Origin of the sequence: Enterococcus sp. DIV1283b, assembly GCF_051710965.1 — a bacterium.
In the GTDB taxonomy this organism is placed as follows: domain Bacteria; phylum Bacillota; class Bacilli; order Lactobacillales; family Enterococcaceae; genus Enterococcus_B; species Enterococcus_B lactis.
Genome location: NZ_JBIOLR010000001.1, coordinates 2,060,344 through 2,118,014 on the forward strand (window position 1 = coordinate 2,060,344; position 57,671 = coordinate 2,118,014).

61 protein-coding genes and 1 tRNA gene (2 of these 62 only partly in view) are annotated in these 57,671 nt (G+C 38.6%); 8 read left to right on the plus strand and 54 right to left on the minus strand.

Going from position 1 to position 57,671, the window contains the following annotated elements:
- From IGJ53_RS10110 to map, 12 genes are all read right to left on the minus strand, one after another.
- On the minus strand, nucleotides 1-56 hold the beginning of the coding sequence (locus IGJ53_RS10110) for an EpaQ family protein (RefSeq protein WP_042957048.1). The gene continues 1,225 nt to the left of window position 1, outside the view; 56 of the gene's 1,281 nt are visible here — the first part of the coding sequence; it begins with the start codon at nucleotides 54-56; its stop codon lies beyond the left edge, outside the window.
- A gap of 43 nt (nucleotides 57-99) precedes the next feature.
- A complete protein-coding gene (locus tag IGJ53_RS10115) occupies nucleotides 100-2,133 on the minus strand; it encodes a DUF7657 domain-containing protein (RefSeq protein WP_010733394.1) in 2,034 nt (677 codons plus the stop codon).
- A gap of 34 nt (nucleotides 2,134-2,167) precedes the next feature.
- Entirely contained in the window at nucleotides 2,168-3,019 is an 852-nt protein-coding gene (rfbD, locus tag IGJ53_RS10120) for a dTDP-4-dehydrorhamnose reductase (protein WP_002315336.1), read from the minus strand.
- A 97-nt stretch (nucleotides 3,020-3,116) separates the two neighbouring features.
- On the minus strand, nucleotides 3,117-4,145 hold the full coding sequence (gene rfbB / locus IGJ53_RS10125) for a dTDP-glucose 4,6-dehydratase (protein WP_002292882.1): 1,029 nt from the start codon (nucleotides 4,143-4,145) through the stop codon (nucleotides 3,117-3,119).
- Nucleotides 4,146-4,166: 21 nt separating this feature from the next.
- Complete coding sequence (gene rfbC, locus IGJ53_RS10130) at nucleotides 4,167-4,739, minus strand: dTDP-4-dehydrorhamnose 3,5-epimerase (RefSeq protein WP_010733393.1); 573 nt, start codon at nucleotides 4,737-4,739, stop codon at nucleotides 4,167-4,169.
- 13 nt (nucleotides 4,740-4,752) lie between these two features.
- The gene (gene rfbA, locus IGJ53_RS10135) at nucleotides 4,753-5,619 is read right to left on the minus strand and encodes a glucose-1-phosphate thymidylyltransferase RfbA (protein ID WP_002292884.1); all 867 of its coding nucleotides are present in this window, start codon (nucleotides 5,617-5,619) and stop codon (nucleotides 4,753-4,755) included.
- A gap of 99 nt (nucleotides 5,620-5,718) precedes the next feature.
- The gene (locus IGJ53_RS10140) at nucleotides 5,719-6,426 is read right to left on the minus strand and encodes a glycosyltransferase family 2 protein (protein ID WP_010733392.1); all 708 of its coding nucleotides are present in this window, start codon (nucleotides 6,424-6,426) and stop codon (nucleotides 5,719-5,721) included.
- 4 nt (nucleotides 6,427-6,430) lie between these two features.
- Nucleotides 6,431-7,258 (minus strand): glycosyltransferase, encoded by an 828-nt coding sequence (locus IGJ53_RS10145; RefSeq protein ID WP_010733391.1) that lies wholly within the window; start codon nucleotides 7,256-7,258, stop codon nucleotides 6,431-6,433.
- The gene (locus tag IGJ53_RS10150; RefSeq protein ID WP_010733390.1) at nucleotides 7,258-8,058 is read right to left on the minus strand and encodes a glycosyltransferase; all 801 of its coding nucleotides are present in this window, start codon (nucleotides 8,056-8,058) and stop codon (nucleotides 7,258-7,260) included. Before IGJ53_RS10150 ends, IGJ53_RS10145 begins: the two co-directional genes overlap by 1 nt.
- Nucleotides 8,051-9,190 carry an MraY family glycosyltransferase gene (locus IGJ53_RS10155; RefSeq protein WP_010733389.1) on the minus strand — a complete coding sequence of 380 codons (1,140 nt, stop codon included), beginning with the start codon at nucleotides 9,188-9,190 and terminating at the stop codon, nucleotides 8,051-8,053. Before IGJ53_RS10155 ends, IGJ53_RS10150 begins: the two co-directional genes overlap by 8 nt.
- Before the next feature lie 75 nt (nucleotides 9,191-9,265).
- Nucleotides 9,266-10,189: a YihY/virulence factor BrkB family protein gene (locus IGJ53_RS10160; RefSeq protein WP_002292890.1), complete on the minus strand. Its 924-nt coding sequence runs from the start codon at nucleotides 10,187-10,189 to the stop codon at nucleotides 9,266-9,268.
- 31 nt (nucleotides 10,190-10,220) lie between these two features.
- Nucleotides 10,221-10,985 (minus strand): type I methionyl aminopeptidase, encoded by a 765-nt coding sequence (gene map / locus IGJ53_RS10165; protein WP_002292891.1) that lies wholly within the window; start codon nucleotides 10,983-10,985, stop codon nucleotides 10,221-10,223.
- A gap of 157 nt (nucleotides 10,986-11,142) precedes the next feature.
- On the opposite strand from map, the gene IGJ53_RS10170 reads away from it, so the two are divergent.
- Nucleotides 11,143-11,583, plus strand: coding sequence for a flavodoxin (locus IGJ53_RS10170; protein WP_002292892.1), 441 nt, complete (start codon nucleotides 11,143-11,145; stop codon nucleotides 11,581-11,583).
- Nucleotides 11,584-11,758: 175 nt separating this feature from the next.
- Here IGJ53_RS10170 and IGJ53_RS10175 read toward each other — a convergent pair whose 3' ends face one another.
- The gene (locus IGJ53_RS10175; RefSeq protein ID WP_010733388.1) at nucleotides 11,759-12,328 is read right to left on the minus strand and encodes a TetR/AcrR family transcriptional regulator; all 570 of its coding nucleotides are present in this window, start codon (nucleotides 12,326-12,328) and stop codon (nucleotides 11,759-11,761) included.
- Between the two features lie 255 nt (nucleotides 12,329-12,583).
- On the opposite strand from IGJ53_RS10175, the gene IGJ53_RS10180 reads away from it, so the two are divergent.
- Nucleotides 12,584-13,816, plus strand: coding sequence for an aminopeptidase (locus tag IGJ53_RS10180; protein WP_010733387.1), 1,233 nt, complete (start codon nucleotides 12,584-12,586; stop codon nucleotides 13,814-13,816).
- 329 nt (nucleotides 13,817-14,145) lie between these two features.
- On the opposite strand, the gene IGJ53_RS10185 is transcribed toward IGJ53_RS10180, so the two are convergent.
- Nucleotides 14,146-14,715 carry a hypothetical protein gene (locus tag IGJ53_RS10185; protein WP_010733386.1) on the minus strand — a complete coding sequence of 190 codons (570 nt, stop codon included), beginning with the start codon at nucleotides 14,713-14,715 and terminating at the stop codon, nucleotides 14,146-14,148.
- Between the two features lie 620 nt (nucleotides 14,716-15,335).
- Nucleotides 15,336-15,409: transfer RNA gene (locus IGJ53_RS10190), tRNA-Arg, on the minus strand.
- 152 nt (nucleotides 15,410-15,561) lie between these two features.
- On the opposite strand from IGJ53_RS10190, the gene IGJ53_RS10195 reads away from it, so the two are divergent.
- Complete coding sequence (locus IGJ53_RS10195) at nucleotides 15,562-15,726, plus strand: hypothetical protein (RefSeq protein WP_002286676.1); 165 nt, start codon at nucleotides 15,562-15,564, stop codon at nucleotides 15,724-15,726.
- A 71-nt stretch (nucleotides 15,727-15,797) separates the two neighbouring features.
- Here IGJ53_RS10195 and IGJ53_RS10200 read toward each other — a convergent pair whose 3' ends face one another.
- The 11 genes from IGJ53_RS10200 to sfsA form a co-directional block, all read right to left on the minus strand.
- Nucleotides 15,798-16,979 (minus strand): GNAT family N-acetyltransferase, encoded by a 1,182-nt coding sequence (locus IGJ53_RS10200; protein ID WP_010733385.1) that lies wholly within the window; start codon nucleotides 16,977-16,979, stop codon nucleotides 15,798-15,800.
- A gap of 123 nt (nucleotides 16,980-17,102) precedes the next feature.
- Complete coding sequence (locus IGJ53_RS10205; RefSeq protein ID WP_002315398.1) at nucleotides 17,103-17,516, minus strand: DUF3284 domain-containing protein; 414 nt, start codon at nucleotides 17,514-17,516, stop codon at nucleotides 17,103-17,105.
- Nucleotides 17,516-17,698 (minus strand): DUF3188 domain-containing protein, encoded by a 183-nt coding sequence (locus tag IGJ53_RS10210; protein WP_002286596.1) that lies wholly within the window; start codon nucleotides 17,696-17,698, stop codon nucleotides 17,516-17,518. The genes IGJ53_RS10205 and IGJ53_RS10210 overlap by 1 nt, the downstream gene beginning before the upstream one ends.
- Nucleotides 17,699-17,729: 31 nt before the next feature.
- Nucleotides 17,730-17,951 (minus strand): hypothetical protein, encoded by a 222-nt coding sequence (locus IGJ53_RS10215; RefSeq protein ID WP_002292901.1) that lies wholly within the window; start codon nucleotides 17,949-17,951, stop codon nucleotides 17,730-17,732.
- 67 nt (nucleotides 17,952-18,018) lie between these two features.
- Nucleotides 18,019-19,479, minus strand: a complete 1,461-nt coding sequence (locus IGJ53_RS10220) for a PTS sugar transporter subunit IIC (RefSeq protein WP_010733383.1) — start codon at nucleotides 19,477-19,479, stop codon at nucleotides 18,019-18,021.
- Nucleotides 19,480-19,586: 107 nt separating this feature from the next.
- The gene (locus IGJ53_RS10225; RefSeq protein WP_002286604.1) at nucleotides 19,587-19,907 is read right to left on the minus strand and encodes a PTS lactose/cellobiose transporter subunit IIA; all 321 of its coding nucleotides are present in this window, start codon (nucleotides 19,905-19,907) and stop codon (nucleotides 19,587-19,589) included.
- A gap of 28 nt (nucleotides 19,908-19,935) precedes the next feature.
- Nucleotides 19,936-20,253: a PTS sugar transporter subunit IIB gene (locus IGJ53_RS10230; RefSeq protein WP_002286606.1), complete on the minus strand. Its 318-nt coding sequence runs from the start codon at nucleotides 20,251-20,253 to the stop codon at nucleotides 19,936-19,938.
- Between the two features lie 151 nt (nucleotides 20,254-20,404).
- Nucleotides 20,405-23,107 carry a sigma 54-interacting transcriptional regulator gene (locus tag IGJ53_RS10235; RefSeq protein WP_010733382.1) on the minus strand — a complete coding sequence of 901 codons (2,703 nt, stop codon included), beginning with the start codon at nucleotides 23,105-23,107 and terminating at the stop codon, nucleotides 20,405-20,407.
- A gap of 62 nt (nucleotides 23,108-23,169) precedes the next feature.
- The gene (locus tag IGJ53_RS10240) at nucleotides 23,170-24,447 is read right to left on the minus strand and encodes a DEAD/DEAH box helicase (RefSeq protein ID WP_438750176.1); all 1,278 of its coding nucleotides are present in this window, start codon (nucleotides 24,445-24,447) and stop codon (nucleotides 23,170-23,172) included.
- Nucleotides 24,447-25,460 carry a Gfo/Idh/MocA family protein gene (locus tag IGJ53_RS10245; protein ID WP_259741519.1) on the minus strand — a complete coding sequence of 338 codons (1,014 nt, stop codon included), beginning with the start codon at nucleotides 25,458-25,460 and terminating at the stop codon, nucleotides 24,447-24,449. The genes IGJ53_RS10240 and IGJ53_RS10245 overlap by 1 nt, the downstream gene beginning before the upstream one ends.
- Before the next feature lie 15 nt (nucleotides 25,461-25,475).
- Entirely contained in the window at nucleotides 25,476-26,204 is a 729-nt protein-coding gene (sfsA, locus tag IGJ53_RS10250) for a DNA/RNA nuclease SfsA (RefSeq protein ID WP_025478575.1), read from the minus strand.
- A gap of 164 nt (nucleotides 26,205-26,368) precedes the next feature.
- Here sfsA and IGJ53_RS10255 point away from each other — a divergent pair, with 164 nt between their 5' ends.
- The 3 genes from IGJ53_RS10255 to zwf all read left to right on the plus strand — a co-directional run bounded on the left by IGJ53_RS10255 (nucleotide 26,369) and on the right by zwf (nucleotide 29,072).
- Nucleotides 26,369-26,710: a DUF4828 domain-containing protein gene (locus IGJ53_RS10255; protein ID WP_002329027.1), complete on the plus strand. Its 342-nt coding sequence runs from the start codon at nucleotides 26,369-26,371 to the stop codon at nucleotides 26,708-26,710.
- Between the two features lie 173 nt (nucleotides 26,711-26,883).
- Nucleotides 26,884-27,531 carry a metal-dependent transcriptional regulator gene (locus IGJ53_RS10260; RefSeq protein ID WP_002286616.1) on the plus strand — a complete coding sequence of 216 codons (648 nt, stop codon included), beginning with the start codon at nucleotides 26,884-26,886 and terminating at the stop codon, nucleotides 27,529-27,531.
- A 14-nt stretch (nucleotides 27,532-27,545) separates the two neighbouring features.
- Nucleotides 27,546-29,072, plus strand: a complete 1,527-nt coding sequence (zwf, locus tag IGJ53_RS10265) for a glucose-6-phosphate dehydrogenase (RefSeq protein ID WP_002291842.1) — start codon at nucleotides 27,546-27,548, stop codon at nucleotides 29,070-29,072.
- Nucleotides 29,073-29,120: 48 nt separating this feature from the next.
- Here zwf and ileS read toward each other — a convergent pair whose 3' ends face one another.
- From ileS to IGJ53_RS10350, 17 genes are all read right to left on the minus strand, one after another.
- Nucleotides 29,121-31,919, minus strand: coding sequence for an isoleucine--tRNA ligase (gene ileS / locus IGJ53_RS10270; RefSeq protein ID WP_259741518.1), 2,799 nt, complete (start codon nucleotides 31,917-31,919; stop codon nucleotides 29,121-29,123).
- Between the two features lie 260 nt (nucleotides 31,920-32,179).
- Nucleotides 32,180-32,887, minus strand: a complete 708-nt coding sequence (locus IGJ53_RS10275) for a DivIVA domain-containing protein (RefSeq protein ID WP_002286622.1) — start codon at nucleotides 32,885-32,887, stop codon at nucleotides 32,180-32,182.
- A gap of 20 nt (nucleotides 32,888-32,907) precedes the next feature.
- Nucleotides 32,908-33,690 carry an RNA-binding protein gene (locus tag IGJ53_RS10280; protein ID WP_010733377.1) on the minus strand — a complete coding sequence of 261 codons (783 nt, stop codon included), beginning with the start codon at nucleotides 33,688-33,690 and terminating at the stop codon, nucleotides 32,908-32,910.
- Nucleotides 33,691-33,738: 48 nt separating this feature from the next.
- Nucleotides 33,739-34,017: a YggT family protein gene (locus IGJ53_RS10285; RefSeq protein WP_033583228.1), complete on the minus strand. Its 279-nt coding sequence runs from the start codon at nucleotides 34,015-34,017 to the stop codon at nucleotides 33,739-33,741.
- A gap of 23 nt (nucleotides 34,018-34,040) precedes the next feature.
- Nucleotides 34,041-34,640, minus strand: a complete 600-nt coding sequence (locus IGJ53_RS10290) for a cell division protein SepF (RefSeq protein ID WP_010733376.1) — start codon at nucleotides 34,638-34,640, stop codon at nucleotides 34,041-34,043.
- Between the two features lie 13 nt (nucleotides 34,641-34,653).
- The gene (locus IGJ53_RS10295; protein WP_002310280.1) at nucleotides 34,654-35,331 is read right to left on the minus strand and encodes a YggS family pyridoxal phosphate-dependent enzyme; all 678 of its coding nucleotides are present in this window, start codon (nucleotides 35,329-35,331) and stop codon (nucleotides 34,654-34,656) included.
- 16 nt (nucleotides 35,332-35,347) lie between these two features.
- Nucleotides 35,348-36,589 carry a cell division protein FtsZ gene (gene ftsZ / locus IGJ53_RS10300; RefSeq protein ID WP_002291854.1) on the minus strand — a complete coding sequence of 414 codons (1,242 nt, stop codon included), beginning with the start codon at nucleotides 36,587-36,589 and terminating at the stop codon, nucleotides 35,348-35,350.
- A gap of 22 nt (nucleotides 36,590-36,611) precedes the next feature.
- Nucleotides 36,612-37,937, minus strand: coding sequence for a cell division protein FtsA (gene ftsA / locus IGJ53_RS10305; RefSeq protein WP_002291855.1), 1,326 nt, complete (start codon nucleotides 37,935-37,937; stop codon nucleotides 36,612-36,614).
- Between the two features lie 155 nt (nucleotides 37,938-38,092).
- Nucleotides 38,093-39,325, minus strand: a complete 1,233-nt coding sequence (locus IGJ53_RS10310; protein ID WP_259741516.1) for a cell division protein FtsQ/DivIB — start codon at nucleotides 39,323-39,325, stop codon at nucleotides 38,093-38,095.
- Nucleotides 39,326-39,339: 14 nt separating this feature from the next.
- Nucleotides 39,340-40,428 carry an undecaprenyldiphospho-muramoylpentapeptide beta-N-acetylglucosaminyltransferase gene (murG, locus tag IGJ53_RS10315; RefSeq protein ID WP_010733373.1) on the minus strand — a complete coding sequence of 363 codons (1,089 nt, stop codon included), beginning with the start codon at nucleotides 40,426-40,428 and terminating at the stop codon, nucleotides 39,340-39,342.
- Nucleotides 40,429-40,453: 25 nt separating this feature from the next.
- Nucleotides 40,454-41,815: a UDP-N-acetylmuramoyl-L-alanine--D-glutamate ligase gene (gene murD, locus IGJ53_RS10320; protein WP_010733372.1), complete on the minus strand. Its 1,362-nt coding sequence runs from the start codon at nucleotides 41,813-41,815 to the stop codon at nucleotides 40,454-40,456.
- Nucleotides 41,816-41,828: 13 nt separating this feature from the next.
- Entirely contained in the window at nucleotides 41,829-42,791 is a 963-nt protein-coding gene (mraY, locus tag IGJ53_RS10325; RefSeq protein ID WP_010733371.1) for a phospho-N-acetylmuramoyl-pentapeptide-transferase, read from the minus strand.
- A gap of 25 nt (nucleotides 42,792-42,816) precedes the next feature.
- Entirely contained in the window at nucleotides 42,817-45,009 is a 2,193-nt protein-coding gene (locus IGJ53_RS10330) for a penicillin-binding transpeptidase domain-containing protein (RefSeq protein ID WP_010733370.1), read from the minus strand.
- A complete protein-coding gene (gene ftsL, locus IGJ53_RS10335; RefSeq protein WP_002297992.1) occupies nucleotides 45,010-45,411 on the minus strand; it encodes a cell division protein FtsL in 402 nt (133 codons plus the stop codon).
- A gap of 4 nt (nucleotides 45,412-45,415) precedes the next feature.
- The gene (gene rsmH, locus IGJ53_RS10340; protein WP_002375271.1) at nucleotides 45,416-46,375 is read right to left on the minus strand and encodes a 16S rRNA (cytosine(1402)-N(4))-methyltransferase RsmH; all 960 of its coding nucleotides are present in this window, start codon (nucleotides 46,373-46,375) and stop codon (nucleotides 45,416-45,418) included.
- Between the two features lie 20 nt (nucleotides 46,376-46,395).
- Nucleotides 46,396-46,827, minus strand: coding sequence for a division/cell wall cluster transcriptional repressor MraZ (gene mraZ, locus IGJ53_RS10345; protein ID WP_002291870.1), 432 nt, complete (start codon nucleotides 46,825-46,827; stop codon nucleotides 46,396-46,398).
- 169 nt (nucleotides 46,828-46,996) lie between these two features.
- Nucleotides 46,997-47,365 (minus strand): DUF3397 domain-containing protein, encoded by a 369-nt coding sequence (locus tag IGJ53_RS10350; protein ID WP_002291871.1) that lies wholly within the window; start codon nucleotides 47,363-47,365, stop codon nucleotides 46,997-46,999.
- A 170-nt stretch (nucleotides 47,366-47,535) separates the two neighbouring features.
- Here IGJ53_RS10350 and IGJ53_RS10355 point away from each other — a divergent pair, with 170 nt between their 5' ends.
- On the plus strand, nucleotides 47,536-48,492 hold the full coding sequence (locus tag IGJ53_RS10355) for a magnesium transporter CorA family protein (RefSeq protein ID WP_010733369.1): 957 nt from the start codon (nucleotides 47,536-47,538) through the stop codon (nucleotides 48,490-48,492).
- 72 nt (nucleotides 48,493-48,564) lie between these two features.
- The gene (locus IGJ53_RS10360; RefSeq protein ID WP_002291876.1) at nucleotides 48,565-48,681 is read left to right on the plus strand and encodes a DUF4044 domain-containing protein; all 117 of its coding nucleotides are present in this window, start codon (nucleotides 48,565-48,567) and stop codon (nucleotides 48,679-48,681) included.
- Between the two features lie 53 nt (nucleotides 48,682-48,734).
- Here IGJ53_RS10360 and recN read toward each other — a convergent pair whose 3' ends face one another.
- The 11 genes from recN to IGJ53_RS10415 all read right to left on the minus strand — a co-directional run.
- The gene (gene recN, locus IGJ53_RS10365) at nucleotides 48,735-50,417 is read right to left on the minus strand and encodes a DNA repair protein RecN (protein WP_002375273.1); all 1,683 of its coding nucleotides are present in this window, start codon (nucleotides 50,415-50,417) and stop codon (nucleotides 48,735-48,737) included.
- Between the two features lie 17 nt (nucleotides 50,418-50,434).
- Nucleotides 50,435-50,884, minus strand: a complete 450-nt coding sequence (locus tag IGJ53_RS10370; protein ID WP_002286653.1) for an arginine repressor — start codon at nucleotides 50,882-50,884, stop codon at nucleotides 50,435-50,437.
- A 106-nt stretch (nucleotides 50,885-50,990) separates the two neighbouring features.
- A complete protein-coding gene (locus tag IGJ53_RS10375; RefSeq protein ID WP_010733368.1) occupies nucleotides 50,991-51,809 on the minus strand; it encodes a TlyA family RNA methyltransferase in 819 nt (272 codons plus the stop codon).
- 8 nt (nucleotides 51,810-51,817) lie between these two features.
- Entirely contained in the window at nucleotides 51,818-52,708 is an 891-nt protein-coding gene (locus tag IGJ53_RS10380) for a polyprenyl synthetase family protein (protein WP_010733367.1), read from the minus strand.
- Nucleotide 52,709: 1 nt separating this feature from the next.
- Nucleotides 52,710-52,934, minus strand: coding sequence for an exodeoxyribonuclease VII small subunit (locus IGJ53_RS10385; protein WP_002286657.1), 225 nt, complete (start codon nucleotides 52,932-52,934; stop codon nucleotides 52,710-52,712).
- A gap of 4 nt (nucleotides 52,935-52,938) precedes the next feature.
- On the minus strand, nucleotides 52,939-54,276 hold the full coding sequence (xseA, locus tag IGJ53_RS10390; RefSeq protein ID WP_010733366.1) for an exodeoxyribonuclease VII large subunit: 1,338 nt from the start codon (nucleotides 54,274-54,276) through the stop codon (nucleotides 52,939-52,941).
- Nucleotides 54,277-55,131, minus strand: a complete 855-nt coding sequence (locus IGJ53_RS10395) for a bifunctional methylenetetrahydrofolate dehydrogenase/methenyltetrahydrofolate cyclohydrolase (protein ID WP_010733365.1) — start codon at nucleotides 55,129-55,131, stop codon at nucleotides 54,277-54,279. It abuts the gene before it with no gap.
- A gap of 96 nt (nucleotides 55,132-55,227) precedes the next feature.
- Nucleotides 55,228-55,677, minus strand: coding sequence for a transcription antitermination factor NusB (nusB, locus tag IGJ53_RS10400; RefSeq protein WP_002286662.1), 450 nt, complete (start codon nucleotides 55,675-55,677; stop codon nucleotides 55,228-55,230).
- Complete coding sequence (locus IGJ53_RS10405; RefSeq protein WP_002291889.1) at nucleotides 55,670-56,095, minus strand: Asp23/Gls24 family envelope stress response protein; 426 nt, start codon at nucleotides 56,093-56,095, stop codon at nucleotides 55,670-55,672. Before IGJ53_RS10405 ends, nusB begins: the two co-directional genes overlap by 8 nt.
- 246 nt (nucleotides 56,096-56,341) lie before the next feature.
- Nucleotides 56,342-57,406 (minus strand): M24 family metallopeptidase, encoded by a 1,065-nt coding sequence (locus IGJ53_RS10410; protein ID WP_438750184.1) that lies wholly within the window; start codon nucleotides 57,404-57,406, stop codon nucleotides 56,342-56,344.
- 171 nt (nucleotides 57,407-57,577) lie between these two features.
- Nucleotides 57,578-57,671, minus strand: the final stretch of a protein-coding gene (locus tag IGJ53_RS10415) for a GlsB/YeaQ/YmgE family stress response membrane protein (protein ID WP_002291892.1). Its footprint extends 152 nt past the window's final position; 94 of the gene's 246 nt are visible here — the last part of the coding sequence; its start codon lies off the right edge, out of view — the gene reads right to left on this strand; its stop codon occupies nucleotides 57,578-57,580.

Consider the following 57,671-nt stretch of genomic DNA (forward strand, 5'->3'; position numbering starts at 1 on the left):
AAACCAGCACTCATTTTGTTGACAAATTTTTGTACGATTGCTTGAATTATCTCCACTCTCCTTTCTAATAATACTTCAGGGTTATTCTCAGCTAGCCCATTACTGTAAGACTAGCTGATTTTCCTGAGTTTGTGTTTGTGGTACATCTGGATAATCCGGATATTCTACTTTAAAAATCATATAACCATCTTTATCCGGTCCATATAGTTGTGTGAATTGAGCTTCGTATAACTGATTGTAATCAGTTAACGGTCGTTTACTGATTACATAGTTGATCCCTAATTTTTCTGCGTCTTCAAAATTCAACGTGACTGAGAACATATCTGGACGATCTAAAATGAACTTTGTATCTTCCTTAGCGATAAAAGCTCTTGTGTGAGCATACCGATTATAATACTTCTCATATTCTTCTTTTGGATCGATTTTCTTCCATGCAGCCATATCTGGATAAAAGCGGACTGTATTGAAAGATTTTACACCCAAAGTTGGGGTGAAGTTATACAGTTCATCTTCAGTCAACCAGACTTTGCCAGGGTCTTGTTGATCGATTTTTCGGATTTCTTTTGCCAGTGTTTTTTCAAAAATCGCTCCAGTACCTTCTACGACTGGATTGACAAAGAAACCAGATGCGATGATCACGCCGGCAAAAGCAAGATAAAACAAGCGTCTCCAGCCAAATAATGCAAAAGCTAAAATCACTGTTCCCAACACAGCAACTGCGATGGTTTCGAAATCTGAAAAATAATTATCCATCTTCGAATGAGTAATTGCATAGAAATAAGACCATGCGTTTACTGCCAGTAAAATGAATTTATACCAAATAGGAATAACATCTTCTCTCCAAATATAAGCGATGAACCAAATTGATAATAGGCAAGCCGCAAAACTAAAAGTAAGGATGGCTCTTAAAGGAGGAACATAAGACAGCAGAGTAATTTCTGCTAGCCATTTTGGCAATCCAACGGTAATCCAAAAGATAGAAAACAGACAAAAAATCATCAAAATACGTCCCAATAACTTTTGTTCACTATCTTTTTTGCCAAATAACACAAATGGACTGGCTAGGAATACAGTTGGAAAGAAGTGATAGAACAAAGCCACTTCAGAGTTATTCGAATAGTTGATGTCTTCAAAAGGGATTTTCCAGTTTGTCAGGAAAGAAAAAAATTCGCCAATCGTCCACTTTCCACCGGTGCTGACTCGTTTTCCTGGATATAAGGTATCCAAAGAAGCTAACAATGCGTCTTTTGACGTCAGCCAGAAATGAACCATGACTCCGCCAATAAATAAAACTGCCCCTCCAATCAACACTACATCCAACAGATCCCAAGAAATTTTCTTGCTGTAATAAATAAGCAAGCCAACAAAATAAAAAATCAGCAAGTACGCCAGCATCACTTGATGGGCTGGGTAAATCACTAAAATAAACCCAATACCGAAAATAATCACCAAAAACATCATCAACGTTCGCAGCCATTTTTTATCATGATTGTAGAAATAATGATAAAAAGCAGTCATCAATCCCAAAGTAAAGAAAATCAAATCGCCCACATGCTGCATGAACCACCACTGGACTGCGGGAGAAAACGTCAGCGCAAATGCACCGATCAGCGATAGAGCTTTTTTTCTCTTCGTTAATATCATCAGTACTTCGAATCCAAGCAAGACCATGACGACTAATTTCATCGCCCAATAAAAGGAAAGGCCTCGATCTCTTCCGAGGAAAAAGAATCCCCAGTTGAATGGTTTTCCGATAACCGTAATATCCTTTACAGGAGAATTATACGCAATGATCATATTTTGTCCGTTCAATGAATAATCTTCGTTCACCAACGGAAAGTCCTCTTCAGCTTGTGAGAGGTAAAAAGGTGTCTGCACCAGCCATTCATCTGACCGCACTTCCCGATTCTGTCCAAAAATCACATCAGTTTTTTTCCCATCGTCTCTTTGCGACACATATTTATCCCAAACACCAAGTGAACTTCCGTTTAAATTAAAAGTAACAATGACCACGATGACTAAAACACCAATAAGGTATCGGAGTTTTAGAAACAGGTCAAGCACCAAATTCGAATCTGCCTGATTCGCTTTTGGTTTTTCTTTTCGTCGTGCACTTCTTGTTTGTTTTTCCATATCATGCTCCAAATTCTATTTGATAAAAAGGAAATTACTTATTCATTTTTTTGGCAGCTTCCAGCATTTGCGCAAGTGCTTCTTGCCAAGTTGGTATGGCAAATCCTAACGCTTCTGTCTTTTTCAGGCTCATGACTGAATACTGCGGACGCGTTGCTTTTTGTGGAAATTCTTCTGATGTAACAGGCGCTACTTCCACATCTGTATCTTTCAATATTTCTTTTGCAAATTCATACCAAGAACAGCTATTTTCGTTCGACAAATGATAAATACCGAATGGTGCTTTTTCTTCGATGACATATACCATAAATTCTGCCAAAGTACGTGTCCAAGTTGGCCGCCCGAACTGGTCATTTACTACAGTCAGTTTGTCGCGGGTTTCCGCTAGGCGTTGCATCGTGAAGACGAAATTGTGTCCATAAATCCCGAAAACCCAAGAAGTTCGTATGATATAATAGTCTTCTAAAATCTCTTCTACTGCTTTTTCACCTAATAATTTCGTACGACCATATTCATTTAGTGGATTCGTTTGGTCATCTACTTCGTACTCTACATTTTTGTTTTTTCCATCGAAGACATAGTCTGTACTGATATAGACGAATTGAGCATTCACAGCTTTTGCTGCAAGTGCTACATTTCTTGTGCCATCGACATTGATTTTCTCATCTAATTCTTTTGCTTCTTCTTCTGCTTTATCTACTGCTGTGTAAGCTGCGCAATGGAAAATCACATCCGGTTTTAATTCTGTAATATAAGCCATTGTTTTCTCAGCATCTGTGATATCCAAGTCTTTTGCATCTGTTGAAACATATGGCAGATTTTTTTCATCTAATAAATGGCGCAATTCTGTACCTAATTGTCCATTTCCTCCAGTTAATAAAAACATATGGTTATCCGCTCCTTGATTTTTATTTTAAAAAAGAGACAGGCGAGCGCCTGCCTCACATGTGTTTTTCCATTAATACAGTGAAATTTTCTCTGTATTATTGTCCATTTTTGGCATATGCTGCTTCAACGGCCTCTTTTTCTTTTTTCCACCAGTCTTCATGTTCTTCGTACCATTTGATCGTGTCAGCCAACCCATCACGGAAGTTCGTAAACTCAGGCTGCCAACCTAGCTCTTCTCGCAATTTTGTCGAATCGATTGCATAACGCAAATCGTGTCCTGCACGGTCGTTTACATGGTCGTATGCGTCTTTTGGTTGACCCATCATTTCTAAGATCAATTCCATCACGGTCTTATTATCTTCTTCGCCGTCCGCACCGATCAGATAGGTTTCGCCAATTCTGCCTTTTGTCAAGATCAACCACACTGCTGAAGAATGATCATTTGTATGGATCCAGTCACGAACATTTTTCCCTTCACCATATAATTTTGGACGAATACCGCTTAAAATATTCGTTACTTGGCGAGGTATAAATTTTTCAATATGCTGGTAAGGACCATAGTTGTTTGAACAATTTGAAATAGTTGCACGTAAGCCAAAAGAACGTACCCACGCTTTTACTAACAGATCTGAACCAGCTTTTGTAGAAGAATATGGGCTTGAAGGATTATATGGTGTTTCGGCAGTGAATTTTTCTCCTTCGCCTTCTCCATGTCCCGGTAGGTCTTCACGTAATGGAAGATCTCCGTAAACCTCGTCAGTAGATACGTGATGATAGCGTACATCATACTTGCGGCAAGCTTCTAAAAGTGTATACGTACCAATGATATTCGTTTGTACAAATGGGAAAGGATCTTTTAATGAATTATCGTTATGGGATTCTGCCGCGTAATGAACAACTGCGTCCGCTTCTTTTACTAGACGGTCCACTAATTCTGCATCTGCAACATCTCCTACGACCAATTCTACGCGATCGCTAGGAAGTCCAGCCAAGTTCTCTTTGTTTCCTGCATAAGTCAGTTTATCCAAAACAGTGACATGCACTTCTGGATGATTGTTTACCACGTAATGAACGAAATTAGAGCCGATGAATCCGGCACCTCCGGTAACAATGATGTTTTTCATAAGAAAATTTCTCCTTAATTCTTAGATTTCTCCGTAAACAAATGGATTTTCTGCTTCAAATTCTTTTAATGTCGGATGACGGTGATCTTTTTCAGACATAATCGCTCTTGATGGATCAATTGGCCAAGCAATCGCTAAATCTGGATCATCAAATGCGATGCCTCCATCTGCTTCTGCATTATAGTAATTATCACACTTGTAAAGGAAGTTCACGTTTGGTGTCAAAGTAACGAATCCATGTGCATATCCTTTAGGTACAAGCAACTGACGATGATTATGTTCAGATAAGATAAATCCGTCCCATTGACCATAAGTCGGGCTGCCTTTGCGGATGTCCACTACTACGTCTAAAACTGCTCCAGTAACCACACGAATCAATTTTGTCTGTGCAGCTTCTCCTTTTTGGAAATGGAGTCCCCGAAGAACACCAGCTTCAGCAGATAATGAATGATTGTCTTGAACAAAGTCATAATCTAATCCATGTTCTGCAAATTTTGCTTTTGAATAGCTTTCTGTAAAAAAACCGCGATGGTCGCCAAAGACATCCATTTCTACGATTTTTACATCTGTTAATTTTGTATCTGTTACTTTCATCTGTAGGAACTCCTTATTCAGCGGCCAAATTCAATAAATATTGACCGTATTGATTTTTTTTCAAAGGCTGTGCAAGGGCTAGCAGTTGTTCTTTATCAATGTAGCCCATACGGTAAGCAATTTCTTCCAAACAAGCCACTTTTAAGTTCTGACGTTTTTCAATCGTTTCGATAAAGGTAGATGCTTCAAGCAATGATTCATGTGTTCCTGTATCAAGCCAAGCAAATCCGCGTCCCATAAGTTCTACAGATAGTTTTCCTTTATCCAAATATGCTTTATTGACATCTGTGATTTCTAGTTCTCCACGTTCTGACGGTTTGATTCCTTTAGCAATAGAAATCACCTCATTGTCATAAAAATAAAGGCCAGTTACTGCGTAATTTGATTTTGGCTGAGCAGGCTTTTCTTCAATCGACAAAGCTTGCATATTCTCATCAAATTCTACTACACCAAAGCGTTCTGGATCATTGACATGATAGCCAAATACTGTCGCGCCTGCATCTTTTGAAGCTGCTCGTTGCAACATTTTAGACAGACCGCCACCATAGTAAATATTGTCCCCTAATACCAAGCAGACACTGTCATCTCCAATAAATTCTTCTCCAATGATAAACGCTTGTGCCAATCCATCTGGACTTTCTTGTACTGCATATTCAATCTGCAGTCCTAAATCATTTCCGTTTCCAAATAATTCCTTGAAACGTGGTGTATCTTGTGGCGTTGAAATAATCAGAATTTCTTTGATTCCCGCCAACATCAGAGTAGACATTGGATAATAAATCATTGGTTTGTCATAAATCGGCATCAATTGTTTCGATGTTGCCTTTGTTAAAGGGTACAGACGTGTTCCGCTGCCCCCAGCAAGAATGATTCCCTTCATGGATATATGCTCTCCTTTTTGATTTCAAATTTCACTTTGCTATTATCTCATCAATCGTTATATTTGTCATGGAAATATTAAGGATTTAAACATCTTTTATCAACGTTTAAACCATTTTCGTTTGATCAACGCCGTAATCAGATGAACACGCCAGGAAATTTTTTGGCGTAATCTAGAATGCGTTTCAATCTCACTCGCATTTAAATCATGTCTTCGATACAGTGTCAAAGGTTCTCTCAGAAACCCAGTCTTCCTTCCTCCCAACAAACCGATCCACATGTCATGCATAGGCACTTCTGAGGGAATCGGCAAAATATCGGTTTTCAACGAAGAGCGAAAAGCCATACCTGCACCAATATAATGACTTCGTATCACATTATTGACCCATCCTTCTTTGGAATTTCGGAATGAAAAATAGGAAGCATGGATCTCTTGCAGCTTACTGTTCACAATGATCAAATCTGAAACGACTACTAACTGATCCGGATGCTGTTCAAAATAGTCAGTGATTTTTTTCACTTTTGTCTCTAACCAAACATCATCTTGATCTGCCAAAAAGATTAGCTCTCCTTTCGTCTGCTGGATCGCATAGCCAAAATTAGCGATCAACCCTTGACGAGGTCCTGAAAAAAGCTTTATCCGTCTATCTTTTTCTGCGTATTCAGTCAATATATCCCATGTATCATCTACTGACCCATCATCAGAAATAATCACTTCATCTTCTGCTGAAAGCTGAGATAAAATACTATCCAACTGCTCTCTTAAATATCTGCCCCCATTAAAGGTAGCTATACAAACCGAACGCACGAATTCACACCTTCCAATTCTTAACATATGAGCGCAAAGTCATCCGCCAGATATGCCGGTTTTTGACGGTCAAAAACTGTTTAACTGTTCTTAACAATAATTGTTGTCGGTGACTGGATAAATGTCTTTGATCATATTCATGATAAAATCGATTTTCTGCTTGTAAAATAGAACGGTATCTATTGCTTGAAACTTTTTCATAGTCTAATACCGAAAGATCATGTTCCAGTCGTACTGGTAGTATCTCCACCGTTTTTTCCAACTGATTCACTTTCCAAAACAGCCAATGATCCAAAAAATCTAAAGAAAAAGCAGGATTAAACCCGCCAATCTTTTTTAGAAATTTGACAGACCATGCCACACCTGAATTGATTGCCATGATTCTTTCAGCTGTCGTACCGTCTACTTCTACTGCTTGTGCTGTACGATTGATATAATGATTTGAATAGACGGGAGAAACTTGCCGTCCCCCAGAAAAAATCATCGGAACTGCAGCAACACATTCATCTGTAAAAGCTACTTTACGCAAGATTTCAAAATAGTCGTCGACTAGCCTCGTATCCTGATCCAATGTAACGATACAACGTGTTCTTTCATTTGCTTGAGACAACGCATAATTATAAGCTGCCGCTAATCCAGGGTTTTGCGGATCATGATAGTAAATGGTATTTTCTTTTTCAAACAGCTCATTTTGCTGTCTTTGAGGACTATTATCGTAAATAACAAGCTGAATATGCTTTTCGCTAAGTGCTTTGCTTAATGGTTCATAAGTAGGAGATTGGCTGAATAGTTGCTGATAGAGCACGACGACTACTACTATTTCTGGTTTCATCAGAAAAAACGCCACCCCCACTTATTGAAAAATTTCATCATAGAAGTCAAAAACACACGAAAAAGTTTTGCATTTCGATGTGCACCCTTTCCATAAAAATGGACGACTGCATAAAAGGGTGTGTATAATAATTTGTAACCTGCTTTTTCAAAACTCAAACACAAGTCATTATCTTCAAAGTACATGAAGAAACGCTCATCAAATCCCCTTATCTCTTTAAATTTATCAATATCAGCTACCATAAAACTGCCCGAGATCATTCGCACATAACTATCAACATCAGTGGGCAAGTCACGGCATTCAAAGACAGCTAGCCGTTTATCAAACCTTTTTTTGACCCATTTGAAAGGCACAAAGCGCAAAACATAATCAAAAACAGCCAGCCGCTCACGGATGAGGTGCTGAGTGGTTCCATCTTCATTAAGAATCTTAGGTGCTAACATCGCGCATTCGGGATGTTCTTTCAGTAACAACACCAATGCTGTAACTGTTTCTTCATCCACTAAAATATCTGGATTACAAATAATACCATAGTGGAAATCACTGTTCAGCAGATTGTGATTATGTCCATAACCGAAACCGGAATTTTCATCATGAAAATAGATTTCGATATACGGATATGTCACATATTCTTTTAGTCTGCTTTTATATTCCGGAAGGGAGTTGTTGTCAAAAATCCGAATTTTTATCGCTGTTTCATCTTTTACAGTTGAAATAAAATTATCTAGTGTTCGAAAAATCTTATCACTGTTCGCCGTTACAATACTAATAAGAATTGGCTGGTTTAATTTGTTATTCATCTATATGACGGTTCCATTTCTTCAAATATTTCTGTTTTACTTGCGTACGATACTCTTTATTCCCTAAAAATCGCAATGTTTTTAAAATAAACTGATGTTTCTCGTTAATCAGACCAATCAATTCAAATAATAAAACTGCAGCAAATAGCATAGCAATAATCAATACAATCGTTCCGATTCTTCCAGTATAATTCATGACCATAGCTGTGAAAGAAAACATCAAAGCCATCGCATAAATCGTCAGGACGGCACCTTTATGAGTAAATCCTAAACTGATTAGTCGGTGATGAAGATGTTTTTTATCTGCTGTAGAAAAAGAAACACGGTTTGCTTTTCTTCTAATGATAGCAAAAAACGTATCTGTTACCGGAACGCCCATGACGATCAGCAGAGAAATTGACGAAACAAAAGTTACGTTCTTCAACCCTTGTAGTGAAAGGACGGCCATCATGAACCCTAAGAATAACGCTCCTGTATCGCCTAAATAAATCTTTGCCGGATAAAAATTGTACGGGAAAAATCCGATAATGCTTGCTACAAGACAGAAAATAACAACCGGGATGTACACTGTGGAAGCATGAAGGAAAAAATACCCAATGATGCCTATCGTGATTAAACCAATCAATGAAATCCCTGCCGCTAACCCATCTAAACCGTCAATCAGATTGATTGCGTTCGTGATACCGAAGATCCAAAAAATCGTTACAGGGAAACTAAGCCATCCTAATTGGATATAGCCAATAAAAGGAAGCGTAAAGGAATCAATACGTATATCTGCTACAAAATAAATAATAAGAGAGGCAAGCAAGATCCCTACACTCTTTTGTTTAGGCGTCAGCTCAAATTTATCATCGAGTACTCCTGTGACGATGATCACCAAAGAAGCGAGCAAGATCGGCACAATATACGATTGTGGAATGATTTTACGGAATAAGAATAAAGTCGATATAACAAATGAAATAAAAATGGGCAGTCCGCCTGCGGAAGGCATTGGGACTTTGTTTATCCTTCTTTCATTTGGTTTGTCGACCATACCCGTTTGTACTGAAATGATTTTAAATACAGGTGTTAATATCAGTGATAATAAAATTGTCAGAAAAAATCTTATAACCATACTAAAAGAAACAAGCATATGGGCACCTACTTTAATTAAGAGTCATAATTATTATAAATTACTGATATAAATTTACAATAAGAACTCTTATTTCTACTTTTTTTTATGAGAAAATTTAGCTTTCAATTTATTGAACCATTTTCGGCTTGGATCTCGACGTTTTTTGATTTGATGTCCCGTCACGTATTCTTGAACAACTGCATTGATGATTCCGCCCAAAATGATGATCGTAGCAGCAAAATTAAGCCAAAGCATGAGGACAATAAAACTTCCTATGATCTGATAACCGCTGATCCTCGTTGCAAAATATCTGGCATAGATACTAAACACTTGTGATAACAGCATCCAGCCGACAGTAGCGAAGATCGTACCTGGAATAATCGTCTTCAACTTCAACTGAGCATTAGGGACAATTAAATAAATCAAGAACATGATGACAAATAAAGCCACCAATGTGATTGGCCATTTCAACGTTTGGAACTGATCAATAAAGTTCACAGGTATTTGTACAATCGGTTGGATCGCATCTAAAATCAGCTGTCCTAAACCAAGAACGATAGTTACTCCACTAATGGCAATCATGAACAAGACGATCACAATCAGCGAGAAGAAGCGGACGATCAAAAAATTTTTTCTATTTTCTACGCCATACGCTTTATTCATCGCAATTTGTAAAGCGTTGATACTTTGACTGGCAGACCACAAGGCCGCCAAAGCAGAAACGGATAACAAACCGCCTGAACTTTGGGTCAAAAGGTCCTTGATTGCAGGGCCAATAAACTGGTAAACGGTCTCAGGAATCACTTCTCGTAAATAGGTCAGTACAGTCTCTTGATCGATGTGGAGAAACGGCAAAATATTACCAAAAGCAATAATCAATGGAAATAAAGACAAGAGTAAATAATAAGCAACGACAACCGAGGTCGTACTCATTTCTGAATCCGTGATGCGCTTTTGAGTCGTCTCAATAAAGCGCATCAGATTTTCATTTTGTTTTATTTTGTTCCAAACTTTCATGTACCTCTCCCGTACCTATTGATTGGCTGGTTCAATAGGTACCTTCTTCTCCTTGTGATGTCAAGATTCTAGGGCCATCTTTAGTAATAGCCAATGTATGTTCATATTGGCAAGATAGTCCGCCGTCTCTTGTATAAGCAGTCCAGCCATTAGGATCCATTTTCATTTTCCAAGTTCCGGTATTGACCATAGGCTCGATCGTGATGACCATACCTTCTTTCAATCGCAAACCTTTTCCAGCTTCTCCGTAATGAGGAACGGCTGGTTCTTCATGGATCGTAGGACCAACGCCATGACCTATAAAGTCACGGACGATTGCTAGATTTTCGCCTTCTACATACGTTTGAATAGCATGACCGATGTCGCCGATTCGATTTCCTACTTGTGCTTGCTCAATACCGATGTACAATGCTTTCTTCGTTACTTCCATCAATCGGTCGATCTCAGGTGTAGATTCTCCTACTACATAAGCCCAACAAGAATCGGAAATGCCGCCTTTCAAATCGATACACATATCGACTTTTACCAAATCGCCGCTTTTCAAAGGTTTTTTCCGAGGAAACCCATGACAAATTTCGTCATTGATACTGATACAAGTCGCATATTCATACCCTTCGAAGCCAATTTGCGCAGCGATTCCTCCATGACTCTCGATATAGTTTCTGACAAATACCTCAATATCCCAACTTGTTATGCCTGGTTTGATAAAATCACGCAGATTTTTATGTACATCTGCCAATAAAGCGCCAGATTCTGCCATCATTTCAATTTCACGTGCTGATTTTAAAGTAATCATATTTTCGTCTCCTTTTTACAAATCTCTCTCATTTTAACATAGCGGCATACATTTAGCCAAATGACATTTCCCATGTGTCTCTAGGTTTTATTTTCTTTTCAACGATGTTTTGGTATAATTCATAATTGTTAAATAATTTTAAACAAGGAGGCACATCATGGCTTTAGCAAAAATCGTATATGCTAGCATGACAGGAAATACTGAAGAAATCGCCGATATTGTTGCAGAAGCATTTGAAAATATGGATATCGAAGTCGAAATCAACGAATGTACCCAAGTAGATGCAGATGAATTCGAGGAGGCAGATATTTGCGTCGTAGCTACTTATACATACGATGATGGCGATCTTCCTGATGAGATTGTAGATTTTTATGAAGACTTGCAAGAGTTGGATCTATCAGGGAAAATCTACGGCGTCTGCGGATCTGGAGATACTTTTTACGATGAATTCTGTAAATCAGTGGATGACTTCGATGCTGCTTTTGGAAAAACAGGCGCATCAAAAGGCGCAGAAAATGTAAAAGTAGACTTAAATGCTGAGGAAGAAGATATCGAAAATCTAGAAGCTTTCGCTAAAGAATTAGTCGCAAAACTTTAATATGCTTGAGATATAAAAGAGCCATCCAGATTGAATCAATCTAGACGGCTCTTTTATTGTATTCATGGAAGAGTTCTTCGGGAGTTAAAAATGTATACGCTGTAAGAAAAACGAAATTTTCCTTATGTTGACACATCTCTTGTTATCTACTGATTGGGGAAACTCTTGAGTATATTCAATCGATTTCGATTGGTTCTTTGAGATTCAAGATTGCATCAATGCTGTCTTGGATCATTTTTTCAATCTGCTCATCAGTTGGATGGATGATACTTGAAGACATCAAAGCTGCAATCCCGGTAGCTATGATCCATGTACCGTTATGCAAGGATTCAATCTGCTCTTCTGAAAGATCCGCATAGGCTGTGTCCCGTTTCACTGTATTCACAAAGTAAGTATAAGAGAAATTTTGCATCTCTTTTCCTCCACCATATTCTTCTAAGTACAGTGAACGATACAACTTCTTCTCTCTTCTTGCAAAATGGATATAATTAAAAGCAAGATCGATAATCGTATTCCCTGTATGCTCAACTGGAAACACTTCGTATTGCAAATAATCATAGATTTGTTCAAAAAGTGCTTGTCTCAAGTCATCCATATTTTTGAACTCAAGATAGATCGGCTGCGTGGAACAATTCATTTTGTTCGCAATGTTTCTCGCAGTAAATCGTGTAAATCCCTCGGTGGCAGCTACTTCATAAGCAGCTGCCAAAATCTGTTCTTTAGTAATCGTCTTTTTTCTTGCCATATTTTTTTAATCTCCTCAATTTTTTTATAACGCTTCCACCATTGATTAATTTCATTGTAACATGTTTTTTTTGATATGCAAAATTAGTTTTCGATTTTCTTCACAAGCTAAAATAGCAAGTTGTGCCATAGAACGTGAAACGCAACCATAAAAAAATAACCTCCTTTTTTTATTTAAAGCTACATTGTTTGAATCATGATTAAATGGTATCATGCTAATAGTTACCAGAAAAAATGGTGAGGAGGAATTTTTATTATGTTATCCGATTTTAATGAACTTCTAAAAAAATATGCACGCTTAATTGCAGAAACTGGCGTGGCCACAGAAAAAGGTCACACAGTCGTTTTACAGATCAGTGTGGACCAAGCACCCCTTGCTCGCTTGATCACACAAGAAGCTTACAAATTAGGAGCTGCTGAAGTCATCGTTCAATGGACAGATGATCAGATTCAAAGAGAATTTCTTTTACATGCAGCAACAGATCGTATTGAGAATGTACCACAATCTAAAATCGATCAAGCGGATGAATGGCTTGAAAAAGGAGCAAGCAGGATTAGTGTCGTTTCTGCCGACCCTGATGCGTTTGCCGGTGTAGACAGCCACCGAGTAGCAACTTATCAAGCAGCCGCCGGTAAAGCACTAATGAATTTGCGCAAGGCAACTCAGGCAAATAAAATCAGTTGGACTGTTGTAGCTGCTGCTGGTAAACAATGGGCAGCAAAAGTTTTTCCAGATCTGCCAGAAGAAGAACAAGTGGATGCATTATGGGATCAGATTTTCAAAACAACTCGTGTCTACGAAGAAGACCCTGTTTTAGCATGGAAAAAACACGATGAGAAATTAGCAAAAAAAGCAGAAGAATTGAATCAAGAACAATTTTCTGCCCTGCACTACACTGCTCCTGGTACGGATATCATCATTGGATTGCCTAAAAACCATCTTTGGGAAGGTGCTGGAAGCTACAATGCTCGAGGGGAAAAATTCATGGCAAATATGCCAACAGAAGAAGTGTTCACCGCACCTGACAGTCATCGAGTAGATGGGTATATTTCAAGTACAAAACCACTGAGTTATGCTGGTACGATCATCTCTGGTATGAAATTTACTTTCAAAGATGGAAAAGTAGTTGATTTTTCTGCCGAACAAGGCGAAGATGTCTTAGCAAAACTGCTTGATACCGATGAAGGTGCGCGTCGTCTAGGAGAAGTGGCACTTGTTCCTGACCCTTCACCTATTTCTCAATCTGGTATCATTTTCTTCAATACATTATTTGATGAGAACGCATCGAACCATTTAGCCTTAGGATCTGCTTATGCCTTCAGTGTGAAAGGCGGTACAGAAATGTCCGACGAAGAATTGGCAGAAGCTGGTTTGAATAGAAGTCAAACCCACGTAGATTTCATGGTAGGATCTGACAAGATGGCTATCGATGGAATCCGCGAAGACGGTTCTACAGTACCGATTTTCCGTAATGGAAATTGGGCTTGAGTGAAATCTTGCTAAGCGCGTATAAAATAATACAAAATATAGATAAATGGATCTAAGTTAACAACTTAGATCCTGTTTTTTTGCAAACAAACTGTCTGCTTTAAATAAAATAACAACATAAATAAAAATTAATTTCATTGAAATGCTTTGCTATCGATTTCTTTGCGTGGTATCTTATTTCTCTGTCTCTTTTTACTAGGTCTGCTTTTTCATGTATTCATAGAAATTTTCTTTTAATCTAAAAAAACAATGTCCTTAAAATAAAGGACATTGTTTTTAGATATAAGTCAAAAAGATTGAACGTATTAGTGTACTTCCATTTTTATCTTTTAAACTTCTCCTTCAACTTGCACAATGAATCTTTGCTCACGATTCCAATCAAATGCAGAAGACATCAACGCCCGATCAAGAAGACCTCCTCTGGTCCAACTCATATAGGTCCCGTTTGACATATTTTCTATAAAAAATATATTTCCCAACGAGTTCTGTCCGGCTGAATACAACTTCCACAGAGTCCCTACATTCTCTTTGTTACTCGAGAAGTCCAAAAGGCCTCCTCCCATGCTATCCCTCCAAATATATTGCGGTCTAGGATTCACACTTCCCGGAATCTGCTCCCGGATATAATAACCACCGGCACTTGCATTGTACTCCATTACCCAACGTTGGGTTGAGTCAGATTGATTATAATTTTCCATTGAAATTTCAAAATATAGAATAGGATTATAAGGTATGCGTGACACAGTAAGCGTTGGGTCACTAGCAGCTCGAAGTGAAACAACTTTATTATTATATGTATTTCTAGCATGTTCGCTAGCATCCACCGTCCCAGTCCCTAAAAACCCACTACATAAAGATGTCAAGACGATCGTACTAAGCATTAATTTTGCTTTTTTCATTTTCTACTTCCTCCTTTTTTATCAAAGATTGAGAAAACCTTTGATTTCTCTTTTAAATGTTTTTTATATTTTTTATTAAGTGCTAAATAAGAAGATTCTTTATGTACTTATTCAAACTAACTAGGTATTTCAAATCGAACAAAAAACTACTGACTTTCCAATTATTCTAGCTGTGAAGTGCTGTTTGTATCAACTATACTTAGTACTCTCCCACTTTCGTGATTCTCTATGTAGTGCGCCTGTACATTATGTGTCCAGATTAGCATAAGAAGTTAAACATACTTATGTCCACTAGAAAGGCTCTAGCTCCATAGCTTTGGAAAAGCTACAAGCCTACCAGTAAAACCACTTTGTTCTATTACCCTTGCATCTGCGAAAGCCCTAAGTAAAATGATCAATGTAGCGCTAAGAATCCATTTTTTTAATTTTTCTCCTTCTTTCATTTTTATTTTTATTTTTTACTTTCCGTTTTAATGAAAATGTTTTTTATCACCTTCCCTCAATAACAATTATACCCTTACATCAATAAAAAATGAAGTTTTTTTAATTATAAAACATTTAATTTTTGTTGTTTTAAAATAAAAAAACCTGTATCACAAAGGATACAGGGGTTATTTGTACGTTCCTGACTGGAATTGAACCAGCGACCTATCGCTTAGGAGGCGATTGCTCTATCCTACTGAGCTACAGGAACAATTTCAATAAATCAATTGTAGCTTGTTTTTTTTTTACTTGCAAGCTTATCTGCTAAAAAATCAGCTTGTAAGTTAGGCAAAACGTTTCCACTAGCTCTTAACAGATGATAAACTAGGAGTAGAATGAAATAATACAGGGAGGTTCTTTCCAATGAATGATAAGCCAAAAGAAAAAGTATATGCCGAACGCTTAGATTCATCTAAAAAAAATCGGGAAAAGATTACGAAAGAAGCAATCCAAGACCACAAAAAAGAAAACCCTAAAACAAAAGAAAACAAAAAATTCAAATTTACAAAAAAAGAGGATTTACTTTAACATTTTCCTTCAAATGCCAAATGAAAAAACAAAAGGGTGGTGACAAAAATATTGTCATCACCCGTTTTTTATTAAAAATAGTCATTAAGGATTGGCTGTTGCTGTGGCAAGATCGAGCTTAACGTTTCTTCATATTCTTTTGCCACCTGTATCCTCTCTTGGAATACCAGCTCTTCAACTTTACGATATCCTAATAATAGCTGTGTGATATGTTGGATACTTCCGCGAACGATCGGTAATGCCGTTTGTTCTACTTTTGAGAGATGGTTTTTTCCATTTTCGATCGTTACTTCCACGATTCCTTCATTCCATTTTGCATACTGATCTTCTTCTATCTGAAGGGCAAAGGCAGCTTGTTTCTTTCTAAATGGATATTTTTCCAAAAACAAAGAAATATCTACGATCCTCGCCATCATATAAGGTGTGATCGTTACAGAAGCAAATGGATTTGCTAATAGATAATTTTGATCATTGCCACCGTAGCCACATGAATATTCAAATGTTTCAAAAGCACCGTTATGGGAACTTACAAAGCGGACAAGGCTGCAAAAGGCATCATGATTCAAAAATCCCCATTCCACAATAATAAAGGAAGACGCTGCAAGCTGGTAAACGACATAGCCCATTGCTTCCCCAGTATCATCAAAATACAAAGCAAACTGGTAATTACCTTTTTGCTTGAATTTATACGTATACCACCAGTCTTCGCGCTTCAGACCAGCTCGTTGGTTTTCAGGCATCTGTTCATAAATTCGTTTGATTGCAGCTTTTGCATCTTCGAAATTCATACGCTTCATCTTGCCAGATTTTTTTTTGGTAAACGGCACGTCACGACTGTTTAGTTGATAACTGATTTTATCAAACGATTGTTCATAGCCATAGCGCCGATAGAAGGGATAGGAGAATGGCGCCAGATAAGATAAGCTTACTTTACGATCACGGCAATCTTCAAGGATCTTTTCCATGATCTGATTGATTCCGCCTTGTCCCCTTGCTTCAGGATAAGAAGCAACATAGCCAATACCGGCCATTAAATACTCTTGTCCGTAAAAATTCACTGGAAAAGGAGTCGCCATGACTTGACTTGTTAGCCGATCCTCCTCATCAAAAAATCCGTAATTCCAGGAATTCTCCGCAAGTGTACGAAAACGTTCTCTCCTTTCAGGTGTATCTGCCCCATTAAATGCATATGTGGCTAAAGCAAACATTTCCTCAGTCGAAGATCCCCCTAGCTCTCTTACTTGTTTTGTCATTTTGCTGCCCCTTCCTACAAAAAAGCTAGTGAGGAATCTCAGGAAAGACTTCGCTTCCTCTGAAAAATCTCTTCTAGCTTACTTCATTTTTCAATAACTAAATAGTACCATTTTTTCACTGGTTTAATACGTTGCTTCGATCATCTCTAGCATTTTTTTGAAACGTCTCCGCTTAAAGTACATCAAGATCGTTCCTAAAAGCATATCATTCAACTTTTGAAGCATGCCATAAGACTCCATTTTTTCTGTGTAATGAACCTCACAGGTCGAATCGTCTACTGGTTTGATTTGATAATGAACAACGAATTCATTCTTCGTTGTCGATGTACGAAACTTATAAGACTGGTTTTCAATGACTTCTTCGATTTTTATACGAGCCCGGTTATTTTGCGAGAATTGTTTGACGTACTCCAAATTTTTCAGCTGTTTTCTGGTCACTGATTTGCCGGTCGCTTTACGTACATCGAAAAGAACAGAATCCATAACTTTATCGTAAAAAAACGACGCTGGAATATTTAATTTTTTTGTGATTTCCATTAGTTATTTTTCTCCTTTGCTTCTTCTCTTTTTTTCCCCTTCATGAAGAAGTAGATCCCTAATCCTGTTAGGAAAAGACCCGTGACCATACTATACAAATCATACCTTTGCGAATGTGGATTCAAACTATACAACACGATCAAAGAACCAATACTACATAAAAATAAACCGTTTTTTATCATATCAACCATCCTATCTTTTTGAACCATTTTCTTAAACAGCTGTTGACTGAAAATAAAGGACTGTTCCCCAAGGTTGTGCTTTGATTAGTTCCTTTGCTTTTTTAGCCGCAGCTTCCGGATCTTCTGCACTTGTTTCAAAGAACATTTTGATTCCTTGTTTTTCTTTAAACGTAAATGTCATTCCTTCTTCATTGTATCCTTCTAACAATTCTTTGATTGCATCTTGTTGCATTGCACTGGCAATTGAAATCATTTCAGTTCCTCCTCGAAAATTCATTATGAGGAACGAAACTTAAAGCGTCCCGCTCCTCAGATTCATCTTATTGTTGTTCGCCTGCAGCAGGGTCCATTTTGTTTGCAGAAATGACAAACGGTGCCCAAATCAAGAAAGTCACGACCATACATACCAACGTTACGATTGGTGCTCGCCAATCCGCTCCTGTTGCTAAGAATGACAATAAGAACGGCGGTACTACCCATGTAACTTGTTGCGATACTGGAGCGACTAGACCAAGATAAGTGGCTACCCAGCCAATTGCTGTTGCTATTACTGGAGCAACCAAGAATGGGATAAACATGATTGCATTCAATACGATCGGCAGACCAAACATCACTGGCTCGTTGATATTGAAAATACCAGGTCCAATGGATAATTTAGCTACTGTTAAATAATCCGCTCGTTTAGAGAAAATCAAGATAGCTATCAGTAAGACGATCGTTCCACCTGATCCGCCAAACCATGCAAAAGCATCGAACGATCCACGTACCCACATATAAGCTTTTCCATCTTCGATTGCGTCTAACACGGCTGGTGTACCAGTTTTTCCGTTATAACCTTTTTGGAAAATATCAATATTGATTAGTTGTGCTTGTCCCCAGATTCCCTCTAGCACTGGTGCCAATACATTTGGTCCATGAATACCAAAGAACCAGAATACTTGAACAAACACTGTGACGATCAATACTGCTCCCAACCCTTGGGATAATCCTAGGAATGGTTCTGCAATATATTTTTGCACCAAATCAATGATTAGTTGCCCATCAGCTACACGACCTACGATATAATTGATAATAGCAATGACGTATAAAGCAATCGTCGCTGGCAAAATGGCTGCAAATGCTTTAGATACTGCTGGTGGTACTGAATCAGGCATTTTGATCGTAATGTTAGCAAGCATCAATTTACAAAAAATAATGACTGAAATTGCTCCCATGATCATAACTGTAAAATAAGCGTTTCCATTCAAATGATCTAGTTTTAGCCACCCCCATAATCCAACTGACAGTGTGCCATCTGCAATCGTTGCACCAATCTCAGAACTATTGATTGCATCTGCGACATTTGAAGGGACATTCACATCTAATGCTGCTGATAATGCTGGACCAAAGGAAATACCTTGAATCAAGGTAGCTAGACCAACGATCCCCCCAGCTAGATCATTTACTCCATAAGCTCGGGCAAGATTATACCCCCAAGAAAAGGCAAAGATCAATCCGGCGATTGCTAGTGTACCGTTCCAGACAAAACCATTGATTCCGATGATGACATTCAATACGGCAAAGATTCCTTTGTCTGCTGCTAAACTGTCAGCGTAGGTACTGTTAAACTGTTGCGGTAAATCTCGAATAATTGCATTGATCATTACAGCGACTGATCCCGCCATTGTTGCGGGCAGTGTGCCGATAAAAGCATCGCGCAAAGCAACTAGATGTTTTTGCGCTCCGATTTTTGCGGCAACCGGCAGGATGTATTTCTCCATCCAACTTGTTAGTCCGTTCATTTTTTACTTCCTCCTATAAGTTTTTTATATAAAGAGAGTTCTCTTTATAACAAAATAAAAAATCCGTTCAAAAATTTTTCTTCTTCCGTTCAAAAAAGAAGTTGTATTTATTCGCTGTATACGCGACGATAAAGTTCGATGATTTCTTTCGCTAAATCAGTAAACGCAATAGACGTCATTAAATGATCTTGACTATGAACAGTCAATAACGTCACTTGCATATGATTTCCTTGTGCTTCTTGTGTCAACATGTCTGTTTGTGCATGATGTGCTTGTATAAGTGATTCTTCTGCATCAGCGATTTTTCTATCCGCTAACTCAAAATCACCGATTTTAGCAGCCGCAATCGCTTCCATTGCGTCGCTCTTTGCATTACCGCCAAACATGATTAGTCCCATGATGGCTTCTAGATTTTGTTGATCTTCCACGTTGTTATCCCCCAACTGCATACTTGATTTATTTCATTAGATTTTCTGCTTGTGCAAGTACTTTTTCTCCATTCATCATGCCATAGTCTTGCATATTGATGACATCTAACGGAATACCTTTAGGCGCAAGTTTTTGTTCGAATTGAGCTTTCATGAAACGTACTTGAGGACCTAATAATAAAACATCGACATTCTTAGATTCTAAATTATTATCTGCATCTGAGGCAGAGACAGCAAAAATATCGGCTTCCATTCCTTTTTCTTCTGCTGCTTTTTGCATTTTTGTGACCAATAAACTCGTACTCATCCCTGCTGAACAAACTAACATAATTGTTTTTTTTGCCATTTTTAACACTCCTTTTATTTTTTTTACACTTTTATATAATGCAAGAAGCATGCCAAAAAAAAAAGAACTAAAATAGCGTTTTCATGCTTTTTAGCTCTTTTATATAGTGCGCACACTGGTATTCAGTGTGTAAACAGTATGATTAGTGTGTTTATTTTTTTATTTTGTTTTCAAGAAACATTTGTGTAAGAAACGCGATATCATCTTCTGAAATTTTTACCTGATATTTTCGTTCCAGTGCCATCAAGTTTGCTCGAACGATATCCATTTCCAAACGGTAAATTTTTGAGAAAATAGATAGTTTCTCAAATTGCCGATGCGTTTCTTTTTTGATCAATCCGTCTAGCATGAAGGCTAAGTGGATGACGATCCCGGTATCTACTCCTGGTTCTACGATAATCGACAAATCTGTCTGGATCTGCTGAACTGTTTTTTGCAATGAGCGGATCAATTCATCAATAGAAAAGACATCACTTAATGATCCTGAAAGCGAATCAACAATTTTAGCTGTTGGAACCTCATCATCAGCTATACGCTTTAAAACATTCAATTTTTCATCATCAAAAACGTCATAGGCGGAAAAAAATGGGATATTTTGATAATCAACGTCAACCGTTCCTGCAATTGCTTTGATCTCATATTCTTCCAATAAGGCATCAATGTGTTTTTTGAATGATTCGCGTTCTAAAAACTGCATCTGGATCAGTTCTACTTTGTTTTGATTAATCACCGGCATAATCCGTTGATACAATTTGGCAGCTACTCCCTCACCAGTAAAACATGTCACGATGACGGCTTTTTTACGCTGTAAAGTTTCAGATTTTTCCGCTTTGAACTGATCACGTACGATTGATTCAAAGGAGAGCTGAATATTTTGATAGATGTCTTCTAAGCTTCTTCCAACACTTGCCATCCGTATCGCTTCTATCACAATCATCGTACTTGTCATTGTGATAGCTTTCGTCCGAATGCCAGTCTCTTCATAAATCAAATCACTGAAGGTGTTTAAAGATCCCATATCTGTTAACAAAAGCAGCCCATTCGTCAAATGCCCCTGATAATTTTTGACATATTGTAGGACCTCTTCATACATTGTTTGAACTTCCATAACCAGTGGCATATTAAAAGCTTTCCCTACTTTTGTTCCTAATAGTTCTTGCGCCATCTCCAACATACTTGAAGCGGTCTGTCTGCCGTGCATCAGTACGAGAACATCTACTTTGTTTTCTTTAACAGGCTCACTTTCTCCTAAGTTGATAGAAAGAAACATACTGATAAAGCCAATTTCATCAAAAGGAATCTCGACTTGTTCTTCTTCTTCAATGATTGTCGAAAGATCGATTGCTACCTGGAATTCCCTCTTAAAATTTTTTCGTACGTTATTCAAATCTGGATGGACAATCATATGTCCTTCTCTCACACGATCCAATGTACTTTGCAGATGCAAAGCAAAAGCAAAACGCGCTTTTTCATTATAAATACGGTCTAACCGTTTTTCAGCCACATCATACAATTGATTGGTTAACCGCCAGATTTCATCTGGCAAAAGATCTTTTGGGATTGAACTTTTAGTCAATTCTTTGACATATGTCTGAAAATAAGCATCCACATCTTTTGAAATGAGCGTCTCCAAATCGATGTTCTCCACACCGGTTTCAGAAAGAGAAGTAACTTTTTCCTCAATATCGTTGTAGACTTGCATGTTTCTTTCTGGATCTTGTGACCAGACAACATCAGCAAATCCTGGTTCAAATGTCAAATACTGGCTCTTGCTGTCCATGAATCGGTCGAGGCGTTCTGGTATTTCTTTGATTTTCAGTAGTCCTTTTTGTACTTGAAGGGAAAGTTCTTCTTTTCGAATGATCAGCTTTTTCTCATGATGCGTTCGGTAATGTAAAAAAGATTTTGCACAGACTAATTTCAGGTCTCGTTTCACTTGACCGATATTCCCTTCCGCATCATAAAGCATAAAGGCAAGAATCGCTTCTTTTTCGATATCGATACGTTGATTCAAACGGTTCGCTTCTTGTTTGATGAAAAGAGAGATGATCTCATAACGCTCATCCAATGATCGAGAAGCAAGGTTTGGCAAGGTGATAGCCATAGGGATCCGTCGGTTGAAGGTAGTCAAGAAGCTTTCTGAAGATTCAGTCGTTGCCCCAATGATCTGAACTGATGCTTCATGTACTTGTGCACTTTCTCCAAGTGGACGATAGATACCTTTATCGATGAAAGTAAACAGCATTTCCTGCCCTTCCGGTGGTAAACGGTGGATCTCATCTAAAAACAATATACCGCCGTCTGCTTTGGCGATTAGACCAGGACTATCTTGCGCTGCTCCAGTGTAAGCCCCTTTTTTGATCCCAAAGATGTGTCCAAAGAGCAGTTGCGGATTTTGAGCATAATCCGCACAATTGAAAGAAACAAATGGCGCATCGGCTGAAAGCATTTCAGATTCGATTGCAAAATGATACATACATTCCGCAAACATCGACTTCCCTGTACCAGTTTCTCCAAAAATAATGGTATGCAGCCCCCGCGGCGGATAAAGAATCGCTGCTTTTGCCTGCTGTATGCTGACTTTTAAAGAATCATTTTCTCCAACGAGCGTTTCAAAAGTCACTTGCGTAGAAGAGTCGACATGTACTTCATCAGATTTTGATTTTTCCGTTGGCAAGGAGTAAACGACTGGTCGGCCAGCGGTTTTTACAATATGATGAGCCTTATACAGTTCGCTTAAATATCGGCTTGCATTGCTTCGATCAATATTCAAACGCTCAGCTACATCGCTTGCTGTCAATCCTTGTTGGTTTTCTGTCAATAGATGCAAGATCTCTTCTTGACGTTCTTTCACATAATCCCTCCTCTGGCAACCAATTTTGTTCCCGTTTTCATAATCATAGCATAAAAAGGCGCTTATTTGCGCCTTGCTCCTTTATTTCTCTCTTTTTTTGATTTATTTTTAACTTTTTTTCTTGATTTGTTTTTGTTATGCTCTGGATTTTGTTCTTTCCCAGGAAAAGATTTCGTATACTTGTTATTCGCTGCAGTAGCTATATCTTCTTTGATTGGTTGATCCGTCTGTAACTTTCCTCCGTGCAGAAAAATCTCTTCAAGTGTTATGTTTGTCGGACGTAAAAGTCGTTTCAAATCTCTTAAATTGTTATCTTGTACGAGTGTGATCACTGTTCCTTCATTGCCCATTCGACCAGTTCTTCCAGAACGATGCAAGTAAGCTTCTTCACTTAACGGCACTTCTGCATTCACGACATAAGGAAGTCCTGTAATATCTAAACCTCTAGCCGCCACATCTGTGGTCAAAAGTGCGCTGATCTTTTTCTTTTTGAATTGTTCCAACGCCGCTTTTCGGAGCAGCTTGTTTTGATCAGAGGCCAGGCTTCCTACCGGTACCCCTCTATACAGCAATTTTTCTTCCATCACACCTAATTCAGTCAGTTGATTAAAGAAAATCAGACCTTGAAAATCTTCTATGTGAGTGAGACGTCTTAAATATTCATCTTTCTTTCGTATTGGCACTCGTAAAAAGTAATGTCTCAAGCCTTTTCGAGAATCATCTTCTGCTGTCACGTCGATCGTCTCAAACGTTTTCCCAGTGATTTTTTCAATGCTTTCAAGGGAACGATCTGCTGTTGCTGAAAAAAAGGCTAGCTGATATTCTGTCGGAGCTTGATGAAGAATCTGATCAATGATTTGGCTGTTACCCGCATCAAATAGCTGGTCTGCTTCATCAAATACCATTGTTTTCACTTGATGTGCTTTTATTTTTTTAGCTTTCATCAATTCCAATATTCTTCCTGGTGTACCAATCAAGATTTCTGGTTTTTTCTTCAGACCTTCAATTTGTCGTTTAACGTTTGCTCCGCCCACCAAAGATTGGACTTTCAATTCTTTGTCTTTTCCCCATTCACGTGCAACATCTGCTACTTGAATAGCTAGTTCTTGAGAAGATGCAAAGATAACCAACGCACTTGCTTCACCTGGTTCCACGTTTAGTAGTAACGGCCAAAGATAAGCCAGTGTTTTACCTGAACCTGTTGGAGAGATAGCTACTATGCTTTGTTTATTGCTTAATGGCTGAAAAACTGCCTGTTGAATAAGAGAAGGTGTAATAAATCCTTTATTCTCATAATTTTTCTGCCAATTTTCGGGAAATACTTGTACAAATTCGTTCATTAAAAATCTTCCTCATTATCTGCATCGAATTTGATGCCACCATTTTTTCTTAAATCATAAATCACTTGGTTCACATTTCTAGCCAGCTCGATCCACTCTTCATACAATAATCCCCAAGCTGGATCTTTCGGATGAGTCATGACATTGGCAAAGTCCTCTGCTTCATCTGCCATTGGATTTTCTGCAGCTGTTACTGCTAAGTCAATGATTTCTTCGTGTACCCGATCATGAAACTCTGCTTGTTCGATTGCATTGACGCCATTCATCACTAGCGTTCCTGAGTCAAAATAGATCTCTGAGGGCAGATAAGAATCACCGATTTTACCTGGTTGGATCGATACATCGAAAGTATCATAACGCAAGATTCCCCATCCAAGACCATCCACACCAGTAGAAATCTTTCTTGGGAAATAATGGACTTCTTTTGGCATTCCAAACCAAGCGATAGTTGCATATACAAGGTAAACACCTAAATCCATCAATGCACCACCTGAGAAATGAGTCGAGAAGATATTTGGTTCTTCTCCATCTAATACTTGGTCATAACGCGAAGAATATTTCATATAGCTGAAATTTGCACCGATTATCTCGTCTTTTAATGGTAAGTAATCGGCAATCTTTTTAAAACCTGATTCATGGATATTTCTTGCTGCTTCAAAAAAATACACATTGTGTTCATTTGCTAAATGGATGATTTCATCCATTTCTTTTGGCGTCGAAAAAGCTGGCTTTTCCACTATCACATTTTTACCTGCCAAAATTGCTTGCTTAGTCTGACTAAAATGAAGACTATTTGGAGAAGCGATATAAATAGTGTCCATATGAGCAATATTGAAAAAAGTCTTCAAATCTGTTGCAAATTCGATATCCCCTTCATAATGAGAACCAAATTCCTGTGCTTTTTCCAAATGTCTAGAATATACCGCTGTCAATTCATATTTTTTTGTGCTCAAAGCTGCTTGGACAAATTGATGAGTGATCCAATTTGTTCCAATAATACCTAAGTTGATCATTTTTTTACCTTCTTTCTATTGTATAGGATCTTCAAACGGGATAGCTACATCAAACGGGATAGCTTGCTTGACAGTTACCTCATCTGCCGTTACTTGACAATTATAGGCGAGGATTTGAACTCCACTTTGCTGCGCATGTCGAACCATATCAGCTAGCGCTGGTTGCATTTCTTCATGGATCGTTGCGAAATGAAGATGTTCGAATTGAGCAATAAACAAGACATAAGCGGCATAACCATCTTGTGCGGCATACGCTAATTCTCCAACATGTTTCAATCCTCTGAGTGTAGGCGCATCAGGAAAAGCACCAATTGCTTTATTTTCAAGCGTCATACCTTTGACTTCAACAAATGCTTTTTGTCCGGCCGCCGTCTCCAAATAAATATCAAATTTGGAGTGAAGATAAGTTACTTCACGCTTGTATGCTGTAAATGGACCAGTTAATCCTGGTAAAAGGATCGTGCCGTCTAAAATACCATCAGTTGCCAACTGATTAGGCAATTGACTATCGATATTGAACCAATCACCCTTCTTTTTTACAGCAATCAAATCATAGTCGGTTTTCCTTTTAGGTCCAGGAGCAAATACAATAGCCACTTCAGCGCCCGGTATCAGGACCTCTTTTCCTCTGCCTGTATTTTTGACATGCGCGATAATCATTTCTCCGTCTTTTTTCATACAATGTGCAATAAACCGATTCGGGCGGTCAATAAAAAAAGCTGTTTCAACTTGCTGATACTTCAAATTCTGTCACCTGTCTTCCTACTATGTATCCTATCATAATTTGTGGAAAAACAGTAAAAAAACCAGTCGAAAGTCTTAGAGAAATTTTAGTTTTTATTCGGTACAATGGAATAAAGAAGGAAGAATGTTTCTATACGATGATTTTCTCATAAAGGAGTGATTTGGTGATAAAAAAAATGATTTATTTTCTTGGTTCACTCGTTGCCGTTCTCTCAAGTTGGATTTACTTGAAAAAGAAAAAACAAGCGGAAAAATCTGAAAGACTCTCGAGGTATCAAGGTACATGGTTCTTCAGTGATAGCCAGCAAAAACAACAATTACAGATTACATCTGATTACACGTTTTTGATCAACGGTCAGTCACTTGGCACATCTGTGGTAGAAATAGATGAACAGCGTTTAGTCGTACGTGATCAATACGGTTTTTATCTTGTCTTTTCTTATCCCGAACAAACTCTTTATGATGAATCTGCAGATGTCTCGTATAAGTTGACATCTGAAAAATAGACACCTCCCAATATATATCTATAAACGAAAGTATGAGTCTTCTTTCTCATCTTTCGTTTTTTGTTGTAAAAACGTCCAAAAATCCTTTGTTTTTTATTTAGAAAAATAGTCAATTAACGTTTTTTTTGTTACACTTACTAATGATGGTTTTTACCATGAAAGGATGATCGAATATGACACCAAATCGAGAAGATTATTTGAAAATCATTTTAGAACTAGGCGGAGATACAACGAAAGTCAACAATAAACAAATCGTATCTAGCCTAGATGTCTCAGCTGCATCTGTCAGTGAAATGATTTCTAAACTTGTGAAAGAAGAGCTTGTAGAACATTCCCCTTATCAAGGTGTACAATTGACTGCAAGCGGACTGCAAAAAGCTAGCAGTTTGATTCGCAAACATCGTTTATGGGAAGTTTTTTTAGTTGAACATTTAGACTATAGCTGGAATGAAGTCCACGATGATGCTGAAGTATTGGAACATGTGACTTCGGAACATCTTGCAGATCATTTAGAAAACTATTTGAATCATCCTGAACATTGTCCTCATGGAGGATCGATTCCTAAAAAAGAGGAAGTCGTCCATGAAGAACGCCGGCAAACACTAGAATCCTATCCTGTCGGTACAAAAGTGCGTATTGCACGAGTGCTTGATGAAAAAGAATTGTTGGATTACTTAGTCACAATTGACCTGAATATCAACGAAGAGTATGAGATCGTTGATATCGCAGCTTATGAAGGACCAATCACTATCCAAAATGATAGAAAGAAAATACCCGTCAGCTTCAAGGCGGCCAGCACGATTTTTGTCGATAAAATATAAAGGAGTGTATCTACATGTCTAATGAAAAAAATGTATTGTTTACGATATTCGGCGGCACAGGTGACCTAGCCCAACGTAAATTGTACCCGTCTTTGTTCCGCCTTTACAGAAAAGGAAATTTAGGCGAGCATTTTGCCGTGATCGGGACCGCTCGCCGTCCTTGGAGCGATGAACACTACCGTGAAGTTGTCAAAGAAACGATCCGTGCATTGAATCCTTCTGATGAAGAAGCAACTACTTTTGCTAGTCATTTTTACTACCAATCCCATGATGTAAATGATTCAACACATTATCAAACATTAAAAGAATTGTCTGACCGATTAGATGGACACTATCAGTTAAACGGCAATCGCGTCTATTATTTGGCCATGGCACCTCAATTTTTTGGAACGATCGTTTCTCATTTAAAATCACAAAACATTATGACAAAAAATGGCTTCAATCGTTTGATTATAGAAAAACCATTTGGATCGGATTACCAATCTGCTTTCGAATTGAATCAGCAAATCAGAGAAGTATTCCCAGAGCAAGATATTTTCAGGATCGATCATTATTTAGGGAAAGAAATGATCCAAAATATATCAGCTATCCGTTTTGCCAATAATATTTTTGAGGCTCAATGGAATAATCGTTATATCGATAATATCCAAATCACTTTTGGTGAAAACCTTGGTGTAGAAGATCGCGGGGGCTACTACGATCATAGTGGCGCACTGAAAGACATGGTGCAAAATCACATTCTGCAAGTTGTAGCATTACTTGCAATGGAACCACCAGTAGCATTTTCCGAAAAAGAAATCCGTACAGAAAAGATCAAAGCATTGAAAGCAATCCGCATCTACAACGAAGAAGAAGTGTTAGAAAACTTCGTTCGTGGACAATATGCTCAAGGTGAATTAGATGGCGTACAATTCAAAGGTTATCGAGAAGAAGACAAAGTGGATGCTCAATCAGAGACCGAAACCTTCGTCGCAGGAAAATTCACTATCGACAACTTCCGTTGGTCTGGTGTTCCCTTCTATGTGCGTACAGGAAAACGTTTAACTGAAAAAGGTACTCGGATCAATATCGTGTTCAAACAGGTTCCTGTTAATGTATTCAAAACATCTGTCGATGAACCATGTGACGATACGACACTCCCACCGAATGTTCTAACGATCTATATCCAGCCAACTGAAGGATTTTCTTTATCCCTGAATGGAAAAGAAGTAGGTCAAGGGTTTGAAACGGAACCAATCAAATTAGAATTTCGAAATAGTGCAGAAATGGTTGAAAATAGCCCAGAAGCTTACGAAAAATTACTGCTAGATGCGTTGAATGGTGACGGAACCAATTTCTCTCATTGGGAAGAAGTCGCTCAATCTTGGCATATCGTGGATGTCATTCGCAAAGCTTGGGACCAAACACAACCGGACTTTCCAAACTACAAAGCCGGATCAATGGGGCCTAAAGCAGCTTTCGAACTACTTGAAAAAGACGGATTCGAATGGATCTGGCAACCAGATAACTGGTACCGCGAACGTGGAAAATTAATCGATTGATAACAAAAGGGGTTGTGACAAAAAACATGTCACAACCCCTTTTCTATTTTACTTTTCTTCGAATCCTTCAGCTACAGCTTCAGGATAGAAGTCTTCAACGATTTTTGCACAACGACCGCATAGATGAGGAAGTTTTTCATCTACTCCTACATCTTTACGAACTTGGCGACAGCGATCGCACGTTTCTCCGTCTGCTTTTTCCACTGTAATAGCAACATCGTCAAATACCACAGCATTATCTGGCACTTGTACATCTGCTTCCATTACTTCAAAGTAGTCTGGGGAAACAATCAGCAATTGTGCAATATCTGCATCCAAAGCTTTTAACATTTCACGAACTTGTTGTTTTGGATAAACAGTTAGTTTTGCTTCCAATGATTTACCAATCAATTTGCTGTTTCTTGCTTCTTCCAATGATTTTAAGACCTTGTCACGGAAATCCATGAAAGCAGCCCAAGTGTCCATCAATTCCTCTTGGTTCGCAAACTCTTCATAGCCAGGAAGCTCGCTTAACTGAACATATGCTTCTTCTTCTTTCAGGAATGACCAGATTTCTTCCGCCGTATGTGGAATGATAGGCGTCAATAGTTTCGTCAAAGCTACAGCTGTTTGATAGAAAACAGTTTGCATGCAACGACGTTGATAATCATCTTCTGCTTCAATATAAACCACATCTTTAGCAAAATCCAGGTAGAAGGACGATAGATCAACAGTCAAGAAGTTCATAACTGTACGGTAAATATGCATGAAATTATATTTGTCATATCCTTCTTCTCTGATTTCTTTGATTACTTGGTTCAATCGTACGGTCATGTATTTGTCTACAGAGCGTAAATCATTGTACGAAACAGTATCTTTTTTAGGATCGAAATCTTCTGTATTCGCTAATAAGAAACGCATCGTATTTCTGATCTTACGATATACCTCTGCCACTTGACTTAAGATATCCATAGATACACGAACATCTGCTTCATAATCGACACTAGATACCCACAAGCGAAGGATATCTGCACCAAATTGTTTGATCACTTTTTCTGGTGCAATGATATTTCCTAAAGATTTACTCATCTTACGGCCTTCGCCATCTAAAGCAAATCCTTGCGAAATAACTGATTTATATGGTGCTACGCCATTGATAGCCACACTTGTCGTGATACTTGAGTTGAACCAGCCACGATATTGGTCTGATCCTTCTAAGTACATATCTGCTGGGAATGATAATTCTGGTCGTTGACGTAAAACAGCTTCATGAGAAGAACCAGAATCAAACCAGACATCCATGATATCTTTTTCTTTTGTAAATTCGCCATTAGGAGAACCTGGGTGAGTAAATCCTTCAGGAAGAAGTTCTTTTGCTTCTTTTTCAAACCAGATGATTGATCCATGTTCAGCGAATAATTTTGCTACATGTTCGATTGTTTCTGGCGTGATGATTGCTTCACCATTTTCAGCATAGAAAATCGGAAGCGGCACTCCCCATGCACGTTGACGAGAAATGACCCAGTCGCCGCGATCACGGATCATATTATATAAACGTGTTTTTCCCCATGGAATAACCCAATCTACTTTTTCTACTTCATCCAAAATATTCTGACGGAATTTATCGATAGATGCAAACCATTGTGGAGTTGCACGATAAATCACAGGTTTTTTCGTCCGCCAATCGTGAGGATAACTATGGGTAAAGAAATCTAGTTTCAGCAAAGCTCCTTTTTCCTTTAACAAATCAGTAATCATAGGATTTGCTTTATCATAAAAGATTCCTTCAAATCCAGGAGCTTCTTCTGTAAACAACCCTTTTGAGTCTACAGGTGACACTACAGATAGTTTATATTTGCTACCGGCGATATAGTCATCTTCCCCGTGTCCTGGAGCAGTATGGACTAATCCAGTACCAGCGTCTAAAGTAACATGGTCACCTAAAATTACGAGCGATTCACGGTCATAGAATGGATGACTTGCAGTCATATATTCCATTTCTTGGCCAGCAAATTCTTTTAGAACCGTTACATTTTCCCAACCGATTTCTGTTTGAACTGTTTCTAGCAAATCTTTTGCTACAATAAACTTACGGCCATCAGCTTCGACCAGTACATACGTAAATTTGGGATTTACAGCAATACCTTGGTTTGCTGGCAATGTCCATGGTGTTGTCGTCCAAATGACGAAAGCTGTATCTTCATCAAGGATGCCTTTGCCGTCTTTGACATTGAAAGCTACAAAAATAGATGGGGATTTTACATCTTTATATTCAATTTCAGCTTCCGCTAAAGAAGACTCACTTGACGGAGACCAGTAAATGGGTTTCAATCCTTTGTAAATATAGCCTTTTTCAGCCATTTTACCAAATACGCGTACTTGTGCAGCTTCATACGAAGGGTCTAATGTGACATAGGGATGTTCCCAATCTCCTGCAACCCCTAGGCGTTTGAAATCTTCTCGTTGCTTATCTACTTGGGAAAGTGCATATTCACGACATTTTTCCAAATATTCTGCCATGGACATTTCTTTACGTTTCACGCCTTTATTAGCCAACACTTGTTCGATTGGCAATCCATGTGTATCCCAGCCTGGAACATATGGTGCGCGATAGCCAGACATTGATTTTGAACGAATGATAATGTCTTTACTGATTTTATTCAATGAGTGCCCTAAATGGATATTACCATTGGCATAAGGAGGTCCATCATGAAGAACAAAGCTAGGTTTTCCTTCGTTCAATTCTTGTCTTTTTTGGTAGATTTGATTTTCTTCCCATTCTTTTTGCCATTCGCCTTCTCGGTTTGGCAAATTACCACGCATAGGGAATTTTGTTTTTCCTAATTGCAAGGTTTCTTTCATTTTCATTCAACCATTCACTCCTTCGTTTATTTTCCGGACACAAAAAGGCATGTTCAGCCGCAAGGGACGAACATGCCGTGGTACCACCCAAATTTAGTTGCATCTATCTAATGCAAACTCTCTGTGACCAATAACGAGGTCAGCCGCTGCTTCTTACTCTAGTTTCAGAAAAGCAGTCTCAAGTAGAGGATCTTTCACGATGCAGTGTCTTACCGATCTTCCACTCTCATCGGCTCGCTTTAAGAATAACAAAGTGCTTTTCTGTTCTACTCGTTTTCATTTTCACCAGGTACGATTGAGATATCGATAGCCTGTGTATCAAATGCCGTCATAGGTGCTTCTATGACTCCTGTGTCTGAGTTTACATCAGTATCATTTTCGTTGTCAAGCTGTTTTGCTAAAACTTCTTTAATCACTTCATGGCTGTCAGTCACATAGCTAGAGAATGGTTGTAAAATTTCGTCCCATTCTGGACTTTTCACTTGTTCCAATTGAGATTCAAGCATCAAGCTGATACGTTGATGGAATACTCGTGTCTTTTTCTTAAGATCTTCTGTTTCTGTCGCAAGCTGTCTTGCTTTTTCTGTTGCATCTGTCAAGATTTTTCTTGCTTTTTCTTCTGCATCAGTTGTTAATTGGTGTGCACGTTTTTCAGCATTCGCAACTAACTCATCTGCTTTGTTTTGTGCAGAAGTAACGATCACTTCAGATTCTTTACTTGCACTTGTTTTTACTTTATCCGCTGTGTCTTGAGCTACGATGATCGATTGGTTCAATGCATCTTTCAATTCATTGAAATACTCAAGTTTTTCTTCTGAATGTTTGACTGCTTTTTCTAATTCACGATTTCTTTGAGTCAATTCTTCGTAGTCACGAACAACTAAATCTAAGAAATCATCTACTTCGTCTTGATTATATCCCCGCATTTTTGTTGGGAATGTCTTATTTTGGATATCTAATGGAGTTAAAGCCATGAGTAAACCACCTTTTTATTTTATTTACGTAATACACCGAACAACACCCTGTACTTTTCTTTTTTCGTCTTCCCCTCAAGTTCTTGGATCTGGACTCTGCCGTAACCCCTGACTGAAATAATATCTAATAGTTCAAGTACAAAATCAGGTCTTGTATTTTCTGTCCAATTCACTTTTACTTTACCAGCTTCAATCAGCTGCTTGGACCGCTGTCTGGAAATATTATAAATCTCAGAGATCACACTGTCCAGTCGCATGGAACTAACTGTTCCTCTTTCTTGTGTCCAGCTGTCTTTCGGCAAAATCATTTCTGTGTATTTGATTGGTTCCAAGCGTACAGCAACTTTTCCAATCTTTGTTACTTGTGCAGCAACAAAATGATCCACCTCATTTGCAATAAATACTTGCCAGCGATCGCCATCTGAGATGATATCGCCAAAGTAAGAGCGTTTGATACCCGTTCCCACTAAAGTCCCAAGGATTTTCCCATGACTTAGACTGGCAAATTTGCTAGGATAATGGATTTCATACAATGCTGTTTCAAAATCTTCCTCTACAGGTTCGTAATAATCGGGGAAAATCAAACATCTTTTTCTTTCTGCCTGTTCATATCCACCATAAAACATGAAACGCAAATCACTACTTTGCCGAATCAGTGTTTCTAAAATATAGGATTGTCTGGGGTCAAGAAATTCAGTCAGATATGGCGCATATTGTCCTTGAACTTGTTCAATCCAATCACCTACTGAGTCGATAAATGTACGTTCATCTGCCCGAAAGTGCTGGTATACATTTGCATCCAAAACTTTCCCCTCCTATCTATTCTGAGAATAAAGATTTTGTTGCTTGAATCAATAAACTAAATGGATAGTTATCCATATAACGATCTGTGCTAATCCTTGTACGGCTAAGTTCAAGATTAGAATGGCCCCTAAAATCGTGAAATCCAAAGGACCGATCCTTAAAGGCAGACGATCGAATAAACTGATATACGGTTCACAGATCTTAGCTAAAAACCGTCCTAACCCTGATTGATAACCGCCTGGAAACCAAGAGAGCAAAGCATATACCATCAAGATAATGCTATAGAAATAGGCTGCCCGTTGAATTAAATGAAGTAATAGCGCAATAATATAAATCGTAGTTCCTCCTCTTACAGATCAAACAAATTCGCATCTGCAAAAGATTGAGCGGTTGAACTGTCAATCTCCATCCCTGTCGGTGTACAAAGAAAAATCTCATCTCCAACGCGTTTGATATCTCCATCTAATGCATAAACTGTTCCTGTTAGAAAATCAACGATTCTTCTCGCTTGCTTTTCTTCCACTAAATGAAAATTCACTAAGGTTGCTTCACCAGCGATGATTCGTTTAGCAATCGCCATCGCTTCAGAATAAGCTCTTGGTTCCATCACAGTGATTTTTCCCGCAAGATTTGCTTTAGGTTGTGTAGCCGTTCTTGAAGCTGTTCTTTCTTTTGCTACAGTTTTTGTAGGTGATTGATGTAGTTCAATTACTTTTTTCTTTTCAGCCGGCTGAATACTTTCATGCGTTACAGGACGTGAAGTCGCCGTTTTTTGTTTCTCATGAGTATTCGCAGCAGATACAGAATGAGTTGGTTGATTCTGTGTTGTATTTTTTTTAGTTGGCTGTACAGCCTTTTTTGTTGTTTCAGGATAATCTTGGTATTCGTACTCTTCCTCATCAGCTAATCCGAAAAAATTAGCAATTGCTCCTCTGTTTAAAAGCGGCATTTTTGTTCCTCCTTTATTCGTCTTTGAATAGCGCTGTTCCTACACGGATAAATGTTGCACCTTCTTCAATCGCAATTTGAAAATCCTGACTCATCCCCATGCTTAATTCATTACATGGTGCATGGGCATAACCTTTTGCTTGAACAAGATCACGCAATTCTTTCAGCGTACCAAACACTTTATGGATTTGCTCATCAGAAGCTTCTTTAGGCGCCATAGTCATTAACCCAACAACCTTGATTTTTGTGCAGGCAGCTAAAGATTCCACAAACGGTAAAAGCTCATCTGGTGAAATTCCATGTTTTGATTCCTCACCAGAAACATTTACTTCAATAAAACAGGATAATTCTTTCTCTAACCGCTTCTGGATTTCTTCTGCTAATCTTAAACTGTCCAACGCATGAAAGTAATCAATTTCATTTACAATCAATTTTACCTTTCTGCGCTGTAAATTACCAATTAAATGCCACTTTATTTCGGGAAAATCAAATAAATCTTGTTTCTTTTGTAATAGTTTATCTACTCGGTTTTCTGCACAATTCATAACGCCAGCTCTGACCAATTCTTCAGCTTGAGCTGATTCAACAGATTTTGTTACAGCTACTAATGTAACTTCTTTCGGATCACGATGAACAAGAGCACACGAATCCTGAATTTCTTGCTTGATTTTCTGCAAGTTGTCAGCAATCATGTGCTCTTCCTCTCCTTTATTTTTTACGACGGAAAAACGGTGGCGTATTTAATTCATCATCGCCATGAGATTTTGTTTCTTCGCGGTTGAATGTATCAAATTCTTTTTTTTCGATATTGTCAAAATTGGAATCATCAACTCTAGGACGAACATTTTGTTCACGTCTGATATCCCAATCGCCAAAACTGTTTTCTTCTTCTGCAGAAGTTGGTTTAGCTTGATCCATATCTAATACAGTCTTTTGAGCAGGTGATTGCATTTGTGCTTGTCTAGCTGGACGGCTAGACTTGCGCTCCTTTTTTGATTCATCGATACCTGTTGCGATGACCGTCACGCGGATTTCATCGCCCATTTCTTCATTGATAGATGTACCTAGAATAATATTTACATCGCCAGTTGCTGCATTTGCTACGATATCTGAAGCATCTTGTGCTTCAAACAATGTCATATCCAAACCGCCTGTGATGTTAAGAAGTACTTGTTCCGCTCCATCAATAGATGTTTCAAGCAATGGGGAGGAGATTGCTTTTTTCGTTGCTTCTACTACGCGATCTTCTCCACTAGCTACACCGATCCCCATCAATGCTGTACCTTGGTTTTCCATCACTGTTTTCACGTCAGCAAAGTCAAGGTTAACGTAACCTGGTGCCGTAATCAAGTCAGAGATACCTTGTACACCTTGACGTAAAACGTTATCTGCTTCACGGAAAGCTTCAAGCATTGGTGTCTTTTTATCTACAACTTCTAGTAAACGGTTATTTGAGATAATCAATAATGTATCCACATTTTCTTTCAAACGAGCGATACCTTCTGCAGCAAAACGGCCACGTTTAGGTCCTTCAAAAGTGAACGGACGTGTAACGACACCAACAGTCAATGCGCCCAGTTCTCTAGCGATCCCTGCAACGATTGGTGCAGCACCTGTACCAGTTCCTCCACCCATTCCTGCAGTGATGAAAATCATATCTGCACCGTCTAAAGCTTCGCGTAAGGATTGTTCACTTTCTTCTGCCGCTTTTTGTCCAACTTCTGGTTGAGAACCAGCACCTAAACCACGAGTATATTTTGGTCCTAATTGGATAACTGTTTCAGCTTTTGAATTTTTTAATGCTTGCACGTCTGTGTTGGCTGTAATGAATTCAACACCTTTGACGTTTTCTTCAATCATTCGGTTCACAGCATTTCCACCGCCACCGCCGACTCCGATGACTTTGATTACTGCGCCGTCATTGATATTATTATCAATTGAGAATTCCATATCTTATTCCTCCCAGGATGAATTAATCAAAAATATTTGTAAAGAAACCCTTGATTTTATTTTTTACATTTTCTCCGGATTCTTTTGGTTCCGGCTCATCGTAGACTGTTTCTTCAGGTGCTTCATAGCTTTCATATGTGTTTGTTGTTTCTTGTTCAACTACCATTTGACGAGCTGCTGAGGTTTCACCTGTAACAGCAATTTTTGCCAATTGATACACTTCGCTCAAGTTTGCTGAATAATCAACGATACTTATTACATTTGTAAATACCGGGTTTCTCAGTCCCATGTGATTTGGAACATACAGTTTCACATTTACGCCGAAGATTTCTTGTGCCAAGTCCACAACACCTGGAAGACTAGCAGCTCCGCCTGTCAATACGACGCCACCTGGCAACTCTAATGCTTCGATTTGGTCCAATGCATCTTTTGCTTTGTTGAAAATCTGTTCCATACGAGCTGAAATAATTTCTGACAAATAGCGTTCATCGACTTTCACTGGTTCTGACTGACCAATTACATCTACTGGAAACTCTTCATCTGGTGATGTCCGTTCTGGATATGCATCCCCGTAATTTATTTTCAACGCTTCTGCATTGTTAAAAGACGTATTTAATACAATAGAGATATCTTTAGTGACAAATTCGCCACCTTCTTGGTCGAGACTGGTAAACTTCAATTGCTTATCGTGCATAACAGCCGTTGTTGTTTGGCCACCACCCATATCAATAACAATCGTACCAAAATCTTTTTCTCCGTCAGAAAGAATTGATTCTGTCAGCGCTAAAGGAGTAATCACCATTTCATTGACGATTAATCCGGCATTTTCCACGCATTTACGTATGTTATGGATGATCGTTTTTGGTCCGGTAAACAACAGACCGTACATTTCTAATCTTACGCCGATCATTCCACGAGGGTCTTTGATCCCCTCGAATCCATCGACAGTAAAATCTTGTGGCAAAATTGACACGATTTGACGTTCAGGAGGTATTGAACGAACAAGGGCAGCAGAAGCCACATTTCTGACATCTTCATCGGTGATTTCCTTTGAATCTCCGTTAACTGCAATCATTCCCTGGCAATTTTCTACTTCAAGCATGTTTGCTGGCAAACCGACACTTACGCCTTTGATCTGGATACCTGCTTTTTCTTCTGCTTGTCGTACTGCTCGTTGTATCGCTTGGACCGTTTTATCGATATCAACGATAATGCCTCGGTTAATCCCTTCTGATTTTGCGTTTCCTACTCCAATAATATTCATTTGGCTGTCGATATATTCAGCCACGACAACTTTAACAGATGTCGTTCCAATATCAAGGCCTACATACATTCCTGTTTTTGCCATGAATGGGATTCCCTCCTACTTACTATTCCATATACAAGCGAACAACTAGCGTCCGTTTTAAAATATACTTATTAATAGATATATTCACTGCTTTCAATTCTACCATAAATTACTGGTTTTTAGAAAGTACATTCTTACTTTTTAAAGTTGTTTTATCAATTTTCATTTAAACTTGACGGAGTTGTACTTGGATTGTCTTCTATTTGACTTGCTTCACTTGAATTATTTGAATCAGATGAGCCGTTTGTATCAGACGATTCAGGTGTATCTGCTGCTTGCGTTTCTGCCTCTTCACTTGACCCATTTGTTTGATCCGCGTTTTCTTCACTTCCAGTTGTTTCTTCCGCTTGGTCCGATTCTGCCGTTTCTTGAGTACTGCTGTAAGGATATGAGTAGATGCCAACTTCCATGTCGATCACACCTTTTTCATCCATGTCTTTAGCTACTTGCGAATAATATTTCATTTGGTTCGCAAGATTATTGATATTTACAATGACTTGATTGCCATCATTCATGTTCAATTGGATCAGGTTTTTATTACTTGCTCTTGGTGTATACTTGATTTCAGAGATTGCTTTTTGCAATTCTGATGATAACTGATTGTATTGCTTTGTTAATTCTTTGATTTTTGCTGAATCTTTGAACTCTTCCAAGATAGGGAGATTTTTTGTAGGATTTGCTACTTTTTCATCTAATACTGTTCCATTTTCAATTACTGGATAGTATTGATTATCTTTTGCAATCAAAGCGATTTCTTTATATTCTGTCACATCCAAATCGAACTCATTTATCCCTTTGAAGTGTATAGCTGCTTTTTCGATTCTCGGCTGTGCTTTTTTTAGCCGTTCGATATAAGTGGATCGATCGAAATACTGCCCCCAGACATTTTCTCCCAATGACAATTTGGTATCAGAGATGATTTCCTGACTGTTGACTACCTTATTACCTGACACTGCAACTGCTTGTAGCTTGCTATAAGGAGAAACATAATAGATTAAAAAAATCAGCGGTATGCCCAATACAGTAATAATCAATGCTAACCGACGAAACAGTACTTTGTGCCTTTGACTTTTTAAATTGGGGAGTCGATTCAAAAAAGAACCGTTATACGGGCCACCGTTTTTCTTTTGCTTGATCTCTTCAAAAAATTCGATTTTTTTCTCGGACTGGCTTTCTGACTGGCTTTTTTCTTGCTGTTCCTCTTGAACCGTTCTTTCTTCTTCAGAATCTGAAAGGGGTGTGTCTAATGGTGTGTCTTCTTTTTTTGGCTCTTGGTTTTTCATCCCTTGTTCTGCCAGATATTTTCGGTTAGCCTTTTGCCAAGGAGTCAAATTGTTTTCATCAGAAGACGAATGAGACAACTTTTTAGGTTCTTTTTTCTTACTCACTAAGACCACCGCCTTTATTTTTTGATTATTTGATTCACTACGTCATAAAGACGTTTTGAAGCATCAGGGATGCCTTGTTCTTTAGAAGCTCGGCACATTTGCTTTTGCAATTCTTCGTCATCCATGATTTCGTTAATTGTCTGACTTAGTGATTCACCCGTTAGCTCATTATCCGCAATCATTTTTGCTGCTCCTGCATGAACAAGACTCATTGCATTTTTAGTCTGATGATCATTCGTAACATATGGACTGGGAACTAACACTGCCGGAAGCCCCAAAGCTGTAAATTCTGCGATTGAAGTTGCACCAGCACGTCCCACCAGCAGATCGCTCGAAGCCATGACTTCTGCCATGTTTTTGATGTAAGGCTGGACACTAATGTTTTGTATTTCAGGATTTATTTTATTTAGGATTTCTTCATAATATCTTTCTCCTGTAGCATATAAGACTTGATAAGAGGAAGGAATATATTCACTTAAAAAAACCGATACCGCTTGATTGATTTTAAGTGCTCCTTGACTGCCGCCAAAAATCAAGACTGTTTTCTTTTCTGGATCCAACCCAAATGTTTTCAAAATATCTGATTTTTTAGTATCTGCTACTTCTTGTGCTCGAGGATTACCTACAAGGACTGATTTGTTTTCAGGAAAGAAAGGAGCCGCATCTTTGAATGAAAGAGCGATCCGATCCACATATCGGCTTAAAAATTTATTGGTAACACCTGGTACACTGTTTTGTTCATGGATAATAGTTGGAATTCCCATTTTTGCTGCAGCATACACTACCGCTCCGGAAACATATCCTCCAGTACCGATAACGATATCTGGTTGAAAATCACTGAGGATTTTTTTTGCTTGACGGATACTCTTAAGAAACAATCGGATTGTCTTGATATTATGCATGGAAATTTTTCGTTTAAAGCCTTGAATCTCCAAAGTATGGAAAGGCATTCCTGTATCAGGGACAATTTTATTTTCTAAACCACGTTTTGCTCCCACATACATGAATTCAGCATTCGGTTCTTGAGTCTTCACATAGTTGACAAAGGCAAGAGCTGGATAAATATGTCCTCCCGTTCCTCCGCCTGTAACCAAAATTTTCATTTTTTATCGCTCGCTTCTACTTTTTCTATTTTAATTGATTCACAGCTTCCATGAATCGGTTTCCTCTAGTTTCAAAATTAGGGTATTGATCCCAGCTGGCATTCGCTGGTGATAATAAAATCACATCACCATCTGTACTGTTTTCTAATGCTAAAGGAACTGCTTGTTCTACAGAATCGGCTGTTACTATCGTCTCGATGCCAGCTTTTTTTCCAGCATCAATCAATTTTTCTTTTGTTTGACCAAATACGATCATTGCTTTGATTCCTTTTATTGAAGAAACTAATTCATCAAATGTATTTCCTCTATCTAATCCGCCTGCCAATAACACGACCTTAGCCGTTTCAAATCCGCTTAGAGCCATTTTAGTCGCTAAAATATTGGTTGCTTTTGAATCATTATAAAATTTTCTGCCTTGGATCTCTCCTACATATTGCGTACGATGTGGCACGCCATGGAATAAATGCAACGTTTGTCGTATAGCTTCATTTGATATACCATACAATTTTGCTACAGTAATTGCAGCTAGCGCATTTTCTACATTATGCGTACCTGGTACGCCAAGTTCAGAGATTTCCATTATTTTTTCTTTTCTATAATAAATTGCGTGATCGTCAGCATACACACCGTCTTCCAACACTTCTTTTGTCGAAAAAGGCAGGACGCGTGCTTTTGTTCTTTGCGCTAATTCTTGTAGTTCTGACTGATTCCAGTTAAGAACCAGATAATCTTCAGCTGTCATATTTTTTTGAAGGTTCCATTTAGCTTTAACGTATTCTTTTCTTGTCCCATGATAATCAATATGTGCTTCATAAATATTGGTGATCACCGCTATATGAGGATGGAAATCTGTGATTCCCATGAGTTGAAAACTAGATAACTCCATCACGATTTTATCTTCTGGTGTCGCTTCTTGCGCGACACCACTTGCTGGATACCCAATGTTTCCTGCTAGACGTGCAACTCCTTTGTCTACGCCTGCATTCAGTAGTAGTCCAGTCATCGTTGTTGTCGTGGTTTTTCCATTCGTTCCTGTAATCCCAATAATTGGGCATTCCGCTACTTCGTAAGCTAGCTCCACTTCCGTAATTACCGGAATACCCATTTCTTGGGCTTTTGCTACTAAAGGATGGCTGTAGGGAATCCCAGGATTTTTGACCATCAACGAAAATTCTTCATCTAGCAATTCGATTGGATGACTACCTGTTATTACTTTTATCCCTAAAGAAAGCAATTCTTGTGCTTCCGGATTTTCATCAAAAGGTTTTCCGTCATTAACGGTGACAAGTGCGCCCAATTCATGTAATAATTTGGCCGCACTTACTCCGCTTTTTGCGAGTCCTAAGACAAGCACTTTTTTATTTTCATATGTTGATATTTTTTTCATTTCCCGTCATCTCCTACCAAACGATCCATAATGTGATCAATGAAGTCGCAATGCTGATCAACCAAAAAACTGTATCAATCTTCCACTCCGACCATCCGCACATTTCAAAATGATGGTGGATTGGAGACATTTTAAAAATTCGTTTTCCCGTAAGTTTAAAGGATGTAACTTGAAGCATCACACTTGCAGTTTCCATAACATAAATCAAGCCAATCAAAAGCAATGTCCACTCTTGGTTCAGCATCATAGAAATTGCCGCTAAAAGTCCGCCCAAAGCTAATGAACCGACATCTCCCATAAAAATCTTGGCAGGTTTCCGGTTATAGACGAAGAATCCAAGTAAACCACCTAAGACACTGAGACAAATGATTAATACATCATACTGATGCTGATGCCAAGCAATCAGACCGTAAGCTGCAAAAGAGATGCTGCCTAAGCCAGCAACTAATCCATCGATACCATCCGTCAGATTGACCGCATTTGAAAATCCAACAAGCCAGAAAATAGCGAAAATCCCATAAATGATTCCTAAAGGCAGATCCAGCCCAAAGAAATTCAATACACCTGGATAGCCTTCAGAACGGTAAACAAGATAAAAGATGATTCCCCCTAGAATCTGTCCAATCAGTTTCTGTTTCGAGTTCAGCCCCATGTTTCTTTTCTTGAAGATCTTTATAAAATCATCAAGAAACCCAATTACTCCATATAATGCTAATACAAAAAGCAAGATGAAAAGAGTAGGAGTCAGCTGTTTTTGCCAAGCTCCAACCCAAATCCCTGTCAAAATAGAGCCAATCAGAAACACTAAGCCGCCCATTGTAGGAGTTCCGGCTTTGATATTGTGCCACTTTGGTCCCTCCTCGCGAATCGCCTGACCTTGCTTTTTCATTTGAAAGTAACCAATAAATAGCGGCATTGCGGCAATCGTCATTGCACAACTGCTGACAATGGGAATCAATGCTTGTGTCCATTCCATGCTCTTTTCTCTCCTATTTCTCTTCTTATTCTTCTAAAGTAAAATTAAGTTTGTCTTTTGTGATTTTTTCATATGGAGCAAGTTCTTGTTTGACACAATAACCATCCCCATCAAAACTAACTTCGATACCAAGGATTTTCCCTAGCTTCATGATATCTGCTTTTGACCATCCCGTTACATCAGGCATCAGCTTGTCGCCACCAGTGTATAGAATCAGTTTTTCTCCAGAGATCAACTGATCACCGTTGGCAGTAGATTGTTTTTGTACTTTTTTCCCGTTACCGATAACGACAGGTTGCAGTCCGCTTTTTTGAGCATCCGCTGCTGCAACATCTGCTTCTAGATTACGATAATCGGCTACGGATACTTTTTCTGTTTTGGTTTCTGTATCCGCATCTTCTTCAGTTTCTTTAAAATCCATTGCCCGTTTCATCAATGGATTTGCGATTTTAGCCAAAGCCATTCGATCATATGTCTTAGGATGTTTCATTGTTAGATACAAGACATAGTCTGGATCTTCAGAAGGAACCATCTCCACAATCGAATACAGGTAGGCTGTATCTCCTGTTTGATATCCCCCTGTATCAGAAGCGATTTGGGCTGTTCCGGTTTTTGCCGATACATTGTATCCAGGTACACTATATACACCATAAGCACTACCGTAGTTTTCGCTTTCGACAACATCTCTCATATATTCACGGACTTTTTCTGTTGTTTCTTTTGAAAAAGGTTGACCTAGAACTTCTGTTTGAGTTGTTCGCTCTTCTCCAGTTTGAGGATCCACTACTTTGCTGATATATCGAGGTTGAATCATTGTACCGTTATTCGCAATAGAAGTGAAAGCTTTCATCATTTGGAAATTCGTCACACCTACCGCTTGTCCATAAGCACTCATTGCTCGGTCGACAATATTTGATGTAGGCAAAGCACCATTTACTTCGTCATCTAATCCAGAATGGGTACTTTGTCCAAATCCTAGTTTTTGTAAATAATTATACCATCGTCCGCCTAATCGCTGTTCCAGTATGACCATCCCGACGTTACTTGACCATGAAAGAGCTTGACGCATGGTCAGCACACCTTTTTCACCAAAGTCATGGTCATTGATCGTCGCATCTTCTACTTGGATTTTTCCAGATTGGAAGGTTTCATTCTCATTGAATTCTCCTTCTTCGATAGCGGCTGCAGTAGTGAAAACTTTCATGGTTGATCCTGGCTCATAACTATCTTGTACCAAGAAATTACGCCAGATAGCATCTTCTCCAGTCAAACCTTCCATTGTTTCGGGATTGAAAGTAGGACGCTGCCCCATCGCCAAAATCTCTCCAGTTTTTGCTTTCATCAAGACTGCTGTCAATTCTTCCGGTTGATATTCTTCATTTACTTGATCCATCAGTGTTTCCAAATAACTTTGTAGTCTACTGTCCAAAGTCGTGTAGATATCTTGTCCATCGACAGCTTTTTCTTCTTCTGCTACTGTACCTGGCAGAGGATTTTGAAAATTATCTTTTTGATAAATAATCTTACCATCTTTACCGCTCAAAATATCATTGTAAGCAGACTCCAAACCTAGTTTACCTACTAAGCCATTCTCATCTTTGTCTGGTACTGCGTATCCGATAAAATGAGAAGAAAAGACGCCATTTGGATACATCCGAGCCTGATGGTCGACAAAGTAAAGACCAGCGACACCTTCTTTTTTCATATCTGCTTCGATGTTTTGCTTGGTTTCTTGGGAGATATTTTTCCCATAGCTACCAAATTCAACTTGATACAGCTCTTTTTTTGCGCCGTCTTCTAAAATATTCAGTGCATCTTTTTTGTCTATAGAAAGATTCTTATGCAGGATTTCTGCTATTTTATCAAAATTCTTTTCTTCGACATACAGTTTTTTATCCCCAGAAGTATATGTTTTTGAGAGTATCGCTTTAATTGAATAAGAGGAGGCATCTTCTGCGAGCGCCACACCGTTACGATCATAAATCGTTCCTCTTTTTGCTTTTACTACTTCACTTCCTTGGTACAACTGTTTTGTTTTTTCAGCTAATGAGGTACCAGCAACATGACCTCCAATAACGATATACGAGAAACGGACGGCAAATAAAAAGAACAATCCAATACTCGTAGCAAATAAAATGATACCTACTTTTTTGCGATTGTTCATCGGATTTAGATTTTTCTTTTCCAAAAACCGCCGAATTTTATTTTTAAGACTCATTTACTTCACTTTCCTTAAATTGTCGTCGTTAATAGACAATCCTTTTTCTTCTGCGATTTGTTTAATCCGTTCAGTACGAGAAAGTTCATTTTTTTCTTGTTCTAAACTCGTTTTTTCTTGCTTTTTATCATTGATTTCTGTTTGTATTGACGTGATTTCTTTTTCAGCTCCGCTGATATTTGTACGCAACATGACTGTTAAAACACACAAAGCAACAATAGCAATCGCCACGCTTGCCACAGCAATTTTTTCCAAAGCAGAAATCTGCTTCAATCGTTTTGCTGGTGATTGTGGAAGAATGATTTCTTGATTCGAAGAAGAATCTGGCATTTGTTGTTCTGGCTGATCCACCAATTCAGGTAAATCATATTCGTACTCTTGCATTTTCTTTAATTCTGCCATCATTCTACTCCTCTTTCATTCTTATTTTTTCTGCAATACGTAACTTTGCACTGCGTGATCGATTGTTTTCTGCTAACTCTTCCTCTGAAGGAAGGATTGGTTTACGAGTAATGACTTTCAGTTCCGGTTGAAATTCGTCAGGTATGACAGGAAGTCCCGGTGGTAAATCTTGTACCGTACTATATTCTTTAAACATACTTTTGACAATTCTGTCTTCTAATGAGTGGAATGTAATCACACTGATTCTTCCATTGACTTTCAATAACCGGATTGCCTGTTCTAAAGAGGCCTCTTCGGCACCAAGTTCGTCATTTACTGCAATCCGCACAGCTTGAAAAATTCTTTTTGCAGGATGCCCGCCTTTTCTTCTTGCGGGAGCTGGGATGACTTGTTTAATGATTTCGACAAGCTCACCAGTTGTTTGGATTGGTTTTGTTTTTCGTACTCGTTCGATTTCACGAGCAATTTGTTTGGAAAATTTCTCCTCGCCATAGCGGAAGAAAATCTTTACTAATTCATGGTAGGAATATTCATTAATTACGTGATAAGCGGATAAAGGAGCTGACTGATCCATACGCATATCCAAGGGTGCATCTTGATGATAACTAAATCCACGTTCTGCTTCATCTAGTTGAGGAGAGGAAACCCCTAAGTCATACAAAATACCGTCTACCTTATCTACATACTCACTCAAGCGTTCTTCTAATTCTCTGAAATTCGCTTTGATAAATGTGACCATCCCTTGTTCGACATAAGAAGCCAAACGCAGCTTGGCGTGATCGATTGCTTTTTGATCTTGGTCAAACGCATACAGGTGCCCTTTAGAACTTAGTTGGCTCAATAAATATTCACTATGTCCGGCACCGCCGAGTGTACAGTCTACATAAACGCCATCCGGTTTGATGTTCAATCCATCTACCGTTTCTTTCAACATGACTGTATAGTGTTGAAATGTTTCAGTCATTAGTCAGCCTCTTCCTATTCTTATAGTCCGAAATCAATCATATTTTCAGCAATTTCGTCAAAATTCTCTTCTGCTTCTGCAGAAAAATCTTCCCATCGTGTCTCATCCCAAATTTCAATTCGGTTAGATACACCGATGATTACGCACCCTTTTGTCAAAGCTGCATAATTTCTTAACGTGCTTGGTATATTGATCCGTCCTTGTTTATCAAGTTCGCATTCAGTGGCAGCCGAATAGAAGAATCGCACAAATGTACGTGCGTCTTTTTTAGCCAACGGCATTTCGTTCAGCTTAGCTTCCAGATTTTCCCATTCGCTCATCGGATAGCCGAAAAGACAACCATCCAATCCGCGTGTCAGAACAAACTTTTCGCCAAGTTCTTCACGAAGTTTTGAGGGAACGATTAAACGTCCTTTTGCATCAATATTATGTTGGAATTCACCCATCAACATTGAAAGCCCCCCATTCCTCCACTAACTAAAATTAGTCTACCACAATCCCCCACTTTCTACCACCTTTTCTAGGAAATCCGGGAACAACTTTTTTTATTCATAAACATTTTTTTAAGAATCAAGCTGCAAAAAGCCTTTTAAAAGACTTTTTACAGCTTTTCTGCTTTTTTCATAGGTAAGAAAGTATATTCACAATGATCAAGACCGCGTACAAGACGATCGTCAGCAGAAAAACCAAACGCCAAGTCATCTTGAAATAACGCGGATAAATGATTTCTTCATAATAATATGCTTGAAAAACAGCAATACAGATGCCCATTAGTAAAACAGAAATAAAGAAAAACGGCAGGATAGAAATTGTCGCTGTGTTTCTAGACAACGCATGCATACCGCCCCACAAAAAAGGAATCGCCAAATCAGGGGCTTTTATTTTAAAACGACGATTTAACGAAAATAATTTTACAAGAAATTGGCAACCAAACAAAACGATTACCGGGTAAATATACCAAAACAAGATAAGTGGTGTGAATGTGCCCATGAACGTAAACTCCTTTTTTATCGTTGCTTCAAGTATACTGTATATACTTTACACAACTGTTTCATTTTATTTAAATTTATGCAGTTATATTCTATATCTTACAAACACATTCCATGTATTCCAATTCCCTATCCGTTATAATAAAAGAAACAGGCAACAGGAGGAAAATCATGATTAAATATTTTACATTAGATAATGAGAAACTGCGTAATACCGGAAAGGAAACTGACCAAACAATCTGGTATTGTGTAGAACGTCCCAATCAAGAAGAGATTCATCAGCTGACACATCAATTTGAAATTCCGTCAGATTACATCACTTCCATACTGGACGATGCAGAAAATTCCCGTACAGAAGAATTCAATCAATCAAAGTTGACAAAACCAGCGTTATTATTGTTGCAATATCCGTTTGCTAAAACAAGCCCTAGCGGTTATTTTCAAGTGGATACATACCCGCTCTCTATCATTTTGACGCCCAAAAAGAAGCTTATCACAATTACGAATCATGAACCACTATTTTTAAAGAAAGTCTTTAGTCAAACCTTTCCAAAAAGCGATGTTTCACCCAATCTCAATATCTTCTTTCAATTCATCTGGCAGGTTACACTGTCTTATAACAGTTATTTAGCTACGCTTCAATCTCAATGCGATACTTTGGAAGCCAAACTTCAAGTATCAACTGAAAACAAACAACTTTATCAAATCATGGATATCCAAAAAAGCCTTGTTTATTTCAGAGAAGCGACTTCTGCTAATTTAGATGCATTGAAAGAATTAGCGCAAAATAAACTTTTCCAAGAAAATCATGCGTTGAAAAACCATCTGCGTGATGTATTGGTAGAAACAGAGCAAGCAATGACTACTTCTCGCATTCAATTAAAACTAGTAGAACAAATGAATCAGACTTTTTCAGCAATCGTATCGAATAATTTGAATAATATTATGAAAATTTTAACTTCTTTAACGATTATATTAACTATACCAACAATCGTCGGAAGTATCTATGGGATGAACATCAAGCTACCCATTGCTGAAAGAGATGATGCGTTTATCTGGCTAGTTCTATTAACATTATTTATTTGTATCGTAACTACCTATTATTTAAAAAAAGGGAAGTTTTTATAAAAAAGACCTCTTGTAGAAAAGACAAAAAGATTGTACACTTGGATTAACTAATTAATTACGAGGTTGAAAACAATGCGTGAAAAAAAACAAACAAGTACTTTTGCTAAAGTAACAAAATTTGTCATTTGGACGATGCTGATTTTAACGATTGGGTCTGTTGTATTGACTGCTGTCATGAGTGTCATGTAAAAAATAAAATATAGCTATCAGCTGCTAAAAAGGACCTGAACCACTACAGTGGCTCAGGTCCTTTTTGCGAGTTGCAATAGTTCTTTTGCATGTTCGAGTGTCAGCTTTGTAATCTCACTCCCAGCTAGCATACGTGCAATTTCTTCTTCTCTTTCTTTTGTTTTCAATTCTGAAACAGATGTTTGCGTACGACCATCAATCACTGCTTTCACGATATAATATTGATAGTCGGCGACTGCGGCGACTTGCGGCAGATGAGTGATGCACAAAACTTGAGAGTATTTCGATATTTGAGAAATTTTATCCGCGATGGCTTGTGCAACTCTTCCACTTACACCTGTATCCACTTCATCAAAGATAATACTTGTCACACCTTGCTCAGAAGAAAAAATAGTTTTCAAAGCCAGTAACATCCGAGATAATTCGCCACCAGAAGCGACTTTCACTAAAGGCTTCAGCGGCTCTCCTGGATTGGTCGTAATGTAGAATTCGATTTGGTCAAACCCATCATGATTCAATTGTCTGTTTTCTTCTTTTAGGAAACGTACTTCAAACTCAGTGTTTTCCATATACAGACTTTTTAATTCATGCAGAATGGATTTTTCCAATTCTTTTGCGATTTTTTTACGCGCTTCATGAAGATCTGCGGCTTGTTGCTGAAGTAGAAGCTCTTTTTGCTCTAGTTCCTCTTTCATTTTGTCCAATTGACCTTCTGAAAAATCAGAAGAAGCTAGCTCTTCGGTGATTTCGTCATAGTAAGCCAATACCGACTCAATGGATTCGCCATATTTGCGTTTCAACTGTCGGATTAATTCTAAACGTTGCGTCACTTCTTCTAAACGACTCTCATCTAACTCCAACAAATCGATTTGACGACTCATGTCGCCGATTGCATCTTGTAGCAAATAGTAAGCACTTTGGATATTTTCATAAATTGCTTCATACTCCACATCTAGATGTGCGATGCCTTGCAATTCTGCAACGGCCAAGCCAACACCATCTACACTGTTTTGTTCATTATTCGTCAGTGCTCCGTAGCCTGCAGCTAATCCATCAGCAATTTTTTGATAATTGCTAAGTTTTTCTCTTTCTTCTTTTAATTTCTCTTCTTCTCCGACTTGCAAATCAGCAGCAGCTATTTCTTCTTGCTGGAAATGAAGCATATCTATTCTCTGAACATAGGATTTTTCATTTTGCTGCACTTTTCGTACCCTTTTTTCCAGCTCACGATAAGAGGTATATTCTTGCTGATAACTCTTTTTCTTCTGTTGGAAAGCTGCATCTCCAAAACGATCCAATAAAGCAAGATGTGATTCAGGCTGGAGCAGTTCCTGATGTTCGTTTTGCCCTTGGATATCCACTAAATAACTACCGATTTTTCTTAGATTGGCTAGCGTGATGATGTGACCATTCACTCGGCAAACATTTTTTCCAGTCAACGACATATCCCGTCGAACAATCAGATTGTCTTCATCCGTTTCGATACCTAATTCAACCATCAATTCAGAGAATCCTTCTTGTTTCGGAAGTTCAAACAATCCTTCAAGAATGCATTTTTCTGCGCCTTGACGTATATAATCGCTTGAACCTCTTCCTCCTGCTAACAAACCTAAAGCATCGATAATGATGGATTTACCCGCACCAGTCTCTCCGGTCAGCGCGGTCATTCCTTCGTGAAAAGAAAGCCGCAATTCCGGAATAATCGCAAAGTTAGTAATACTGATTTCTTGTAGCATCACATTCGCTCCTCAACTTAAAGGTAATGCAGGAAGTCTTTCTTTAGTAAAACTGCCTGGTCTTCAGTTCGTGTAATCATCAAAACATTATCGTCATCATTGATAATCGAAAATAATTCTTTCTTGTAGCGCTTATCGATCAAATTCGCTGCTGCCGAAGCATTCCCCGGCAAAGTTTTCAAAATAACAAATTTTTCCATTTGGTCAACTGCTACGAAAGCGTCTTTTAACAGTTTTTCCAATTTAGTATTTACATCTTCATTTGTTTCAGCTGGTATACTATAACGGTAGCCGCCATCTGAGGCCGGTACCTTAATCAGTTTCAGTTCCTTTATATCTCTGGAAATCGTAGCTTGAGTAACAGATATTCCTTTGCTTTTCAGGATTTCAACAAATTCTTCCTGCTTTCGGATATCTTGCTCACTCAACAATCGAGTAATCAAACGATGCCGATCTTTTTTTCTCATTACGTCTTCGCTCCTTAGCTTATTCTTCTTAACCAATGATAGCTTATTTCCTTGGTATAATAAAGAAGAATCCGAATACTTCTCACTTGATTTTCACAGTTACAATTTATTTATGGTCAAACTGTTCGTGTGCGTTTGAAACCACTTCTGCCATATTAATAGCTGGACTGATCGTGCCGCTTTCAGGTACTTTCCTCAAGTGAGCCAAGAACTCGATATTTCCTTCTCCCCCCGTGATCGGAGAATAACTTACTTCCAGCACATCATATCCACCTTGTGCCGCAAATGACAAAATGTCTTCTAAAACTTTTTGATGGGTCTGTGCGTCACGAACAATTCCGTTTTTCCCTACAGCTTCTCTGCCTGCTTCGAATTGGGGTTTGATTAAGGCAATCACTTCTCCCTCTTCTTTTAAAATAGCATGTAATGGAGGCAGCATCAGTTTTAGTGAAATAAAAGAAACATCGATAACAGCAACTTCTGGAATTCCTAAGGTAAAGTCTTCGGGTTTTGCATAACGAAAATTCACTCTTTCCATTACGACGACTCTAGGATCTTGTCTGATTTTCCAAGCTAGCTGATTGTAACCGACATCTAAAGCATAACTCATTTTTGCGCCATTTTGCAAAGCTGCATCAGTAAATCCGCCAGTGGAAGCACCGATATCTAACAATGTTTTTCCTTCAACAGATAGATCAAATGCTTTGAGCGCTTTTTCTAATTTTAATCCACCCCGAGAAACATAAGGAAGTTTTTTACCTTTGACTCTTAATTCACTACTTACTGGAATTTTTTCTCCCGGTTTATCAAACCGCTCGTTTTTTTCGTTGTAAATCAAACCAGCCATAACTGAACGTTTGGCTTGTTCTCTTGTTTCAAATAATCCTTGTTTGACCGCTAATACATCTACGCGTTCTTTTTCCATTCTTTCCCTCATTTCTCCACATCAAATTGCTTGAGCATCTGGCGCATCATCCCGCCATCAAAAGAAAAAACGTCCTCTTCTAATTTGTCTATGATCTTATTGGCGGATAACAACTCAATCTCCAATGCCTCACGTGTCTTTTCTAGGCCTAATAAACGCGGGTAAGTGTTTTTTTCCATACGTTCATCTTTACCAGCTGTTTTCCCTAATGTTTTCGTTGTACCAATCACATCAAGTAGATCATCTCTTATCTGGAAAGCCAACCCTAAATGTTCGGCTAATCGTTGAAGTAGCAATAAGATTTCTTCAGGTTGCTTCGCTAATATACCTCCAGCTAGCAAAGCATAACGAATCAAACGCCCTGTCTTCCTTTCATGAATAAATGCTAATTCCTCTAACGAAAGCTTTTTCGATTCGCCTTCGATATCTGCAGCTTGTCCAGCCACCATACCTTGTGATCCCGCACAAACAGCTAATTGCTGAAGCAACAGAAGCTTAGGAGAATGACCCAAGTGTGCCATACTGATCAGCTGGAATGCGCCTGTCAGTAAACCATCTCCAGCCAATATAGCTAACGCTTCGCCGAATACTTTGTGATTGGTAGGTTTTCCCCTTCGAAGATCATCATTGTCCATCGCAGGCAAATCATCGTGGATCAAGGAATACGTATGCACCATTTCTAAAGCAGCTGCTACTTGATAGACGGGAACATCGATAGGCTCATCAAAGGAAGCAACAGCCGTTAAAAGTAATAAGGGACGGATTCTTTTTCCACCTGCTTTCACTGAATAAGTCATCGCATCACAGAGTGCTCTATCCGTCGTATGTTCATCTAAAAAAGACAAGATTTCTTTTTCTACAGCAGGTAGATGAATAGCTGAAAAGTCAGTTAATCTCATCTCAGCTTTCCTCGTTTCCGTCAAAATCAACTTCTTCATTTGATTCTGTCATCATTTTCGTCAAGGTTTCTTCTGCTTTAGCTAAGGTATCTTGGCAATGTTTGCTTAATTCCATTCCTCGTTTAAACGAATCTAGAGCTGATTCTAATGGAACGTCTCCTTGTTCTAGCTGCATGACGATTTTTTCTAATTCTTGCAGTGACTCTTCAAAAGTTGGATTTTCCATATTTTTATTCTCCTTTGTCTATCTCTTGTACTTGTCCTTTAACGATTCCATCTTGATAATGGATCGTCAGCAAATCCCCTTGATGAATCTCGGAGACACTTTTTACTACTTGATCATTTAACGTCGTATAGCTGTAGCCTCTTCCCATGATTTTCAATGGACTCAACAAATCAAGAGATTGAACAGCTTGAGCAAAACGCTGCTGCTGTTGTTTCATATATTGTTGGATTTTCTCTTCTAAACGTTTTTCTAGATAAGCAGTTTCTTGGCGAGCTGCTTTGACTCGATAAAGCGGAGCCACTTGTTCCAATTGGTGGCTTAACGCGATCGTTTGCTTTTCTTTTGCATGATAAATCTGCTGTGTAGCTTGATATAATCGCTGTTTCAATTGATCTAATTTGATGGTCTGACCTTCATACAATCTTTCAGGCTGCCGAAAGACATAGGAACGTCGAGCACGCTCGAACCGTTCTTGTTTACGCTGGATCTGGCGTACAAACGCCTGCTGCAATCTAGCTTGCCGTTCTTGAATGCGCATCAACTCTTCTGACAAAACAGGAACAGCTAATTCTGCAGCTGCTGTTGGAGTAGCAGCCCGAACATCTGCTACTAAATCAGCGATCGTGGTATCTGTTTCATGTCCCACAGATGAAATCACCGGCGTATTGGCTTGATAAATCGCTCGGGCAACCCGTTCTTCATTAAACGGCCACAAATCCTCAATCGATCCGCCTCCACGACCAATGATCATTGTATCGAAATCACCTATCTCTTCTACTCGTCGGATATTCTTGACAACATTGTCCGCTGCTTGATTCCCTTGTACAACGGTTGGGAACAAAACCAATTGGACAATTGGATACCTTCTTTTCACCGTCGTGATGATATCGCGGATAACCGCTCCGCTTGGACTGGTAAGGATCGCGATTCGCTTTGGGAAACGTGGCAACATTTTTTTAGGACCTTGAAAAAGGCCTTCCTTCATCAGCTTTTCTTTTCGTTCTTCCAATTCTTGATATAAAGCACCTATTCCATCAGGCTCCATGTGCTCTACATAGATTTGATACGAACCTCCCGCTTCATAGAGTGAAATACGCCCAACAACAAGGACTTTCATTCCTTCTTTTGGCTGGAATCGTAATTTTTGGAATGCACCTTTGAACATAATAGCAGATATTTTTGCATGATCATCTTTTAAGCTGAAATATTGATGGGCATTGGCGCGTAAACGGAAATTCGATATTTCGCCTGTTAAATATACTCGTTCTAAATAAGGATCGGCATCAAATTTACGTTTCAAATACCTCGTTAATGTAGTGACAGTTAAATATTCTTGTGCCATTTATTCACCTGCTCCAAAAGCTTCGGCAGATTTTACGGTTTGATACATCAGCATCGTGATAGTCATTGGCCCTACACCCTTTGGCACAGGAGTGATCCAGCCTGCAATAGGCTCCACTTCATCAAATTTCACATCACCGATCAGCTTACCGTTAGCATCACGGTTCATCCCTACATCGATCACTACAGCACCTGGTTTTACAAATTCTTTTGTGACAAAATGTCCACGTCCTATTGCTACGACTAAAATATCTGCTTCTTGTGCCAGTTCAGCCAGATTTTCGGTTTTAGAATGAGCAACAGTAACAGTTGCATCTGCCATCAAGAGTAGCTGAGCCATCGGTTTACCGACGATATTGCTTCGTCCGATAACTACTGCTCGTTTACCCGCCGGATCGATAGAATAAGCTTCAAACATTTTCATGATGCCGTATGGAGTACAAGGAATCTTGTCCGGTTTACCCGCAAGGAGTCTGCCTAAATTCATTGGATGAAAGCCATCTACGTCTTTTTCAGGACGGATAGCTAACAGGATCTTTTCTTCATCTATATGCTTTGGCAATGGTAATTGGACCAATATACCATGAAATCTAGGATCTTGATTGTATTTTTCGATTTCTGCAAGTAGTTCGTCTTCAGAAATCGTCTCAGGATAACGCTCTACTGATGAATGGATTCCGATTTCTTTTGCTACGCGTTCTTTATTTCTTACATAGATTTGACTGGCTGGATTTTCCCCTACCAATAAAACAACTAATCCGGGATGGATACCATTATCTTTCAATTTTTGGATTTTTTCAGCAATCTCTGCCTGCATTTTTTCAGCTAATTCTTTTCCGTTAATCAATTCTGCCATCTAACCACTCCCAGATATTTTTTGTGTTTTCATTCTACCATAGAATTTTCCCGATTTATAACAGGTTTATGATGATTCACAGAAAAAAGCTAGGACTTACGCCCCAGCTTCTAATTCTTTTAATACATTGGATAAGACACCGTTGACGAATTTACGCGAACGGTCATCACTAAATGTTTTTGCCAACTCAATTGCTTCATTTAAAGCAACAGCCGCTGGTACATCTGTCACATAAGTCATTTCAAAAATCGCGATACGCAAGATCACCAAATCCATTTTTGAGATTCGATTGATATGCCAATTGTTTTTCAAATGTTTTTCGATCACTTTATCCAATTCATCTTTTTTTGCACAGACACCGCCAACTAGCGTATCAAGATAAACAGGAACAAACTCTGATTCATCTTCATTGATCATGTCGCGGTGGTCTAATTCGATTGCGTTGAAAATCGCATCTTCTTTTGTTAGGTCTGCATTGAAGTCTAACGGAAATAAAGCCTGCAATGCCATCTCCCGAATCTCGTGTCTTGATAGTTCTTTATTCATTCTCTTCCTCTTCGTCTTCAAAAAGTTCTTCGATTGTTGGTTGTTCTAATTTTTCAGGAACAACAGCTACTACATGGATATTGACTTCAGCTAGATCGATATCTGTCATGAAAAGGACTTGCTGGCTAACCCGTTCTTGCATTTCCATTGCAACTTTAGGAACTGAAACACCATATTCCAGGTAGCAGTAAAGATCTACTTTCAAGCCATCTTCCTCATTTGCCAAGTAAACACCTTTTCCGTGAGCTGCTCGTCCTAATAATTCAGTGACATTGCTGGCAAAAGTTCCGCGCATTCCGTATACGCCTTCTACTTTAGAAGCAGCAATCCCGATGATTACTTCGATGACTTCAGGAGCAATCACGATCTCTCCCAAATCTTGGTTTGCGTTTAAAATCAAATTTTTTTCATCTGCCATTTATTTATTCCTCCCTTTGCCTAAGCACGAGATACATCCGAATTCTCTATGATGCGGCTATAATGATCATTTGGTAAAAAAACTGCCGCCGATCAGCTGCAAATTGCTATGAATTGGAGAAAATATCCAACTTTATTATCTCTTACAGCTTAAAAGTTCTTCTATAGTGTATCATTAAATCAAGCGATTTTCTATAACAAAGTCTGTGAACACTGATTTTTACGCTTACTTCTTTTATGGACGAGACTATAAGATAATCAATTCTTTTGGTGAACGAGTCAATACACGATTGCCATCTTCTGTGATCAGCAAATCGTCCTCAATACGTACCCCACCGATTCCTGGTAAGTAGATCCCTGGCTCGTCAGTAATTACATTTCCTGGTACAAATTGCTTTTCCGCACGAGAAGAAACATTCGGTCCTTCGTGGATCTCTAGACCGATCCCATGTCCTGTAGAATGTCCAAATGCTTCACCGTAACCATGTTTTGAAATATAATCTCTAGCAACTGCGTCTAATTGGACACCAGTCATTCCTGGTTTCGCAGCATCAATAACCGCTAATTGCGCGTCTAGAACTACTTGATAAATTTCTTTTAATTTTTCTCCAGGATCACCAATAGCGAATGTACGTGTCATATCAGAAACATACCCTTCGTAATAGCAGCCAAAATCCAACGTGATCAAGTCACCTTGTTCGATGAGTTTCTTGCTTGCTACACCATGCGGCATAGCCGAACGCAATCCGCTAGCAACGATCGTATCAAAAGAAACACCTGAAGCGCCAAGAGAACGCATATAAAAGTCTAGTTGATTTGCGACTTCAATCTCAGTCATGCCCGGTTGGATCATTTTCAGGATGTGATTATAAGCCATATCCGCAATGTTACATGCTTTTTCGATAATGGCGATTTCTTCTTCATCTTTCACTTCTCTGAGTTCTTCAATCATCTGTGAAACAGGTACTAATTCCGCATCGATGATTTCTTCTAAAACCGAATATTCTAAAAATGAGACTGTTGTTTCCTCAAAAGCTAATGAGTGCAGTTCTTCTTTGCGTACTAAGTTTGCTACCTCATCAAAAATAGGTCCGACATTTTTAATAATTTCAAACCCTTGAGCCTGCGCTGCCGCCTGCTCGGTATAACGAAAATCAGTAATAAAAAATGCTTTTTCCAAAGTAATAACAGCTAATCCTGTCGTACCTGTAAAGTTCGTTAAGTAACGAAGATTGTACGGACTGGTAACCAAAAATGAATCCAAATTTTCTTCTTGCATTTTTTTTCGCAATTTTTCTACACGTAGCATCATAATGAAACTCCCTCTTTCTTTGCACGCTTTTTTCTATTATAGCAAACTTTTCTTCGTACACGACAGTTAAATAAAAATTTCCGGAAAACTTCTTTTTCTTTTAAAGAAAGAAAGCCAAAAAGGAGTCACGGTTTCGCCGCAACTCCTTTAGCTTTACTATTTTATAAAAACTTATGACCGTTTTCCAAAGAAAAACGAGACAACTGCTACCAAAATCACTGCGCCTAAAATAGATGGAATAAGTGCCATACCTGCAGCTTTTGGT

Coding starts and splice junctions, on each gene's coding strand:
- IGJ53_RS10115 (WP_010733394.1), bottom strand. CDS start 2,133: ATGGAAAAACAAACAAGAAGTGCACGACGAAAAGAAAAACCAAAAGCG.
- rfbD (WP_002315336.1), bottom strand. CDS start 3,019: ATGTTTTTATTAACTGGAGGAAATGGACAATTAGGTACAGAATTGCGC.
- rfbB (WP_002292882.1), bottom strand. CDS start 4,145: ATGAAAAACATCATTGTTACCGGAGGTGCCGGATTCATCGGCTCTAAT.
- rfbC (WP_010733393.1), bottom strand. CDS start 4,739: ATGAAAGTAACAGATACAAAATTAACAGATGTAAAAATCGTAGAAATG.
- rfbA (WP_002292884.1), bottom strand. CDS start 5,619: ATGAAGGGAATCATTCTTGCTGGGGGCAGCGGAACACGTCTGTACCCT.
- IGJ53_RS10145 (WP_010733391.1), bottom strand. CDS start 7,258: ATGAAACCAGAAATAGTAGTAGTCGTCGTGCTCTATCAGCAACTATTC.
- IGJ53_RS10150 (WP_010733390.1), bottom strand. CDS start 8,058: ATGAATAACAAATTAAACCAGCCAATTCTTATTAGTATTGTAACGGCG.
- IGJ53_RS10155 (WP_010733389.1), bottom strand. CDS start 9,190: ATGCTTGTTTCTTTTAGTATGGTTATAAGATTTTTTCTGACAATTTTA.
- IGJ53_RS10160 (WP_002292890.1), bottom strand. CDS start 10,189: ATGAAAGTTTGGAACAAAATAAAACAAAATGAAAATCTGATGCGCTTT.
- map (WP_002292891.1), bottom strand. CDS start 10,985: ATGATTACTTTAAAATCAGCACGTGAAATTGAAATGATGGCAGAATCT.
- IGJ53_RS10170 (WP_002292892.1), top strand. CDS start 11,143: ATGGCTTTAGCAAAAATCGTATATGCTAGCATGACAGGAAATACTGAA.
- IGJ53_RS10175 (WP_010733388.1), bottom strand. CDS start 12,328: ATGGCAAGAAAAAAGACGATTACTAAAGAACAGATTTTGGCAGCTGCT.
- IGJ53_RS10180 (WP_010733387.1), top strand. CDS start 12,584: ATGTTATCCGATTTTAATGAACTTCTAAAAAAATATGCACGCTTAATT.
- IGJ53_RS10185 (WP_010733386.1), bottom strand. CDS start 14,715: ATGAAAAAAGCAAAATTAATGCTTAGTACGATCGTCTTGACATCTTTA.
- IGJ53_RS10195 (WP_002286676.1), top strand. CDS start 15,562: ATGAATGATAAGCCAAAAGAAAAAGTATATGCCGAACGCTTAGATTCA.
- IGJ53_RS10200 (WP_010733385.1), bottom strand. CDS start 16,979: ATGACAAAACAAGTAAGAGAGCTAGGGGGATCTTCGACTGAGGAAATG.
- IGJ53_RS10205 (WP_002315398.1), bottom strand. CDS start 17,516: ATGGAAATCACAAAAAAATTAAATATTCCAGCGTCGTTTTTTTACGAT.
- IGJ53_RS10210 (WP_002286596.1), bottom strand. CDS start 17,698: ATGATAAAAAACGGTTTATTTTTATGTAGTATTGGTTCTTTGATCGTG.
- IGJ53_RS10215 (WP_002292901.1), bottom strand. CDS start 17,951: ATGATTTCAATTGCCAGTGCAATGCAACAAGATGCAATCAAAGAATTG.
- IGJ53_RS10220 (WP_010733383.1), bottom strand. CDS start 19,479: ATGAACGGACTAACAAGTTGGATGGAGAAATACATCCTGCCGGTTGCC.
- IGJ53_RS10230 (WP_002286606.1), bottom strand. CDS start 20,253: ATGGCAAAAAAAACAATTATGTTAGTTTGTTCAGCAGGGATGAGTACG.
- IGJ53_RS10240 (WP_438750176.1), bottom strand. CDS start 24,447: ATGAACGAATTTGTACAAGTATTTCCCGAAAATTGGCAGAAAAATTAT.
- IGJ53_RS10245 (WP_259741519.1), bottom strand. CDS start 25,460: ATGATCAACTTAGGTATTATTGGAACAAATTGGATCACTCATCAATTT.
- IGJ53_RS10260 (WP_002286616.1), top strand. CDS start 26,884: ATGACACCAAATCGAGAAGATTATTTGAAAATCATTTTAGAACTAGGC.
- zwf (WP_002291842.1), top strand. CDS start 27,546: ATGTCTAATGAAAAAAATGTATTGTTTACGATATTCGGCGGCACAGGT.
- ileS (WP_259741518.1), bottom strand. CDS start 31,919: ATGAAAATGAAAGAAACCTTGCAATTAGGAAAAACAAAATTCCCTATG.
- IGJ53_RS10275 (WP_002286622.1), bottom strand. CDS start 32,887: ATGGCTTTAACTCCATTAGATATCCAAAATAAGACATTCCCAACAAAA.
- IGJ53_RS10290 (WP_010733376.1), bottom strand. CDS start 34,640: ATGCCGCTTTTAAACAGAGGAGCAATTGCTAATTTTTTCGGATTAGCT.
- IGJ53_RS10295 (WP_002310280.1), bottom strand. CDS start 35,331: ATGATTGCTGACAACTTGCAGAAAATCAAGCAAGAAATTCAGGATTCG.
- ftsZ (WP_002291854.1), bottom strand. CDS start 36,589: ATGGAATTCTCAATTGATAATAATATCAATGACGGCGCAGTAATCAAA.
- ftsA (WP_002291855.1), bottom strand. CDS start 37,937: ATGGCAAAAACAGGAATGTATGTAGGCCTTGATATTGGAACGACATCT.
- murG (WP_010733373.1), bottom strand. CDS start 40,428: ATGAAAATTTTGGTTACAGGCGGAGGAACGGGAGGACATATTTATCCA.
- murD (WP_010733372.1), bottom strand. CDS start 41,815: ATGAAAAAAATATCAACATATGAAAATAAAAAAGTGCTTGTCTTAGGA.
- mraY (WP_010733371.1), bottom strand. CDS start 42,791: ATGGAATGGACACAAGCATTGATTCCCATTGTCAGCAGTTGTGCAATG.
- IGJ53_RS10330 (WP_010733370.1), bottom strand. CDS start 45,009: ATGAGTCTTAAAAATAAAATTCGGCGGTTTTTGGAAAAGAAAAATCTA.
- ftsL (WP_002297992.1), bottom strand. CDS start 45,411: ATGGCAGAATTAAAGAAAATGCAAGAGTACGAATATGATTTACCTGAA.
- rsmH (WP_002375271.1), bottom strand. CDS start 46,375: ATGACTGAAACATTTCAACACTATACAGTCATGTTGAAAGAAACGGTA.
- mraZ (WP_002291870.1), bottom strand. CDS start 46,827: ATGTTGATGGGTGAATTCCAACATAATATTGATGCAAAAGGACGTTTA.
- IGJ53_RS10350 (WP_002291871.1), bottom strand. CDS start 47,365: ATGGGCACATTCACACCACTTATCTTGTTTTGGTATATTTACCCGGTA.
- IGJ53_RS10355 (WP_010733369.1), top strand. CDS start 47,536: ATGATTAAATATTTTACATTAGATAATGAGAAACTGCGTAATACCGGA.
- IGJ53_RS10360 (WP_002291876.1), top strand. CDS start 48,565: ATGCGTGAAAAAAAACAAACAAGTACTTTTGCTAAAGTAACAAAATTT.
- recN (WP_002375273.1), bottom strand. CDS start 50,417: ATGCTACAAGAAATCAGTATTACTAACTTTGCGATTATTCCGGAATTG.
- IGJ53_RS10370 (WP_002286653.1), bottom strand. CDS start 50,884: ATGAGAAAAAAAGATCGGCATCGTTTGATTACTCGATTGTTGAGTGAG.
- IGJ53_RS10375 (WP_010733368.1), bottom strand. CDS start 51,809: ATGGAAAAAGAACGCGTAGATGTATTAGCGGTCAAACAAGGATTATTT.
- IGJ53_RS10380 (WP_010733367.1), bottom strand. CDS start 52,708: ATGAGATTAACTGACTTTTCAGCTATTCATCTACCTGCTGTAGAAAAA.
- IGJ53_RS10385 (WP_002286657.1), bottom strand. CDS start 52,934: ATGGAAAATCCAACTTTTGAAGAGTCACTGCAAGAATTAGAAAAAATC.
- xseA (WP_010733366.1), bottom strand. CDS start 54,276: ATGGCACAAGAATATTTAACTGTCACTACATTAACGAGGTATTTGAAA.
- IGJ53_RS10395 (WP_010733365.1), bottom strand. CDS start 55,131: ATGGCAGAATTGATTAACGGAAAAGAATTAGCTGAAAAAATGCAGGCA.
- nusB (WP_002286662.1), bottom strand. CDS start 55,677: ATGAATAAAGAACTATCAAGACACGAGATTCGGGAGATGGCATTGCAG.
- IGJ53_RS10405 (WP_002291889.1), bottom strand. CDS start 56,095: ATGGCAGATGAAAAAAATTTGATTTTAAACGCAAACCAAGATTTGGGA.
- IGJ53_RS10410 (WP_438750184.1), bottom strand. CDS start 57,406: ATGATGCTACGTGTAGAAAAATTGCGAAAAAAAATGCAAGAAGAAAAT.